The sequence below is a fragment of the Candidatus Melainabacteria bacterium genome, from assembly GCA_003963305.1.
GTDB lineage: Bacteria > Cyanobacteriota > Vampirovibrionia > Obscuribacterales > Obscuribacteraceae > PALSA-1081.
Genome location: RXJR01000022.1, coordinates 173,014 through 230,684 on the forward strand (window position 1 = coordinate 173,014; position 57,671 = coordinate 230,684).

At 50.2% G+C, this 57,671-nt stretch carries 37 protein-coding genes, 1 tRNA gene and 2 pseudogenes (2 of these 40 only partly in view); 18 read left to right on the plus strand and 22 right to left on the minus strand.

All coding sequences use genetic code 11. From position 1 onward, the window contains the following. The 3 genes from EKK48_21610 to EKK48_21620 all read right to left on the minus strand — a co-directional run. Positions 1-3,865, minus strand: the 5' portion of a protein-coding gene (locus tag EKK48_21610; GenBank protein RTL38506.1) for a hypothetical protein. Its footprint begins 32 nt before the window's first position; 3,865 of the gene's 3,897 nt are visible here — the first part of the coding sequence; its start codon is at positions 3,863-3,865; its stop codon lies beyond the left edge, outside the window. A 122-nt stretch (positions 3,866-3,987) separates the two neighbouring features. Beyond that, positions 3,988-8,784 (minus strand): RHS repeat protein, encoded by a 4,797-nt coding sequence (locus EKK48_21615; protein RTL38507.1) that lies wholly within the window; start codon positions 8,782-8,784, stop codon positions 3,988-3,990. A gap of 148 nt (positions 8,785-8,932) precedes the next feature. Beyond that, positions 8,933-10,876 (minus strand): hypothetical protein, encoded by a 1,944-nt coding sequence (locus EKK48_21620; protein ID RTL38508.1) that lies wholly within the window; start codon positions 10,874-10,876, stop codon positions 8,933-8,935. Positions 10,877-11,333: 457 nt separating this feature from the next. Between EKK48_21620 and EKK48_21625 the strand changes: the two genes are divergently transcribed. Further along, positions 11,334-12,710: a hypothetical protein gene (locus tag EKK48_21625; GenBank protein RTL38509.1), complete on the plus strand. Its 1,377-nt coding sequence runs from the start codon at positions 11,334-11,336 to the stop codon at positions 12,708-12,710. After that, a complete protein-coding gene (locus EKK48_21630; GenBank protein ID RTL38510.1) occupies positions 12,703-14,268 on the plus strand; it encodes a hypothetical protein in 1,566 nt (521 codons plus the stop codon). The genes EKK48_21625 and EKK48_21630 overlap by 8 nt, the downstream gene beginning before the upstream one ends. On the opposite strand, the pseudogene EKK48_21635 reads toward EKK48_21630, so the two are convergent. Next, positions 14,254-14,316 (minus strand): annotated as a pseudogene (locus tag EKK48_21635) (hypothetical protein). The gene EKK48_21630 and the pseudogene EKK48_21635 sit on opposite strands and share 15 nt — an antisense overlap. Then, positions 14,289-15,938 (minus strand): hypothetical protein, encoded by a 1,650-nt coding sequence (locus tag EKK48_21640; GenBank protein RTL38511.1) that lies wholly within the window; start codon positions 15,936-15,938, stop codon positions 14,289-14,291. Before EKK48_21640 ends, EKK48_21635 begins: the two are co-directional and overlap by 28 nt. A gap of 859 nt (positions 15,939-16,797) precedes the next feature. Here EKK48_21640 and EKK48_21645 point away from each other — a divergent pair. Beyond that, positions 16,798-18,999, plus strand: a complete 2,202-nt coding sequence (locus EKK48_21645; protein RTL38512.1) for a hypothetical protein — start codon at positions 16,798-16,800, stop codon at positions 18,997-18,999. Between the two features lie 2 nt (positions 19,000-19,001). Here EKK48_21645 and EKK48_21650 read toward each other — a convergent pair whose 3' ends face one another. Then, positions 19,002-19,682, minus strand: a complete 681-nt coding sequence (locus EKK48_21650) for a response regulator transcription factor (GenBank protein RTL38513.1) — start codon at positions 19,680-19,682, stop codon at positions 19,002-19,004. A gap of 803 nt (positions 19,683-20,485) precedes the next feature. On the opposite strand from EKK48_21650, the pseudogene EKK48_21655 reads away from it, so the two are divergent. Further along, a pseudogene (locus EKK48_21655) lies at positions 20,486-20,572 on the plus strand (sugar transporter). Positions 20,573-20,824: 252 nt separating this feature from the next. Here the strand turns inward: EKK48_21655 and EKK48_21660 are convergent. Next, the gene (locus EKK48_21660) at positions 20,825-21,790 is read right to left on the minus strand and encodes a GNAT family N-acetyltransferase (GenBank protein ID RTL38514.1); all 966 of its coding nucleotides are present in this window, start codon (positions 21,788-21,790) and stop codon (positions 20,825-20,827) included. A gap of 185 nt (positions 21,791-21,975) precedes the next feature. Further along, positions 21,976-22,641, minus strand: coding sequence for a response regulator transcription factor (locus EKK48_21665; protein RTL38515.1), 666 nt, complete (start codon positions 22,639-22,641; stop codon positions 21,976-21,978). Positions 22,642-22,771: 130 nt separating this feature from the next. On the opposite strand from EKK48_21665, the gene EKK48_21670 reads away from it, so the two are divergent. The 3 genes from EKK48_21670 (at position 22,772) to EKK48_21680 (ending at position 26,934) form a co-directional block, all read left to right on the plus strand. After that, positions 22,772-24,253, plus strand: coding sequence for a HAMP domain-containing histidine kinase (locus EKK48_21670; GenBank protein ID RTL38516.1), 1,482 nt, complete (start codon positions 22,772-22,774; stop codon positions 24,251-24,253). A gap of 202 nt (positions 24,254-24,455) precedes the next feature. Further along, positions 24,456-25,091 (plus strand): hypothetical protein, encoded by a 636-nt coding sequence (locus EKK48_21675; protein RTL38517.1) that lies wholly within the window; start codon positions 24,456-24,458, stop codon positions 25,089-25,091. Positions 25,092-25,104: 13 nt separating this feature from the next. Next, the gene (locus EKK48_21680) at positions 25,105-26,934 is read left to right on the plus strand and encodes a hypothetical protein (GenBank protein RTL38518.1); all 1,830 of its coding nucleotides are present in this window, start codon (positions 25,105-25,107) and stop codon (positions 26,932-26,934) included. Between the two features lie 103 nt (positions 26,935-27,037). On the opposite strand, the gene EKK48_21685 is transcribed toward EKK48_21680, so the two are convergent. The 3 genes from EKK48_21685 to EKK48_21695 form a co-directional block, all read right to left on the minus strand. Next, positions 27,038-27,820, minus strand: coding sequence for a hypothetical protein (locus tag EKK48_21685; GenBank protein RTL38519.1), 783 nt, complete (start codon positions 27,818-27,820; stop codon positions 27,038-27,040). A gap of 206 nt (positions 27,821-28,026) precedes the next feature. Beyond that, the gene (locus EKK48_21690) at positions 28,027-29,445 is read right to left on the minus strand and encodes a glycosyl hydrolase family protein (protein ID RTL38520.1); all 1,419 of its coding nucleotides are present in this window, start codon (positions 29,443-29,445) and stop codon (positions 28,027-28,029) included. 293 nt (positions 29,446-29,738) lie between these two features. Beyond that, positions 29,739-29,810, minus strand: a tRNA-Met gene (locus EKK48_21695). A 150-nt stretch (positions 29,811-29,960) separates the two neighbouring features. Here EKK48_21695 and EKK48_21700 point away from each other — a divergent pair. Then, positions 29,961-31,862 (plus strand): hypothetical protein, encoded by a 1,902-nt coding sequence (locus tag EKK48_21700; protein RTL38521.1) that lies wholly within the window; start codon positions 29,961-29,963, stop codon positions 31,860-31,862. Positions 31,863-31,881: 19 nt separating this feature from the next. Next, positions 31,882-34,146, plus strand: a complete 2,265-nt coding sequence (locus tag EKK48_21705; protein RTL38522.1) for a serine/threonine protein kinase — start codon at positions 31,882-31,884, stop codon at positions 34,144-34,146. Positions 34,147-34,174: 28 nt separating this feature from the next. On the opposite strand, the gene EKK48_21710 is transcribed toward EKK48_21705, so the two are convergent. Genes EKK48_21710 through efp form a run of 4 tightly spaced genes read right to left on the minus strand, consistent with a single transcriptional unit; the run spans position 34,175 to position 37,535 of the window. Then, positions 34,175-35,014 (minus strand): carbon-nitrogen hydrolase family protein, encoded by an 840-nt coding sequence (locus tag EKK48_21710; protein RTL38523.1) that lies wholly within the window; start codon positions 35,012-35,014, stop codon positions 34,175-34,177. A 26-nt stretch (positions 35,015-35,040) separates the two neighbouring features. Further along, positions 35,041-36,417, minus strand: a complete 1,377-nt coding sequence (accC, locus tag EKK48_21715) for an acetyl-CoA carboxylase biotin carboxylase subunit (protein ID RTL38524.1) — start codon at positions 36,415-36,417, stop codon at positions 35,041-35,043. A gap of 24 nt (positions 36,418-36,441) precedes the next feature. Continuing rightward, complete coding sequence (accB, locus tag EKK48_21720) at positions 36,442-36,951, minus strand: acetyl-CoA carboxylase biotin carboxyl carrier protein (protein ID RTL38525.1); 510 nt, start codon at positions 36,949-36,951, stop codon at positions 36,442-36,444. Between the two features lie 23 nt (positions 36,952-36,974). Further along, positions 36,975-37,535 (minus strand): elongation factor P, encoded by a 561-nt coding sequence (gene efp, locus EKK48_21725; protein ID RTL38526.1) that lies wholly within the window; start codon positions 37,533-37,535, stop codon positions 36,975-36,977. A 228-nt stretch (positions 37,536-37,763) separates the two neighbouring features. On the opposite strand from efp, the gene EKK48_21730 reads away from it, so the two are divergent. After that, complete coding sequence (locus EKK48_21730) at positions 37,764-40,466, plus strand: valine--tRNA ligase (protein ID RTL38527.1); 2,703 nt, start codon at positions 37,764-37,766, stop codon at positions 40,464-40,466. Positions 40,467-40,591: 125 nt separating this feature from the next. Continuing rightward, a complete protein-coding gene (locus EKK48_21735; GenBank protein RTL38528.1) occupies positions 40,592-40,807 on the plus strand; it encodes a hypothetical protein in 216 nt (71 codons plus the stop codon). Positions 40,808-40,871: 64 nt separating this feature from the next. Here EKK48_21735 and EKK48_21740 read toward each other — a convergent pair whose 3' ends face one another. Continuing rightward, positions 40,872-41,564 carry an SOS response-associated peptidase gene (locus EKK48_21740; GenBank protein RTL38529.1) on the minus strand — a complete coding sequence of 231 codons (693 nt, stop codon included), beginning with the start codon at positions 41,562-41,564 and terminating at the stop codon, positions 40,872-40,874. 183 nt (positions 41,565-41,747) lie between these two features. Here EKK48_21740 and EKK48_21745 point away from each other — a divergent pair, with 183 nt between their 5' ends. Next, entirely contained in the window at positions 41,748-42,035 is a 288-nt protein-coding gene (locus EKK48_21745) for a hypothetical protein (protein ID RTL38530.1), read from the plus strand. 126 nt (positions 42,036-42,161) lie between these two features. Here EKK48_21745 and EKK48_21750 read toward each other — a convergent pair whose 3' ends face one another. Then, positions 42,162-43,934: a hypothetical protein gene (locus tag EKK48_21750; GenBank protein ID RTL38531.1), complete on the minus strand. Its 1,773-nt coding sequence runs from the start codon at positions 43,932-43,934 to the stop codon at positions 42,162-42,164. Between the two features lie 254 nt (positions 43,935-44,188). On the opposite strand from EKK48_21750, the gene EKK48_21755 reads away from it, so the two are divergent. The 3 genes from EKK48_21755 to EKK48_21765 are packed head-to-tail and all read left to right on the plus strand — an operon-like array spanning position 44,189 to position 46,757. Continuing rightward, positions 44,189-44,647, plus strand: coding sequence for a hypothetical protein (locus EKK48_21755; protein ID RTL38532.1), 459 nt, complete (start codon positions 44,189-44,191; stop codon positions 44,645-44,647). A 33-nt stretch (positions 44,648-44,680) separates the two neighbouring features. Continuing rightward, entirely contained in the window at positions 44,681-45,067 is a 387-nt protein-coding gene (locus EKK48_21760; protein RTL38533.1) for a hypothetical protein, read from the plus strand. A 34-nt stretch (positions 45,068-45,101) separates the two neighbouring features. After that, the gene (locus tag EKK48_21765; GenBank protein RTL38534.1) at positions 45,102-46,757 is read left to right on the plus strand and encodes a hypothetical protein; all 1,656 of its coding nucleotides are present in this window, start codon (positions 45,102-45,104) and stop codon (positions 46,755-46,757) included. A 65-nt stretch (positions 46,758-46,822) separates the two neighbouring features. Here EKK48_21765 and EKK48_21770 read toward each other — a convergent pair whose 3' ends face one another. Continuing rightward, a complete protein-coding gene (locus EKK48_21770) occupies positions 46,823-47,332 on the minus strand; it encodes a hypothetical protein (protein RTL38535.1) in 510 nt (169 codons plus the stop codon). A gap of 145 nt (positions 47,333-47,477) precedes the next feature. On the opposite strand from EKK48_21770, the gene EKK48_21775 reads away from it, so the two are divergent. After that, positions 47,478-49,184, plus strand: coding sequence for a hypothetical protein (locus EKK48_21775; GenBank protein ID RTL38536.1), 1,707 nt, complete (start codon positions 47,478-47,480; stop codon positions 49,182-49,184). 20 nt (positions 49,185-49,204) lie between these two features. Here the strand turns inward: EKK48_21775 and EKK48_21780 are convergent, their stop codons facing one another. Then, entirely contained in the window at positions 49,205-49,513 is a 309-nt protein-coding gene (locus EKK48_21780; GenBank protein ID RTL38537.1) for an FHA domain-containing protein, read from the minus strand. Between the two features lie 185 nt (positions 49,514-49,698). Between EKK48_21780 and EKK48_21785 the strand changes: the two genes are divergently transcribed. Beyond that, positions 49,699-51,969 (plus strand): tetratricopeptide repeat protein, encoded by a 2,271-nt coding sequence (locus EKK48_21785; protein ID RTL38538.1) that lies wholly within the window; start codon positions 49,699-49,701, stop codon positions 51,967-51,969. Positions 51,970-52,091: 122 nt separating this feature from the next. On the opposite strand, the gene EKK48_21790 is transcribed toward EKK48_21785, so the two are convergent. Then, complete coding sequence (locus EKK48_21790) at positions 52,092-53,747, minus strand: response regulator (protein ID RTL38539.1); 1,656 nt, start codon at positions 53,745-53,747, stop codon at positions 52,092-52,094. Between the two features lie 102 nt (positions 53,748-53,849). On the opposite strand from EKK48_21790, the gene EKK48_21795 reads away from it, so the two are divergent. Continuing rightward, complete coding sequence (locus EKK48_21795) at positions 53,850-54,635, plus strand: DUF4239 domain-containing protein (GenBank protein ID RTL38540.1); 786 nt, start codon at positions 53,850-53,852, stop codon at positions 54,633-54,635. Positions 54,636-54,675: 40 nt separating this feature from the next. Here the strand turns inward: EKK48_21795 and EKK48_21800 are convergent, their stop codons facing one another. Beyond that, positions 54,676-56,601 carry a hypothetical protein gene (locus EKK48_21800; protein ID RTL38541.1) on the minus strand — a complete coding sequence of 642 codons (1,926 nt, stop codon included), beginning with the start codon at positions 56,599-56,601 and terminating at the stop codon, positions 54,676-54,678. Between the two features lie 24 nt (positions 56,602-56,625). Beyond that, positions 56,626-57,671: the 3' portion of a serine/threonine protein kinase gene (locus EKK48_21805; GenBank protein ID RTL38542.1), read on the minus strand. The gene runs 955 nt beyond the window's last position; the window shows 1,046 of its 2,001 coding nt (coding positions 956-2,001); its start codon lies off the right edge, out of view — the gene reads right to left on this strand; its stop codon occupies positions 56,626-56,628.

Genomic DNA, 57,671 nt, shown 5'->3' on the forward strand with positions numbered 1-57,671 from the left:
TCACACGGTCATCCTTTACTGCGTTGATCAAAGCAGTATACGACTTTGCAGTATCAGCGACGAAATTGTGCTGAACCTTCAAACTGCTCATGCTGGGATTGTTTGGATTCAGTGCGTAGACTTGTTGGATGGCTTTAGTAAGGGCTCGAACTTCTTCCAGACTGTGCTGTTTACCATCGGCTTTCAAAATCCTCTCAGCCGATTGCCAGGGTCCTTCGCCTCGTCTGACTGTTGCGGCTTTGATCATTGCTTCACTCGGCTTATATTCTTTAACCGCAGGTGGCACGACTGGTTCAACTACTGGTGCATCGGCAGGCTTTCGAGCGGCCAGTGCTGCATCAGTATGTTGGGCGGCGGCAGCGATCCTGACTGCAGTTTCCGGTGCCAGACCAAGATCGCCAAGCGCTGGGCGCAGTCTACTTGCGCGAGCGGCTGTTGTCTCAGATATGACTGTGTACTCACCATCGATGATTGTTGGTCCACGTCTGGCTTCGGCACGACCCAACGCGGCGCCGACTTCGCGTCCAGCACCTTCTGCAGCTGGAACGACTTCACGTGTTCCGGCGGCGACCAACTCTCTACCGGTAGTCGAGGTACCTGCTACCACCAGCTCTCTACCGGCGGTAGCGGTGGCGGCTGGAACCAACTCTCTAGCAGCGGTAGCTGTGGCGGCAGGAATCAACTCTCTGCCGGTAGTGGCAGCAGCAGCGGGAACTATTTCTCTACCTGTGGTGGCGGCAGGAAGTAACTCGCGGCTGCCTCCGGTCAGTGCAGGTTGGACTTCGCGCAGTACTCCCCCGTATACAGCCTCTCTGCCGGTTCCAGCGACAACAACTTCTCTTCCAGTTGTACCAGTGGCTCGCAGTTGCGTGACAAATACCTCAATTTCTGTTCTTGTCGAAGGAGCCAATTCGGCCGCGCCTTTAACGCCTTTGCCGAAAAGCGCTGCAGGAGCTGCAATGAGAAGTCCATCTGCAGCGCCGAGCAGCGACTGCCTGACCATGTTGCGAGTGGAATCGTCAAAATTTCCACCTTCGACAGCCTTCATCAACTCCACTCTGTAAGCAGCACCGGCAGCAGTGGCGGCAGGCACCAGTGCAGCCAGAGCGGCAGTGCTCAAGCCAGCCGTCGCCGGAATGGAAGCCAGCATGGCAGCGGCCATAGTGGCATTGTAAATCAGCTCGGCCTTGGCATGCTCTGACTGGACCTGCTGAAATTTAGCTTCGCTGAAAAGCTGATCGAGAACTCTCTGCCTGTCTTCAGGTAGATTTTGTCTCATTCTGGAATATTCAGTCAAAAGAGACTGATTGGACTGAACGGTGCGATCGAGGGTGAGTGCAGAAGCATCAGCAGCGGTGCCTGACTTATCGGCTGACAGGCGTCTGTCGACAAAATCCTGAACACCGTCACCTGAAGTCGTAGAAAGCAACTTACCATATTCGATCGAGTGGGCTTTATCAACTTTGCCCAGGAAGTCATTATCGAGACTGCTGTTATACTTCGCGCTGTACTCATTTTTGAGGCTCTCTCTCTGAGCTGGCGTGAGAGCCGCGAGTCTGTCGCGAAAATCTCTGAAATCGCCACCGTCACCAATGGCGAATGAACGCAGTTGATCTGCCAGAGTTGCCTTTCCATCCTGTTTAATGACACTGTCGAGAATTTGACGCTGATCGCCGCTAAGACTAACGCGATCGCGCACCTGTTGTGGAGCTCTTGCAAAGTCTTCGTATAGTGAACTCATTGGCACGCCGAGGCTGTACTTTACACCAGCACCAATCTGTCCATCTTGCAGTGCCTGATTCCACGAATTCTGGTTGGCGAGATAAGGAGCAGACTCGCGCAGAGCATTGCTGACGCGAAATGCTGCAGCGAACGCGGGATCTTCCATGCGCTTCGACATCTCCGCTGCACCGAGAGCACGTGCTGCTTCAACTTGCTTCAGCTGTTCTACGAGGTTTTTGTCTTGCAGGACGCGCTCCATATCGCGAACCCTGGTGGCAGGATCAGCGCCATCAAGATTGTCCTTAATAACCTGTTGTACTGGACTGAGTTGAGGAGGCTTTCCGGTTTCGGCAACCTGTTTCAACGTAGTTTCTGCAAGATATCTTTGAGCAGACGACTCCGGCAGTTGCTCCGAAACGAATTTATCAACCTTTGCACGAAATCCATCGGTGTTGTTTCTGTATTTCTGTGCGTCTTCTGCCGACATGGTGGCGATGCGAGCGGTAACAGCGGTGTTATCGAAGGTGTCGCTGCGACCGAACCAGTGAGTAGCTCTTGTATCATTCATCACATCAGTAACTGATCTCTTGATACCGTTAGCAGCATCGTAAGATGGTGCATTGGCTTTGTCGGTCACCATGGCGAGTATGCGAGCCTTCTCTTCCGGAGTGGCGTATGCATCGAGCGAGCGAGCCAGGTCGGCTTGATATTTAGCCAGTTCTTGCGGATTTCCATGCAATCGATCGTAGTCTGCTTTGCTCATTCGCTCAGCTGCAGACATGATTGCATCCGTTGTATGACTACCCGAAGAATGTGTGGCAGCCAGTTCGGAAATCAGTGTTTTGCCGCCATGCAAGAGTTGATCCTCGAGAACGCTCTTCCTGAGTTGATCGACTGTGCCGTCGAACATCGTCAGCGTCTTATCCATTGCCGCTTCGACTTTTTGATGATAATCGACTGCAGCCTTAAGCTCGGGAGTGGTAGCCAATTTATCGGCAGTTGTACCTTCTCGTGCCGCGCGCTCGGCTAATTCCTTTCCGATTCTGTAATCGTTGCGCTCGCGCGTGGTGGCATTAGACAAAGCGAAGTCCGTATTGCCGGGGTTATCCAGAAGACCGAGCCAGACGTTGCTGTTGCCCTGGATAATGGTAGCCAGTGAAACTCGTCCTTCCGTGCGGATGTCTTCAGCTACTTGACGCTCTGCCGCACTCTTTCCTTTCTCGAAAGTATCCTGATATGCAGCAGTGAATTTAGGATCTGCTTGAAGCTGCTTGAGAGCGGCTCTAGCAGAAGGTGATTCGTCACCGACCGCCTCGGTAAACATGCGCAAGTCACCGGCTTTCAGGGCAATGTTTGCCATGGCAACGACATCTGCCGGCTTGCGAGCGTCAGCGCCGACAACCGCAAATCGTTTGCCATCCAACTCCACTGCCGCTTCGCCAGGTCCTGCTTCTCTTGGTTGCGCACCTAAAACCATGGCTCGCACCATGTCTTTGTTCGCCTGCGACACGTCAGGATTGTCCAGGATTGTCTGGACGAAACCTTTGCCGTTGCCGTCCGGACCCTTGAACTGCTTGTCGAGCTGAGCCAGGCTGGGTCCATTTAAAGTTTCGAGGGTGCTTCTCAGCAGTCTCTGTCCTGCTTCGGGATCAGTCTTAGTCATTTCGAGAGAAAGGTTGACCATGCCTTTGATATTGCTGCGACCATCCACACGATCAAGAGTTGCAACCTGAGCAAGGTAATCAGTGGGGCTGAGCTTCTCTTTCATGTCAGCTCGCAATTCGCGGCCGAAATGTTGGCGATAATCGCTTTCTAGATTCTTACGATCAGCCGAAGACATAGGTCCGAGAATGCGCGAGAGTGCAGCGACGTCAGGACTGTTGCCGAAGATTCCGGCATTGAGGGCTTTGTGCACGGCGTTCGACTCAACACCGATAGCCTCTGCGCTCAGTGTCAGCTTAGGCAATGTGCCGTCGTTGACCATGCGGTCTGTGGCTGCATTACGTGCTGTGATCGAAGAGGATACGTGCTCCTGGCTATCAGCCGGAGTCAACGGAGCTGTAATGCGCTCAGGTGCGGAGACACGTTCCGGTGCAGCTCTTCTTGGTTCTACTGCGGCTTCGCCATTGTCATTTCTTGCCATATAGAATCCTGAAGGAGATTGCTTACAATCTCCAATCAGCCTTTGGTTAAAAGTACTAGTAATGAGTGGGGCTCGATACGTTATTTGTACCGGCCCCAAGTTACATCTACGTTACGTGTTTACTAGCTGCCCCAAACATTGCGGGCAAAGTCCGAACCAACCGTAGCCAGCTGATTTGAAACCGACTGCTCTCTGGCTCGGAAAGCTGCAGCGTGCGCAGGCATATTCTTCTGTTCGAAGAGCTGAACAAAAGCCTGAATCAGTGGCACCACTTGCGGATCGGCTCCGTTGCACTGCGACAGACTATTCAGTGCGCAGTTTGCCACATTCTGAGCCTCCTGAACCTTTCCAGCCTGAATGAGCGAGTTGATCGTGTGGTAGCCAACCAGAGCGTTGTTGAGGTGCTCAGAGGAAGAGGAGCCGGAAGAAATTCTTGCGGCGTTGGCACGACCAAGAGCCGAACTGAAAGCGCTTCCACCCAGATTGCGGTTGCTGGAATTGATCACCTGTTGTTCAAGTGACTGATTAGTCGAATGCACAGATTCAGGCTCAACCGCGTCTCGCAAACGACCCAGGAACGAAGGGACCTCGGCAGCGTGCGTGCTTTGCATAGGAGGAACAAGCTCTGCCTGGTCTGATACCGACTCCGTGCTTGCTTCCATTGGAGGCAACTGACGCTTACTGTTTTTCGAGTCCAACAAAGAATTGAGCGAACGATTTTCTACTTTTCTAGCTGGCGGTTGTGCTGGTTGAGAGGTCTGACGGGTTCTCGCTGCAGCCCAAATTTGCACCGGCGCTTCCTTAGCTGTGGAGCCAGGAATGAGCTCTTTGCGCAATTCGCTCTTGTAGGCGTCATTTGTTTGAACAGCAGATTCTTTGCGAGCTGCTACTACCTGGTCCATCAAACTTGCTGATTCATGCTGATGGGTAACGGCTGAAGAATTGTACTCGACTGACTGATCGACTGGATGGTAGCTGTTCGGAGCGGCGTCGAAAGCAATGCGTTCGGCGACGCTGGAGGTGTTGACGACAGGAATAGAACGGCTTGGCTCAGCAAAGCTAGAAGCGGCGGGTGCTGAATAATATTCGGATTGATTCTGCGCTTGAGCCGACTGTACATGCTGAGCGAGCCCGGCATTTGAGATTACCGATTGCTGCGAATCAGGAACAATCTGAGAACGAACTTCAGAAGCCATGTTGTGTGCTTCTACTGCGCGGAATGCGTTTTCCGATCTCGCTTGAGAAACCTGGTCCATCAACGAACTCGATGATTGAGCGCAATAGACCTGCTGCGTGTGCAGTGGTTGGGTCGTTTCAAACGAAGCGGCGGCGTTTGAATTGTAGGAAACGGAATGGTCTACCGACTGGTCAACTGCCTGATACGATGTTGGTGAGGCATCGAAAGCAATGCGGTGAGCAGCATCCGAAGCTTTGACATTGTTGACGTCTTGATCTACCTGCACCGTCGAGTAGGAAGGTCCTCCGGCTGCATATGATGCATCAACTATGCTTGAAGAACCGCCTGCACTGTAGGTAGACGCACTAAGATTAGAGGCGCTGGACGAATAAGAGTTGGCATCGACCTGATCGCGACTGTAGTTTGAAACACTGGTGTTATCAGCAGAACCAAATGAAATTGGTGGCACAACTTCCACTGAGCTTGTAGTTACAGGTGTCGCATAGGAATTGCCAACTTCGTTGTTTTGCGAGTAAGCAACTGACGACGTCGATGCCCATGAATTAGATGATTCGCTTGAGACTTCATATCTGGTACCAGCAGGAGGGACTGAAACTTCCTGTCCACCAGAAGCAGCGGAGTGACCGAAAACGTTGCCGTCAGGTACAACTGCTCCGTTGTTTGTCCAGACAGTGCTCGACGATTCCAGAGCCGAGCGTCTGAAGTCATCTGAACGTGCGGCGGCAGCAGCCATTTCAGCACGCCTGCTGGACTCGTCCGCGGCGAGGTCGGCTGCCCTGGCAGCACCAAGCGTGATCACTTCCGCCCCAGGCTGTGCTGCATAGGTACTGCCGGCAGGGCAAGCCATATTGCTTGTCACCTCATTGAACTGCGGCATAGAACTGATTTGACCAATGTTGGTGATGTCTCCGTCGAATGCTGCTGCGTATCGAGCATCTAATGGAGTTGTCGACAGAAGCGATCCGGAGCTGTCGAAGTTATTAGTCTGAGCGTTATAAACGGAACCATCGTCATTGAAATTGATACTTGTCGCAGAGTAAGTTCCGTCCGCATTAAATGCATCGCGCTCGTAGCTTACGGCCTGCCCGTCTGCGTTATAAACAGCAGAAACGAAGCCGTTGTCGGTGAACTGCGAGTACGTTGCACCAAGAGCATTGCTGTCGCGATCGTAATAGTTCGTCAGGCTGCCGTTATTGGCAGTAGGTTGAACAACACTGAATCCGGAAACATCTTGAGTGTGCGCATCGTAGTTTGTCGTCTTGAGAAGATTTCCGTTCCAGTCCTCTCCGTATGTCTTACGGCCTGCAGCATCGTATGCTTGAGCATGAATGTCGCCGGCTGCGTTTGCGCTCATCGTAATACTGTCGAGCGCAGTGTGTGAACTATCAGAATGGCTGACGTTGAGTTCGCCTTCACAAAGTGACTGAACCAGGAAGTTGTCGGTGGCAGGGTTATCGGTGCCGTTGTTGAAGACGCTCAATTCGGTGCCGGCATCGGTCTGGGAAGCTTGTACGACTGTACCGTCAGGCAACGTCGCTCTTCCGTTAGAGTCGAACTGAAGTTGTACGTTTTCCCCGGCTGCGTTCTGAGCATAGAATCGGGATCCATCGCCAGAGACAGACAAACCATGCTGCGCCATGAGTGCGACAGCAGCCTGCCCATCGATGTGGGTGCTGTGCATTCCGGCTGCATTTGCAGTCGTGAAGCCGGCAAGCGCTGTCAGAGAATTTTCGGTCAGTCGACCAGAACTTTCTAGTGGATTGAAGTTGATTGTATCGGCCGGCGGAATCACATCAACGCCATCTTCGGTAGGGGGAGGCGTGTGCTCGGCTACAACACGGCCGGGCGCATCAGGATCAGCTTTTCCGGTTGACGGACCAGCGTCTCTCAAGACCGAGGGGGGAAGCGTAGACAGAGTGTTCACACCATCATTGAAGGACCTCAGGCTCGATCCTGTGAAAGATGCACTGTGCAGCAGGCTGTTGCCCACTGCAAACTCAGATGGGCTAAACGAGGCGGGCTGAACTCCTTCGAATGCAGCCGGGCTATCAGCGGCAGACCCATGATAAGAGGCGAGTTGAATGTGGCTTCCCGGAGCACTACCTTCGTGATCGGCATGCTCAACACCATGTGCACCAGCGTTACGGCTGCGATGCCCGGCGGCCGAATGACCGTGCCCCTTGCTTCCGCCACCGCCCTTGCCACCACCGCCGCCGCCTTTCTGGGCAGCCTGCATTGCCTTTTCAGCCATGTTAGCAGCTTCCTGACCGGCAGCCTTAGCCAGTCCGGCAAAATCAAAGGCGTATTTAACAGATGAAGTAGCCAGAAAATTCAGCGCAGTGATAACAAGAGTGCCGGTTTCGTCTACACCTCTGAAGCAAGCCATGAGCAAGATCGAGGTATTCCAGAACAACGACCAGAATCCGAGTGTAATCACACCTTCGCACCAGCTTGGAAATGCGCCGCGCAGACTCTTCATAGGCCATGCCCAGAGCGCTGCTGTAATTGGTCCAACAAACCAGAGGTAGTAAAAATAGATCATCTGGAAGGCGCAAAGGATGTTCCAGGCAATCATAAAAGTAGCATTGGTGCTGTTGAACATCTCCTTAGCAGCGATGACAGCAGCAGGCAGCGCCTCGTCTGCACGATCTGGAGGAGCAAGATAGATACCTGCAACTGGATCTTCGATTTTGTTTTCAATCATCATGCCTTCGAAACGCGCAAATGCAGTGGTGCCGTTCAAGAGAGGTCCCATTTTTGCAGTCTGCTGATCGAGTGCATTGCGATTCTCGCCTGGTTGTCTGGCTGGGAAGGCGCGAATGTGGAAAGATATGGCGTCACGATACATGTCGGTGCCGAAGATCTGGGTGTACTCATCTGCAATTGAGAGGGTAACCGAATTGTTGAGATCGATGCTGTAGTTGATGACGAGGTATGTGCCTGGTATGAGAAAAATTGCGATGATGGCGCGCTGAATTCCTTCAAATGGATTGGCTTCTCCCAGCACAGGATTACCAGCAGCCATTATCGATTTGACCTGCGTCAACATTGCCCCGGGCAGCAAGAGGAGAACAGCCATCGGAACGAAAATTCCGTCACGCAATTTGTTCCACTTGTTTGCACCGTCTGTAGTGAAGTTGATCAGAAAGCTGGAGCAAAAATCGATTGCTGATGCAGCTTGTTGCTTCTCAAGATCGGCGAGAGCATTTGCCATTTCCATTGCTTGCGAATCAAGATTCGACTTGGCGGCATGCATTTGCTTATCAGGGGCATTGACACCGGCAGCCAGCGTGGCTACGAAGTTAGCCAGATAGAGCTGTGTCTCGCTATTTGTAGGAAGCATACCGTCGCTGTTGGCGGCGTTACGTCTATAGGCTTCACGCAAACCTGCCGGCCAGTTGACCCGAATCGCGCTGGCGGGCACATTGCACTGTTTGTCGCCAATTGTCGTCTTGCCACCGCTGACCTCATCGAGACCTTTGTCTTCGCACTTCTGGCGTTGATTTTCAGTCTTCTGACGTCCGCCTTGATCTTCCGGAGCATCGCCACCATTAACGATACCAGCTCCGTTGTGATACTGATTGTTCCAGATGGTCGGTCCGCCACCTGTCTGACCCTTCTGGGTTCCGGCAAGACCACCGGGAAACGCCAGAGCCTGGATATTTACAGAAGCGACGGTAAGTAAGGACAAGAGTAGAAACAAGAATCTAGAATTCTTCATGCTAATCCTTCACGGCCTGCAGCGGCGAGCCATCGCTCAGTCTCTGCTGCCGATTCATCTAGTAAGGGGGCTGCTGGAGGGGTAATGCCTACCCAACGAACCTATCTTGCCAAGATAACGTTACGCTAATGTGACGGGTTCGCCGAGGTCAACATTCAAGTTCGCCGGCTGTAGATAATGGCGGGGGACCATGGTAAACAGCGTTCTCAGCCCGTGGAGTGCCGTTAGACGATGGGGTGCCTCGTTCAGATCCGGGATTGCCTCCTGGAGAGCTGCCTGGATGTGTGCCACGGCTTCCACTGCCCTGATCGGAATGGCTGGCGCCCTTCTTACCACTGCCGCCGCCGCCACCACCGCCGCCTCCTCCTCCGCCGCCCTTAACGGCTTCAGACTTGAGCTGTTCGGCTTTCTGCAAAATCTTACTGACCATCTCACCTGGTTTGTATTCGAATGGAACGAACGGAACGTAGAGCAAGATAACCATGAATGCAGTGTAGACAGCCATCTCCCACTGACTATTGGGAATATAGATACCCTGCTCCATTAACCATTCGATGCGTGTTTGCATGATCAAGATCACCACGCACCACCAGAACTTCCACAAAGACACATTGATCAGCGCATCGATCCAATTAGTAAAACAAGTTTTGAATAGCGAGCCACATCCCGACGGCCAGGCGAAGAATGCTGCGGCAATCGGTGCCATTAAGAAGAGATAGCAAATCATCACCATCTGAAAAGCCGAAAGCATAAGCATTCCAAAATTCATAGCGACGTTGAGCATGTTGAACGCCATTTGCATCATGCGGGTGGCTGCGCCCTGGTTCTCAACTTGAGACGATTTCTCGCTGCCGCCATCTATTTTGCCGGCGATTGCCTCACTGATACCACCACCGAGGGCAGCCTCGATACTTGGTGGCACAACGTTAGCGTAATCCTTCGGCATGCTGAATGCGTTCTTTGCATTCTGCACGGGTGCATTGAACGTCTGCTCCTTCATCCACTCGATCAGCACGGTAGGTTCAATGAGATTCTGCACTTCAAAAGTCATTGAATTACCGACGTCTATTGCCCAACTGGCAAAAAGTTGGGTGCCTGGAATGAGGAATATGGCAATAATGCTGCGCAGAATTCCAGTAAAGGGATTGACTGCATCCTCGTCTTTTGCACCAAGGATGCCGTAGGCAAGATAACCTTTCAAATTCGTCAAAATGGCGCCTGGAAGCAGAAGCAGAAGGGCCATGGGTACGTAGATAACTTTGTAGACTTGCTGCACCATCCAGATCGCCTGACTGTGTGTCTTAACTGGAGCTTCAGAAGCCGTGGGCGTGCCCGAACCCTCATTGGCAACGTTGATCAGTGGGGTACGACACTCTTCTACTCCTGTCTGGAACCCGTTTTCGGCTGCTCCGGCAGCAGCATCGGAAATCTCCTGCTGCTGCGCTCCCATGTTTGCCTTAGCAGTTTCAGCGGAACGTTTTGGTGCATTAATTAACTGGGTGGCGGCATAGGCAGCAGCGATATAGTTAATCTGCATGATCGAATTGGAGGGCATAGCGCTCTCTAGCGCCTTCGGCATCTTTGGAAACCACTTGTCCAAAACTGCTTTAGCCGCGGCAGATGGAGGCGTGGCGGACACTTTTCTCATCGGCGGAAACGAATACCAGTTCTGACCAGCCGGAGGTGCCTGGTAGGCAACGTTGACACCATTGCCGATGTTTTTGTAGGACCACTGCGTCAGAGTTTTGTCAATCTGCTGCGGTTTAGGCTTTTGCGCCTGGGGATCGGGCTTCTTCGTTTGAACTGTATGATCGCCTGCGCCTGTACCAACGCCAGCCTGATCGTTATTTCCGTACGAAACGTCCTTGGTCGGAGCACCCGGCTGAGGCTCGAGTTGCTCCATTTTGTCGTCTTCTTCAGCGGCAGGATTTTGCATGTTGTACATGCGGCTATGCTCGGTCTGTGAATAAGCGCGACCCTGCGGACCAAGCGACGAGAATCCTCCACTCGGCAGTGCATAAGCGGAATCCAGACAGATTGACGCAATGCAGAAGTACAGAAACAAAAACCGACAGATTTTCAGTCTTTCCATTTAGCATCCAGCCGCGTCGATGCGCAGGCTGCCTTTAGTAAGTAAGGGGCGTTCAAAAAGCGTTTCAACACTGGCAGTTTGACGATTTATCGTTACGACATCGTGACGTTTAATCCCGGTCTGGAATCTTCCAGGGTAAACCCAATGTACTGCTGCGCGAGAAAGGCGCAAAGTATCATCGAGAACCCAGAAAGCCATGATCACTGCGTAGATTTGAAGACGCTTACTAGAGCGCATTAAGACTGTGGAATTAACAGAAGAAAATGCACAGTCAGTAAATCTTGTCCCCGAGTCGGATGAGAATAATTTGGATTGCAGTGAAACTGATCCACCTCAAAGTCCTGAAGTTGCGCAGGCTAAAAATGGTTTGCAAAAATTTCCAGACATAAAAATTCCAGGAATGACGCTGCCAGAACCTGCATTCGGAATGAATTCGCTCAGAAAGCGGTGTTCGCTAATGAGACTAGCTCCGTTTGGACCGAATTCACTTTTCATGATATCTGTATTGGCTCTGGCAGTGGCGCTCATTGTCTATCAATGGCTCCATAACCGTTCCGAGACAGAAAAGTTATTTCGCTACTATGTCGACCAGGCGCAGCTTTCCGCGCTCAATGGCCACGACAACAAGGCAGTCAGTGCATGGAGAGATGCCATTGAAAACGCCATCGCCCTCGGTGACAACCCGAAACTAATCGGTAATTTGTATCTGGAAAAAGCGAAATCAGAAATAGCTGCATCGAAAGCTCTAACAAAGCCAACTGAAGTTGAAACTAGCAGGCAGCAGATCATAGGCGACATACAAAGAGCTCTGACCCATTACCAAAAGGATTCATTTACTACACTGGCACAGATTCAAGCACAGGAGCTGCTTTTGTCAATCCTGCCGGTGTACACGGAACGATTTGTCAGTGATGAAGAACAAGTGCGCATAGACGAAAGACGGGCTACAGCAGAAAAACTTCTCAAAGAAGGTAAGCAAAGTGAGGCGCTGAAGGTCTTTACAGAAGTTGTAATCGCGTCGAAAGGGCTCACACGGGCAGCCTTAGAAGACGACATTAAACAGCTAATGACGAGACGGTCCAACCCTCGTACAAATGCGGAAGAGCTTTTCCCAATCACATCGGCCTTGTTTACCTATCAAATATGTGCGTCAGCACAAACGACAGTTGAAGAGGGTCAAAGTCTAAACTTACTGCTTGATCAGGCTTTGAAGGCAAGTGGACATGCAAAAGATGACTACCAATACCTGAAGAAGCTTGGCGATCGCATGTTCGTAAAGGCGAACTATCATGGGGCTAACCTTGCATATTGGCGCTGCCAGGCGCTCAAAGATTCAGCCGAGGTGAGAGAGCATCTAAAATTCTGCTATTTAAAGTTGCATCCTACTAAAACAGAAGACAGCCAAGCCGCTATCAGTGCCGTTGTGGAACTGATAAGACTTAACGTCAAAGCATTCGGGCAAGACAGTAAGCAAGTGACTGGCGCCGTGGAGAGGCATGCGGAGCTGCTCGAGTCAACAGGCAATTTTGAAGAGGCCGAGACGCGACGCCGAACAGTTTTTGACCGAATTGTCGCAGACAAGTCGGGACAACCGTTCTATGACAGATACGGACAAATTATTAGCGATCCTGCCAGACAAGCAGAAGATGCAATCATGAAACTATACGTCACTGAAGGGAAGTTCAAAGAGGCTCTAGCGTGGTACCGAGAGAGACAACCACAATCTGACCAGATGACAGAAATGGATTTTACGTTTGTGGATCTGTGCACAAAGGCAAACTGGCTGTCTGACCCAATGCTAGAAGAAGTGATCGAGCGAGAAAGGCATGATTGAAAAACTTGAAACTCCTGCTGCCGAAACGAATTCGCAAAATGCTGGCGAGCTAGAAGCGAATCCTATAAATTCAACTATTAAATCCAGGTTCGTCTGTTTGGCATCAGACATCGTCCGTGTCAGATCCATTCCGGTTGCGCTGGGGTTACTCACCGCTATGTCTATTGGAGCCAATTCGTATTCACAACTCAAAAGTACGGAAGATGCACTGCAAATTCACAGAGACAGTGCTGAACTCTTCGATTATTCACATCAGGATGCGGAGGCCAGCAAGATGTGGCATCGAGCTATCACTGATTCTATGAAATTGAATTACCGAGAAAAATTGACTGGCGATATGTATGTAAGAGCGGCTAAATCCGAGCGTCATGCCGCTGTTGCAGTTTCTTATGGACAGACCATGTGGAAAATTCCCCCGGGCGCGGAAGCAAAATCAAAGACTGAGGAACAGTTCTACAAATCACAGCAAGAAGCAGATCTCAAATCCGCGTTGAAAATATACAGCAGGATACCAGACACCAGAGCTGAGCAGCTTGTTGTCTTGAACGATTTGCATATAATTCTTGGACAGAAAGTAGCTCAAGCAAACTGTTACTTGAGCGACGGCTCGGCGTACGCAGGCGAAAACAAAGACCCTCAGGAGCGGCAACCAGACCGCGACTTGCAGGAGGGGTTGGCTAAATTAGAATCAGGAAAAGAGGACCTCGGTCTCGCGTGCTTTCAACGGTATTTAAGCCGAACGCATGATTCGATCAAATTGGCGAATCCTGTCATCAAACAAATTCAAGCGACAAGCAAACATGACTATAGAAGAGTGCAACTGTTGATTCCTCTCATACACGAAGTTATCTACTACTGTCAGAACATTCAAGACCTCCGGTGGGAGTTCGAATGGCTAAACTTCTTGCTCGCTTCGCTGATGGACCCTGACGACTATCATGACCGACTAAACCTCGCTGATTCGACAAATACCGTGCATGGCGCGATTATTGAGTATTCGAGATGTCTCGGACTGAAAGAGGATAAGGTCGTTAGTGCCAAGCTTCTAGGCAAGTTACAAGAAGCAAGAAATACCGATTTAAGTCCGCAACAGCAGTCAGACATCACTAACTATATCGACTGCCTGACGCGTTTACAAAAGCTCAGAATTGACGCATTCGGCGCCAATGACCATGGCACCCAAGATACTACAAAGGAACTCGGTATTGCTTCAGGTCTAAGTGGTGATTTCGAAAACGCCGAGCACTTCCTGAGTTCACTGACAACAGGCGCTGCAATCGAAGGACCTTCTGACGCTCGCCTGAGCCTGGCAGACCTGTACACAAATGAAGGCAAATTCAACCTGGCGCTCTCGCTGTACGATCAAGTCTTCCAAGAGTTGAAGAAGGAGCAGCACGCAAGCGTTCGGTTTCTCCGGTGGCGGATAGCCCGAGCAAATCTTCTTGCAGGGCGAATGAAACCGGCAATCCAAGCAATCAACGACGCCAACAACGAGTCAACACCTGATCTGTTCGGTTCCAGCCGAAGCAATGTTGACCCGTCGTTATTGATGGAGTAACCGAAATCCTATCGGCAGGCCTATCGGAACAGACCGGCAAGAGCGGGATTGCTACGAAGGTTGTTGTCGATGACCAGTTCTTCATTGCGACGCAGTTCATTGCGATTTCCGTTTGCAGCTCGCAATTGCTTGGCGACGCTGCTCAATTCTGCCTGACTTGCATCGTATCGCTGTCCCTTGTGCGCTTCAGCGATGAGGCGCTCGGCAGCATGCCAGTAGCCTTCGCCAGACCTTACTTTCAATGCATCATGGACATTTGGGGGCAAATCACCGCCTGCTGGTCCGCGCTGTGGACCGACAACCTCAGGACGAGCCTGTGGCTGAGCGACTGGACGAGTTGGTTCGATACCGCCGCGACGAAGTGCATTGTCGCTCAGATTGTGCTGATGTGCCTGATCGATCAATTCGGCTGCAGTAAGATCCTTCTTGGAGAACCAACCATCTCGAGACAGCCCCTTGATGTAATCCAATGTGTGGCGATCCTTCGGACTGAGAGCAGGATCCTTCAGCTCCTGGTCGATACGTGCACTGGATATGCCACCATCTGGACTGGCAAGACGTTGATAGAGGCTCTGTCTGCCCATCGGCTTTTCAAACAGGTGAGCAAAATCTTCCTGCCTTCCACGGCTTACATCGTCAAGTCTTGTACGTTCAGGTCTGCTGGACAATCTATCCCAATTGGTACCAGAATCGGCCGCTAGTTTCTGCAGATCGGCTTTGGAGTAATCTGTGTACTGAACCATTTCGCCATTGGTGACCATAGGCGCATTGTTCTGCAGATATTTGAGAGTCTGTACATTTTGAGGGGTCAAATTATTCCGTTCTGGATACTGAGCAAGCTGATTTATTTTATCCAGACTCAAACCACCACGTCCGTCTCCGACTCGATCGAGCAAGCTTCTGCCGCCACCAGGTCTGGCGGTCAAATCACTGAGAGCGGCTTGCCCAGCCTGTGCTTCCGCACTCAACGGCTCAGGGCGTTTCGTGCTGTACTGCCGCTCTTGTGGGGTCAAACCAGCAGCGTCTCCAGCTCGTTGCAACGCTCCTTGAGAGACGTCTCCACCGGACGATCTAAGTTTATTAACCGCTTCCAGTGATGCTCGGTCCTGACTGGACAGACCTGGCTCACTCAATCGCGCATCAAGCTTTTGTCCGGAGATATTGCCGCTGGTATCGCGCACAGTATCATAGAGGCTTCTGCCGGTAGAAGGGTCTTTAGCGTACAGGTTACGCAAGTCTGCATGCTGTTTTTCACGCGCTGCAAACGCTTGAATATCTGAATTGTAGATGTGCTGCCCATCGCCTGAGATTTTGTTGAAGTCTTTCAACAGCCGCTGAGTCAGAGCTCGCTCACCTTCGGAAAGGTTAGGCTTTCGTCCGTGTTCTTCAATATCTGTGCGAGACAAACCATTCCAATATTGCTGCCAATAAGACTTATCACCGAGAATTCTGGAAGCTTCCAGCGCCTCAGCGCGACCAGTGAAACCATCTCTGTCCAACTTGTCCATGGCCCGTGCAGCTGACCCGGTTGCAGAGTTAGGACCTGTGATCGAGTCCAATTCTTTCAGAAAGGGACTCGGGCTGCTTGGAGATTGAGTGATGGCAGATTCCGCACGCTCGACGCCTCTTCTTTCCTGGGTTACTGCTTCACCATTAGTTTCTCTCGCCATGAGGATCTCCTCCTAAAAAACAAAGACCGTGTTGGGTGTTTGGGGGACGGAAACACTGCTTCAACTGGCAACTAGCGTGTTATCGATTCCGTGTGTTTACAGTAAAAAATCATCGTTACCGCTTCGTGACGGTTATGAAAAATTTCCAAGGAGCGGTCTGGCTCGAATTTTCGACCTTCGCAGTCCTTATATAGACAGATTTTTCTTGAGCGCCTCAAAAATCTCAGTCGTGGAGATGCCTCGGCTACAAGGCTTCAAATTGATGGACACCCCACCTGATGACTGGACCGCTGCCAGCGACGCCGTCGTAACGAGGAGGTAACTTTCAACGGCTATGGTGAGTTCATTCCCTCGATCGAATACCTGTTTCTTAGAGGCACCCCATGGAACCAATCAACCCAAATACATTCTCAAATCAGACGAGCTGCGTATTCAGTCAGAATCAATTTCTAAAATTCCAATTGAATCGAGATCAATGCCTACAAATGATCAAGTCGGTTCTGTCAGAACTGAATGCGCACATTAAGGAGTTTGGCGACAAACTATTGTGCATTGTCAGGGAAGGAACGGCAACCTATGCGTTCGAACTGAACTTTGAATTTATGCCAAACAATGCTGTAGTTCGAGTTGAAAATTTTCGCGTTTTAAATAGCTTTTCGGAGCTGGTCGAGTTGCGTTATCAAATGCAAAAAATAAATTGCAGATAGCAGTACAGATTTAATTAGGGGGCAGGGGGCACCAGTGATGGTGTCCTCTTCTTTTTGCAAAGGTCACAGAAATGTAACGCTGCAAATTTAGGATATCAACATAAAGCGTACCAGCAGCCCCTTTGGCGCATTCATCTTAGTATAGGTAGCAAATGTCCTTCGACAGATCTCAACAACCTACGCAGGAAACTTATTCCGAACGATCGGTTGCGGCTCATCATGCCAGTCGACGAATGTCCGATGAAGCTCATGTTCAACATCTGGATTTTCGTCCATCGTACGATCGTGGACTGTCAAGCAACAACACTCCAATCCAACATGCTGTCTATCGTCCAATGGAGGATGCCACCGATCTATTGAGAGCGGCGCGGCACGGTCGCCAGGATCAGGAGAGAGCGCGTTATGCCGAGTTTCATGGTGGCAATCCTTACGAGAGGGCGCGCCATGCTGAGTTTCATGGCGGCAATCCTTACGAGAGAGCACGTCATGCTGAGGTTCCTGGTAGCAGATCTCACGACAGAGCACGCCAATACGAAGGTCCTGGTCGTTACGATCGACGAGACCATGGTCGTGAGAGGGATTCACTGTTTGATGAGATTGGTCATGCAGCAAAGATTGTGCAGAATGCCTTTGAGTCAATCGGAGAGAAACTCTGGGCACGTACTAAATTCAAACATGTAGTACAAAACGGCAATCTGGGATGCGCGGCAGCTGTATCAGAATGCCTGAATCGCTCAGGTTTCGAATACGCGAACAGCGCAGGCGTGGGCGGTCTTGTCGATCAACTGATGAAACGAGGCTGGACTAAACATCCAATCAGCGAAGCACGTCCAGGCGATGTCATTTATGGTCATAGAGGCAGCGGATGGCGAAACGGTGGTGGCAATGCGCATATCGGCATTATGGGAGAAAACGGCACTGCATTCGGCAATAGTTCAAGCTCCGGACAGTGGAAGCATGCACCTCTAGAGGGAATTATCGGCTCTCGCAGATTTGGACAGAACCGTTATTGCCTGCGACCACCCGGTGGAAACGAAGGAGTTCATGATCCCCGCGAGCTGATCGATGCGCGCCCGCCGAGAGGTCCCCGTCCACCACTGGATGCACGTCCACCTCTGGATGCACGTCCACCTCTGGATGCACGTCGACCTCTCGATGAGCGTCTACAGGACCGAGAACGACCGTCACCGATCGATGGTAGGCGTCCCCCGATGAACCGGCCGGAGAACGACTGTATAAACGCTGTCATGGATGGACGCACATCTGCAACCGAAAAACTGGCAGCCGTTCAACAACTCTCACATCAGGGAGTTTCTCAATTCCGTTTTCAGGGTGCAGACGGTCAGAGCTATTCGATGAGAACTGAGACCCAGTCGGTCGGCAACCGTGAGATGGTTCATCTATTCATAACCCTTCCTGACGGAAAAGAGCGCGTCGTACTGCGCGGTATCGCAACGGGCGACGGCAACTTCGAGCGTGAAAAATCATCTAATGGACGCAGCGTCGACTTCTATGGCAAAGGAGCTGGTGCTGTTTACGGCAGTGAAAGCAGAAGCGAAAGAGCTGATCTCTATCAATTCGATGGTGGTAGACGCGATCCAAGAAGGCTCAGCAACGGCGACCAAAGCACTGGTAATGGTGCGCTCGACCTTTACCAATTCGACGGCGACCAACGCAATAATTCAGCGACTTTGGAAACGCGACGTACACCACCATCAGACGGTCGTCCGCAGCAATCGATGTATGAGAGATACAGGCGAGAAGAAGAACGTCGAGAGCGAGATCAGCGGAACCCATTCGGCGACAGCGTACCGGATAATGGCAATCAGGCATCGATTAACAAGATTATGGACGATGCGCAACGTGCAGCTAACAACAGTGCAAACCAACTGATCCGCACGCCTCAGGGAGTTTACATGCGGGCAAGAATGGACATAGATGCGGACGGTTCACCCAGAGCACGGCAAATCGATCCAACCGGACAGACTCAAACCAGTATGAGATACACGGACGGCTCATCAGTGAACGCCGAGGAAGTACCGTATATGGTGCTGCCAGGGGGACAGTTTTCGCAATTCGGCATCAAATTGGGGGACATGTGCCTTGTGCGTAACAAGGAGAACGGCAAGGTGACAGTGGCAGTATTCGCTGACGTGGGTCCGCGCCATAAGCGCGGTGAAGGTTCGATGAAACTAGCCGAAGAGCTCGGCATCAATCCTTCTCCCACTCGAGGAGGAATTTCGAAACCCAACATAGAATATTTGGTCCTGCCTGGCAGCGGCTATCCGGCCCAAAATCAGCAACAACTGCTAGCAAGAATCAACGCCCAAAAGCAACGTTTGGGCTTACGATAACGCTATTGGGGCGCTTCCGTCATTTTGTAGCCAAGACCCTTCAAAGTCTTGATCAAAGATGGCTGACCTTCAATATCAATCTTGTTTCGCAGACGCAAAATCCTCTGGCGAACAGCAATATCTGTAGCATCTGACTCGGTCGTAAATACACGATCCAGCAATTGCTGAGAACTGAAAGTTCGTTCAGGATTCTTCATGAACAGCTCAAGCAAGATGAGCTCGCTCGGAGACAACTCAATCGGTACACCGTTGCGCGACACAACCGATGTGGCCACATTCAATTCCAGATAGCCGACTTTAATCTTCTTCTCTTCAAGCTCTGTCGGTCTACGCAGGAGCGCTCTCACCCGTGCCAGAAGTTCCTTGTAGTGAAACGGCTTGGTCAGATAATCGTCAGCGCCTGTCTCGAATGCTTCGAGTTTGTTGTCGGTGTCGGTCTTTCCGGTTAAAAAGAGAATAGGAATTTGCCCACCGTGGTCACGATAGCCCTTGCAGACCTCGACGCCCGTTATATCCGGCAAAGTCCAATCGACCACAGCCAGGTCATAATGAAAAAACTTAAGCCGATAGAGAGCGTCTTCGCCTTCCAGAGTGTGGTCAACCACATGCCCTTCGGCACTGAGAGCCTCTTGCACCACGGTTGCTAGCTTTGGATCGTCCTCGACAAGCAGTATCTTAGCCACTGAATCACCTTTTCGACACTGCCTGATTTTAGCACTAGCTAAAATCAGTGGACATTGTCAGTATCGAACTTGTCAGCATGGGAATATAAGACGAGACGGCAATCCTGGAAGGGTCAAACTTGCTTCTCACACTCTCTCGAATTATTTATCCGCGAGCGCAGACACGCAGACCACCATTGCAGAGATGGCAGCCGCCTCCGGGCCCAAAAGCTATGACGGTGTACCGGCATGTAAACCTGTTGGTCATTTTCGCTCTTACTGCATCGCCTTCATCTGCCCAGCATCAACAACAGCACAAAACAAACAACTCCAGCCACAATGGCAAAGCTGCTCAGCACTATGCACCAGCCCTGAGCCAATCGCAAATGGCTGACATGCTTGATCAGGTGTCCACAGGTAGAGCGCCAACACTGCCAACCCACTCGAATCCGTCCAATAAGGCAGCTACATCCCGTGGCATGACAGGATCGGGTTCATCATCAGGCGCGATCGTCAGACCGCCAGCAGGTGGACTGATAAATCGCAATTTCAACTCGGGCAATGTTCACCCCATGGGTATGGGGATGGCTCGCGGCATGTCGTCAGGCATGGGAATTGCTCGTCCACCCGCTCTGGGAGGAAGCAATCGCGGCATGATGCCAATGGGCACCATGGGCGGTGGAGGGATGGCTCATAGCGCAATGACAGGCGGTGGCGCTGCCCAATTCATGCAACAGTTTAAACAGAAATTTGGCGCTCTGATGCCCGGCGCTATGGGCGCCGGCGAGCAGGAAAGCGGAATGGGCGGAATGCCCGGTGCCATGGGTGGCGGAATGCCCGGTGCTATGGGTGGCGGAATGCCCGGTGCCATGGGCGGCGGAATGCCCGGTGCCATGGGCGGCGGCGGCGGAATGCAAGCACAACTGATGCAACGCCTGTTTCAAGGACAAGCACCGGGTGGAACCGGAGCGGGGATGTCCGGTTTCCCGGGGCGTGCACCAGCGCGGATGCAAGCCACATCGCGCAATGACGATGTCATAAAACGGCCACCTGGCGTCGCAGGCATCGCCGGCGGTGCATCAACTGCACCACCGGGTCACTCGACTTCATCGAGTTCGGCAAGCGATCTGGAGCGCCAGATGGAACAACAGTACGGGAAATAATCAAACCCGCCCGGCACTTAGCAGATCAAGTCTCATGAAATAATCGGCTCTCTCATATTCTGTGCTATGCGCCAGTGCTGGCACCTCTACAAAGCCGCACTTCTTATACAATCCAATGGCTGGGCTTAAGTTCGAGTTCGTCTCGAGTGTGATGGCTTTTGCACCACGTTTCTTTGCTTCTTCAATGCATGCTTGAATTAAATCGTAGCCTATTCCTCGACCCTGATAAGCCTCGTCGACACTCATTTTCGCCAACTCAAATTCGCCATTGCCGAGATTTAAAATCGCCAGCGTGCCGACGACTTTTCCGTCGATCTTGGCGAACAGAACGGCGCCACCTGGGGCGATGATCTCCGTTTCTGGATTCTCAAGAATACGCAAATCAGCGGCTTCCAATTTAAAGAACTTTTCAATCCAGGCACGATTCAATCGCAAGAAGTCTTCGCGATATGCCGGACTGTAATTTACTATTTCTGCACCTCTTAAACGAACATCTTTCACGTCACTAATCCTCTCTTTCACTGATTTAAATGCAAACTTTCTTTCAATCGCTTCTATTTCCTTCAAAAAATTTCCGCCGGCATCCGAGATCAAATCATCAGCGGCCGCTTCAATACGATCCCAAAGTGGCTCCAGTTCGGCAGCTAGCTTTTTTCCTCTAGCGCTCAAAGAAACAAGCCGTTTACGTCCATCCTTCTTATCCTGGGCTGAGACTACCAACCCCTTCTTTTCCAGTTCGTTGACTGTTAAGTTGACCGCTGGGTGCGTGACACCGAGTTTAGTGGCTATTTCACCAATCGAGTTTCTTCCATCGGTATGCAACAGATGAAAAACCGGAAACCATTTCGGTTCGAAATCGAAATCGTACATTTTATAGATATCGTGCACGTCCTGAAAGAATTTCTCGGACAAGCGCTTAAGGCGGCTGCTCATAGCCAGGCTGCCAAGATTGACAATGTAATCCACTTAATTAACTCCGTAAGCTTTTACGTAAGTACTTACATAGTTTACTCGAAGTGCAGCCCCTGTCAAGCTCTGCAAAACTTCTCGTTACGATACGGCCATGAATTTCTTCCGATATCGGAAAAATTCAAGTCATTTTTATAGACTTTGAAAGGGTGAGGCTGAGACAGCGTCCAGGATCGCCGATCCTAGATCTTAAACACATAGCCCGATCCATAAATGGTCTCAAGCGTATTGCCCTCGGGATCAATCTTCTGGCGCAATCTCTTCACTGTAGTCCTTACAACATCCAGGTTACTTTCACTCTCTGTCGCCCAGACGTGCTCGAAGATGAATTCAGGTGGCAGAAGTACATTGGGATGCCTTACAAACAATTCCAGCAATTGGAACTCTTTACGCGAGAGATCGATTATCTGTCCGTCAATTTCAACTTGATGCTGAGCAAGATCGACTATTATCCTGCCCACCTTCAGCTGATCCGCCTGAAAAAAAGATTTGCGGCGCAAAAGCGCCTGCACTCGCAATTGCACTTCACGCAGATCGGCGGGTTTGGTCAAATAGTCGTCAGCCCCGGTCTCAAATAATTGAGTTTTGTCCTTGATCTCATGCCTTCCCGTCAAAACCAAAACGAGCAGCTTGCTACCTCTATCGCGCAACTGCCTCAGAACTTGCTGACCGGAGCCATCGGGCAAGTTCAGATCGAGAATGAGGAGGTCGTAGTCGAAAGAACGCAAAAGCTCGTTCGCTGAACCGGCATCATGGGCAGTATCAACTTCATGAAAGTATGATTTGAGAAACTTTGCCAGTATGTCGCAGAATTCGGAATCGTCTTCTGTAATAAGTATCTTCGCCATTTATTTCGTGACAAGATGTGGGATCGGATCAATTCTAAACCTGTACCTCTAGAATTGCATGCCCATCACTTGACGACACTTAAATTGAGAGACGCTTCTCAACAGCCTCTGTGATGCGCATAATAACGCTATGTCAACACGAGAGAAAAATTTGAGCCGCTGGTTCCACTCCCTGACCACCAGGGGAGTATTCGTCATCTTCTTGTTGACAGCCGTGCAAACGATTTCTCTTTCCTCCTACGAATTCCTGCTGGACCGAGCTGAAAGACTCGCTCAGATTGAAGCGAATGACAAGAGCTTTGCCAGTCAACTGAATTGGTTATCAACGCTCAGCGCCGTCTTCGCTCTGCTCACGATAGACGCCGGTTGTGGTGCACAATCCAAGTATGGTCAAGAAGCACTGCCTAAATGCGAGACACAGATGCTGTTTGCAGTGGATGTGCTCGCTCCTTTGTTGACAAACACTCAAACAGCAAAATTGCGAGCCCAGGTTAACTCATTGATCGAGGAGTGCAAACGAACCCTTGCCCTTATGCAGGCGAACAGTGCCACTTCATTCAAGCAAATTTCCAGCCAGTCTCATATCGGAGCCCAGTGCGAGCAGCTGGCGCAATTGCGCCTTGATCTGATTCTCCAAAATCGAGCCCGTTACCCACTCACACGAGACTTCTTGCCGAAGACAAGAACAGAACTGAAGCAAATAATTCACGGTCTGTTTGTGCTCAATGTTGGCTCTGGGACAATTCTCACTCTGCTCTTAATGAGGGGCATTTGCACGCGATTGGCTCGTCTTGAAGCGAACATGGATCGCTTCGAGAAGGGAGAAACGTTAGTAGAAAGCAAAACCGGTTCTGATGAAATTGGCAGGCTGGAGAGAAACTTCTACCAGATGGCACATCGCATTGAAGAATCTACAAAAGAGAAGCAGGAGCTACTCTCGATGGTCAGTCACGACTTACGTACACCACTGGCATCGGTGCAGGGTATCCTCACCATGCTTGCCCTCGAGAGGCTCGAACCGCTCGGTCCGGAATCCAAACAACTGGTTGAACGCGCAGAGCGCAATCTTGGCCGCACAATTACTCTAATCAACGATCTTCTTCAAATCGAGCGCTTGTCCTCGGGCGCCTTTTCCCTCGACACCGCATCGGTTGCCATCGGACAACTGCAAGAGAAGTGTTTCGAATCTGTGCAAGACCTCGCCGAACAGCGCAACATCAAGATTGCTCTGGGCAAAACCGATGCAGTCGTGAGGGCGGACAAAGAACGAATAACTCAGGTTCTAATGAACCTCCTGTCCAACGCAATCAAGTTTTCTCCTGACGGACAGACGATCGACTTACAAACAGTGGTGCAAGACGATTCGGTCGAAGTGCGGGTCATCGACAGAGGCAGGGGAATTCCCGATGAGAAGAAGGAACTCGTATTCGAGCGATTCAAGCAAGTCTCAGAAGAGGATAGCGCACAAAACAAAGGCAGTGGGCTCGGTCTTGCTATAGCCAAAGCTTTAATTCTCAAACATGGCGGCAAAATAGGCGTTACAGACACGCCCGGCGGCGGCAGCACCTTTTGGTTCAGCCTGCCTGGATATTGTCGTGCGGACACCGATTAGCCACAGGCTTCCGGCATCATGAAGAAATTCCAAATCCCTACATACCTCAAAGTGTTACTCAAAAAGGTGTCTTGAGTCAGACACTGCAATGAATAGCAAAAATGGGACGAAGTGTTGAAAGTGCGTAAGCATCTTCAGCAAAGAGTCGATTCGTCCGAAACTTACCAACAATTCTCAGCTGCGTGAAGCAGAATCAACATCCATGTCTGCCAGAGAGAAACATATCCAACGCTTAGAAAAGGGCAGCACGGCGGAATTTGCACCGGTGCTGCTGGTACTTTTCGTTATCGTTTTATTTCCCCTGATCAACTTCTTTGGGACTGCCATCGGTTATGCCAATGCATGTGCGATGTCTATCAGGTGGGCCTCAATTGCAGCCGGCGCTACAGGCATGGAAAGCGGTACGGCTCTTGTTGAACGCGATTCCTCCAGAAGTATGCAAACCGGGCTCGCTTCGCTCGTCAAACTGAACCTGACGAGCATCAGGGTCTACGGCATAAGAACGCATATTATGAACGGATCGGTAGAGTATATAGGTCCCAAGAAGAGAGCCAATCCGCCACTCAATACGACCGACTATGTATACGAATACATGACTAAAGCCGAATTTGAGCAGCAGCCTTTTGTGTCGATGAGCAGTGTGCCCGGTCTTGTGAAAATACCTGGTCTAAGCGCTCCATTCAAATACACCCTGAGTCAGATGCGAGCAGTCGAACATCTGGAAGGTCTAATTCACGACCCCGTACTGGCTTCGAATTCAAGCGTATCAGTGGACCTTATTTCGGACGACTCCGACAGTTTCGACTCAGGCGAATGGAAAACCGGCTGGCCCCCATAGAGGAATAGTATCGATGAACGACCATAAGTGGCAAAGACGGAATCGCGCAGCCAGGGGCAGCGTACTGGCTCTGACACTGGCGGTGCTCTCCGGTTTCACACTATTGTTTCTCTCATTCGCGCTGGCCTTCATTCGTTTCATCGGCACTAACCAGGAACAGCGTTCCGCGATTGAATCTGCTGCGCTGGCAGCCGCCTGCGATTTGTCACGCATCGTGATCGATGATCCGGATCTTGGTCTCATATCCCTATCAGACTATGCCCCCACTGGCAGTGGCACTATCGCGGCAGACAAATACGCCATGCCTGTTCGAAGCATCAACACCGTTTGGGGTTCGGTCATGCAGAACATGGACTTTGCACTTCAAAGTGGTGATTCAACAATGGAGAGCGCCGCGGAGCGAGATTACGAAATGGCCGTAGCAGCTTCACAACGTTTACGCGCCGCACTCACCCAAGCAGTTCGGCCCGGCGGCTCCGGCATCGACTATGAAGGGAGGGTCGTCAGACCTTACGACGATGCCCTCCTTGCTTACAAAAAGTGTGTAATCAGATTGACGGGTAATGATTCGACCTACGTCAACGGATCGCTCTCATTAAGCCTGGGATGCATTCCTGGTCTGTCGTCATGCATCCCCAAGGCCGTTGCAGGCATAAGGAAAGCCCACTGCTACAACAATGAATTCGGTGAGTGCTTCCTGACTTATACAAACTACCGTTTCAACAACAGAGACTTCGTGTTCAGCGGAGTGGACAACAAGACTCAACTTGTTAATGTGCGTCAGTTTCAAGACACAATCGCTGCACTAGACGACAAGATTGTGCCCAGCGTTGTGAAAGCCGAGGCAGATCAAAGCTACTCAGACATCGGAGGCTCGGCGCGCCGTATACACGCTGCAGCATGCGCCGAGCCAGGCGGCGTATCTGATCCGCTGCCGGCTCCTGGTGCTCTAATAATTAGCTTTCCTGACGGCGTACCAGCAGGAATCGAATCCGTAAAAGATCTGCAAAAAAATCCATTGCTTGCCCATCTCAATGTCTCTTACCACACTGCCGGAGGCGGCGATTACCCGGCCGCCAATACTTCCCTGGTCGAACTTAGCAACCCTGCTGAATTCGGATTGCAGATGAACGCCGCCAGTGCCATCAATCGCGGCATCTATGATTGGATCAGGCGACGCAGCCTTTTCAAAAGCAAAACCTATGCACCGGTAGTTTCAAACAATGCATCGGAGATGGGCAGCTCTTTCATCGCACAGCCATTTGAAAAAACAGGCAAGTCTCTATCTTACGTCTACAGCTTTGGACAATCTCCCAGGCGGCTTGGTGCAGACGAAGTTGTATCGATGCTTGACGATGCCGCTGGTTCTTCTGCTGGCACCTCAGCACCATTACCAGCACCGCTCAATATGCTCAGCGAAGGGCAACTGCTGGCTGTAAGCACTGAGCCGTTCGTAGCCAGCGATGGCAAAAAGTATGACGTCATCGTACAAGACATGGTGATCAAACCAGGCCGCATCAAGGGTGGAGCCCACGGAGGCGAACCACGACCCGATCCACGAGCCACAAAATCGGACAGCCTCGAAATATATAATTACACCGGCACACCCCCTAACATACCGTCCAGTCCTGCAATCGGATGGCGCGGAGACGGCAACGGCACGTCTTACAACGTTTGGAAGCGCCTGGGGCAGGGCGCAGGCTCCACCGGTGGTGGCGGTAGCATGAACCAACCGCAGTACTATGGCTATAAAAGCGGCTCCGGTGATCAAATAGTCAGACCTACCTATCAGCGTAACGGTCTGGCTGTCGAAATAATATTTCGAGAAAGCGCTCAATTCTGAGCGCTGTTCATTTCGGCGTAAGCTAGCAGACAAGAGAGAAGCCCCGAGAGTCTCGAGACTCTCGGGGCTTTCCCTGATGCTTTCCCTGCCCCTGGTGCGGTACTTAGAGCGGGATATCAGGACCGGGCTGCGGATTCAAACGCATCGACTGCAGGGCTTCTTTGATCTCGTTTATACCGGTTACATCCGAACCAGGCTTGCCCGAGTTGAAGTCTTTGAGTCCCTTACGAATCCCATCTGTGGCTTGATCTACGAGATCGCCCCGATCAGTCAATGTCTTTTGCGCACTATTTATAGCATCCATGGCTCCCTGCGTGTCACCGGATTTCAGCTTAGCCAGGGCATCTTCGTATGACTTGCAAGCTTCGGAGGTGAACCCATTTCCTTTCATACCATCGATTGTCTTTTGCAATTCTTCTTCGGCCTTCTTCGTGTTGCCGTTGAGAATATCTCTGTCCGCCTGCTGACCACCGCGTTTGGCATAGTCGATTAACTCGCCTTCTTTATTCAAATCCTGCAGTGCTTTTCGAATCTCCTTTTCTCCATTTTGATAACGCTCATAGTCTCCGCTCTGCAAATCTTTCAAGCCGTTGCGAGCATCCCAGTTGGCCTGGGCTACGTAATGGGGCTCTTGCGGGCGTTCACGCGGTGTATTGTCTGTGGAGGTAGTAATCGCTGTGGAATCTTTTGCGCTGCCATCGCCGGTCTGAGCAGAATCGACAATGTTCAAAGGCGGCAAGTCGGCAGAGCTGCTTGCACCTCTCATTTCATTTATGGCTGCTCTACTATCGGTCTTTCCCAGCTCTTGAGAAACGAGTGCCAAATTATGATTTTCAGTGGGTCGTGCTGCTCGTGAATCAATCTGCTCAAAATGCTGATCTACCATGGGGAGTATCCTCCGTTGTTCCAGCCAGAAATAAACAAGAGTAGTAACTTAAGCGCGAGTGACTGGGCTTGCTCGGCTGTAGACATACTTGTAAGGCAAGAAAATGACAAACCTGGATCATCACAGCTGCGCAAAATGCACGACAAAACAAAAGGGCAGTATGCCTGTCATACTGCCCCTAGCGTCATACTCGCCGGAACGGATCGTCAGGTACTCTGGAACATTTTAAAATACTCAATCTGCGTGCCATGCTGAGGACCGAAAGGTCCATCATTGATGTGATCCAGACCGCCCCAGTTTCCACCAACTGCAGTATTCAGCAACCAGTTCAAACTCTGGCCTCCAAATTTGTCTGTTACTTTTCCAAGCACGTGACCATCGAAATAGTAAGTTGTCTCGTTGCCGTGCACTGCCACTGCATAGTTATGAAAACTGTTGGTCAATGTTTGTTTATCACCATCAAGAGTTGGCGGTTCCTTGTCCAGGATGTCCTTAACATTAGCCCAGCCTCCCTGTGCCGTATGTGCTGATCCTGGTCCCCAGTCATGAGTGTTGAAGTGATAGTTGTAATCATCGGCTCGAGAGCCTGTACCATGCTCGCCATTGCGCAGTCCTTCCATCACATCTATCTCTCGCCCCGTGCGCCAGGCCCAGAATGCCGGCCATGTTCCACCCGTATCCGATAGCTTGATTCGCGCCACAAAGAGACCATCGGCAGGAAGCGTGTCTTTCGTCGTTATCATTCCCGAATAAATTTGGCCGTTGGCGTCACGGGTAACAAACTGGTCGGCCACAGTGATCTGCTTGCCCGTAACGGGATCGGTTACTGTAGTAACTTTTGTGTTATCGGGACTGTCGAGTTGTTTTTCACCATTGCCGGGATAGGAACGATTGCCGAATTGATCCGAGCCATTAAAGAACTGACTCATTGTGGGATCGTCGGCAAACTTGCTGTCAAAATGCTTCTTCCAGTTGCCGTCAATTCCTGCGATTGCCTGGTCGTCCTGACTCAACTTATCGGAACCGCCGTTGCCCTTTCCGCCACCGTCGGAACCGCCTTTACCACCACCGTCAGAGCCACCACCGCTGCCTGCAGGCGGTGCATCCTTGGCCATAAAATTCAACCACTCGTCCCATTTAACGACACTGTCTTTTCCAGCCATCGTCTTGTAAGCGTTGTACAAATCGTTGATGCTTACAGTTTTCGCATCACCATCCAGACCAGAGAGGCGATCGAATCTATCTGTCGGAGTCTGCAATCCCTGAGCTGCGAAAAACCGACTCCATTCATCGCGATCAATTAAATTGTCGCTGCCCTTCATGGAAGTGAAGCCCTGGTAAACATCTTGAAACGACAGAGAACTGCTATCACCGTCCATGCCGGCCAGTGTGCTGAAGTGCCCTTTGGGTACCTGGGACAGAGAAGCGGCTTCGGATTGTGCGGAAACAGCGGCTTGTGTACTCGGGTATGGCGACGAAAATTCAAGATAATTCGAAGGCGTTGGGTCCGGCTGAGCGCTGGACCGCTCACCAGATGCAAACAGCTGATGAACGTCAAAATCAGCGTTGGTAACTGCTGCCTTATCACGGCAACTGTCAAGATTTTCACGATGGCAATCTCTCATATCCAACTCCTTTTCTAATAACCGGATGGACGGACGCAAAAACCACGCTTCTTATCGAGTAGTAAGGTGTTAGAGAAAGACCGGAAGAAAGCGCGTCAAAATGGAATCTAAGTGCAAAAAAATGACAAACTCGGATCTTTTCCAGACGACGGGTCCAGATCGTTCGTCAAATTAAGCGTGCACACAGCCCGCGTATTTCAGGCATTTAAAAATGCTTTACAACGTTTGGCAAAGTTGTACTATGACGTCGCAACTCGGCACACCCGTCCTCACGGCCAGGTTGGCGAAAAGAATGGCTCCGACAGGATTCGAACCTGTAACCTGGCGATTATGAGTCGCTTGCTCCACCATTGAGCTACGGAGCCACAAAATGGGGCGAAGAAAACTATTCTATACCAACTTTGCGGCTGAAAACCGGTGCATTGCTCAACGTGACGTTGTCAGGCAAATTCATCTAAAAACCCGGGTTAACGGGAATATTGGGCTGGTTGAGAACTTTAGTGCGAGATCACTCAGTGGACCAGGGCCACCAAAATCAAGAGATACCTGATTTTTCACAAGATGCAGGCAGTGCTCTAGAGAATAGCAAGCGCATTTGCCCGAACTGTGGGCTGAAACTTTCGACTGACATCGCTATTTGCCCAAATGACGGCACAGTTTTGAGCGAAAGTGCTGCCATTGGAAGCAAGCTGGCGGACCAATACGAGTACTTATCCGAAATCGGATCGGGTGGTATGGGAGTCATCTACAAAGCCCGGCACGTGGCACTAAACCAGATCGTGGCAATAAAGATGATGCACAAAAATCGTATGGACGAGGTAAGCGTGCGCCGCTTTCAGCAAGAGGCTAAAGCCGTAACAGCACTGGACCACCCTTCAATCGTCAGAGTGCGAGACTTTGGTGTAAGTGACGCTGGGCAACCGCATATGGTGCTCGACTTCATTGAGGGAGACACTCTGGCATCGGCGATCCGCAAATCAGCAGGACTGACGGTAGAAGAATCGCTTGAAATCTTCATACAGGCCTGCGATGCACTTGACCATGCTCACCGTCGAGGAGTACTGCACCGCGATTTAAAACCAAGCAACATCATGCTCGTGCCACGTTTATCGGGGGCACCACTGGTAAAAATTGTTGATTTCGGAATCGCCAAAATAAATAATCCAGATGCAGATTCAGGCGTGATGAATCTTACGCAGACGGGAGAGGTTTTCGGCAGTCCGCTATACATGAGCCCCGAACAAGCATCGGGAGCAAAGCTAGACAAGCGTTCCGACATCTACTCATTCGGATGTCTAATGTACGAAACGCTTACAGGAGCGCCTCCCTTCGTAGGAGGAAGTTCCATTGAGACAATTTTCCGCCAGCTGAACGACCCGGCGCCATCATTAAAAGAGGGCTCGTTAGGAAAAGAATTTCCAGCAGAACTTGAAGCGATTGTTGCCAAAACGCTGGAGAAAAAACCCGAAAATCGATTTCAATCGATGGCCGAACTCAAGCATCAGTTAATGACCTTAAGATCGGGTAAGAGCGAAGCCGAATCAGACAGTGCCACCATAGATGATGAATCGAAAAACAAAAAACGCATCGAAATTAAAGCATTGCTTGGTGCACTTCTTGTCCTGATTGTTCTCGCTGCTGGGTCCGGCTACTTCGTAGTAACAGGTCTGTTGAAAAAAGATAAGCCAGTAGAGCCAGTCTTAGACGACCAGATGAAAGCCAAACGGATCATCGCCAGGAACCTCGATGCCAGCGAGATTGACCTGAGCAATCTAAAGCTGAACGACAAGATGCTTGAAATGTTTGCTGGTCCAACCAGAACGACGTCGGTGAAATTATCGAATTCATCAGTGACTGGACCGGGTCTGGCCAATCTTATCCATCTTCCCCTGAAGTCTCTTTCACTGAACGGTTCACCTATAACCGATCGTGCTCTTGAAGACATAGGACACATGGACAATCTCGAAATTCTCGACCTGCGAAAAACTTCGATTACTGATGCCGGTCTTAACAACTTAAGAGGGCTTACAGCATTGAAAGAACTCGATATCAGTGAAGATGCTGTTGGAAAACGCGCCTGCCTGATGATCAAACACTGGCCAAATCTCACTGTTCTGAAGATGGACAAAACCAACATAGACAGTACTGATGCGTACGCCGATATTGCCGGCAGCAGCAGTCTTAGAACTGTGAGCTTGAACGATTGCTCATTACGAAACTCTGATCTCGCTGCTTTGAGAAACAGCAAAATCGAGAACTTAAGCATTGATGGTACTGCCGTTGATGACCAGGGGTTAAGCCAGATACCCTCGATGACGTCATTGAAAGTGCTGAGTATAAAGCGATGCAAGGTGACACCGGAATCTCTGCAGACTCTCAAATCTAAACGACCAGACCTGCTCGTCACAACTCAATGATGACACCAGCAAGCCCGAAGTGAGCCTTGAAGACCACATGGACGTCAACGCAAGAACAAGTGAAGCACAAAGCTCCCTCACTCAAAGCCGGGTCTGCTCACAATGTGGACTTTCTGTCTCGTTCAGTGTAACCAGATGCCCAAATGACGGCACTTCTCTTCTTACGAAATCTGAGATAGGAACCGAACTGGCTTCTCAGTATGAGTTTCTCTCTGTCATTGCCAGCGGTGGCATGGGAATCATTTATGAAGCAAGAAATCTCGTCTTGAATCAAAAAATGGCCGTCAAAATGATGAAGACGGAGAAGCTAGACGAGAAAAACGTAAAACGATTTAAAAAAGAAGCAGAGGCTCTAGCAGCGCTCGAACATCCTAACATTATCCACGTTCGTCACTATGGCTTGACCGAAAATGGTCAGCCCTACATGGTTCTGGATTACGTCGAGGGTACTTCGATGTCTCAGCTCATTCAATCCAGGGGTCCGATTCCTGTTGCCTTCGCCATCCAATTTTTCATCCAGATTGCCGATGCACTGTCGCACGCTCATGAACGAGGCGTCTGGCATCAAGACTTGAAACCGAACAACATTATGATCTGTCAGTCAGGGTTGGCAATACCATACATCAAATTGATTGATTTTGGTATTGCCAAGATTATCAACGGCGAAGCTACTCCAGCTGGACTGACCGACACGGGCGATATCCTGGGCAGCCCTGCTTACATGAGTCCTGAACAAGCAAGTGGTGGCAAAGTCGATGAGCGCACTGATATCTACTCACTGGGATGCGTGATGTTCGAAGCGTTAACCGGAACGCAGCCTTTCAGTGGCACTACCGCGCTTGAGGTGATAGCTCACCAGGTCAACACGAAGGCACCATCAATCGAGGATCGTGCCTTAAGCGAATTTCCTCAGAGCCTCGTGCAGATCGTCGCTAAAACACTGGAGAAAAATGCAGACCAGAGATACCAGTCAATGGCGGAGCTGAGAGATGCGCTGGCTAAGGTATTGAAAAACGATCACGAAGATACTGGCCAATTCCGGGCCAGGACGCAAACAGAACAGTTCAAAGATTCGCTAAATACCCCCACTGCGAAAGCTTTGATGGTTACCGGAATTGTAATCACGATGACAATTCTATTCACCAACATCTGCTTGCTTATCGCTGAAGCAACACACGATCGAGAAGTCGCCCTTGCCCGCAAAAAGATCAAAGATGAGGCCGAAGCCGCAAATGTCTACGATGAGCCCGTCCTTGCGCGCCAGATGATTCGCGAAGGATTAACCAAATGGAGAGCCGGAGGACGATTTCAGCTGAAAGTCGACTGCGACGACAGTACATTGGATGAGTTCGGACTCTATCCGGCACAAGCAACTTATGTTGAGCTTGAAAATACAAACATCAAAGGACCAGGATTGGCCTATTTGATCCGCTACCCGGTGGATTTTCTGACAATGAATGATTCGAGCATGACTGATCGAGCCATGTTAGAGATAAAGCACATGAAGAGACTACGAGAACTGCAAGTGGACGCTACTTCAGTAACGAAAGCAGGATTCGAACAGCTGAGAGAAATGCCGAATTTGACTCGATTGTCGGCACGCACAGATCGCCTGAACGACGAAACCATGCGGGTCATAGCCGACATAAAATCACTTGAACACTTGCAGTGTGGTCGTAACGAAGGTATCACGGCGGTGGGCTATGCTTACTTGAAAAAATTACCCCATCTGAATTGCCTGGACATGTTGCAAAATCCCATTGATGCTTCAATTGCAAGAGCAATCAGTCAAGCCACTCAGATCAGAATTTTGAATTTCGAAAGAACAAACATCAATGACGATTGCTTGAGAGAAATTTGCAACTTGAAAAATCTGGAGGAACTTCTTCTTACCGACTGTAAGCATTTTACAGGCGTCGGTCTAAAATACCTGGTAAAACTGCCTGGTTTGAAGAGTGTAAAACTGGACAGAGACTCCCAACTGAGTGACAAAGAGATGATGGTACTGGGCGATTTGCCTAAACTGACAAATTTAGATATTCGGCGAACCAAGGTCGGAGACCTGACTATGGAAAAAATTGCGCACAGAGATCTGACTCATCTGTATATCCAACACACCAGAGTAACGGCCCGAGGTCTCTTGCAGCTTGTGAACTGCAAGCACCTGAAACTTGTCGAAGTCGAGAAGAATCAATTTTCGCCAGCAACTATTGAACAATTTGAAAAACAGAAGCCTGGAGTAATCAGATTCGTTCAACAAGAAGATTACAACGACGACTTCTGAGCCAGAGGACAAACTCTGATGTAGACGTTCAAACTTCGCTTGACACGTCTTCGTACCAGCGCTGATTACTGTCTCTCCAGCGTGCGTAAAGATCTGTTCGTCGATTCTGAAGTGTCGGTGATATTTCGCGAACTTCGTCAATTCTTTGTTTGTTAAGTTCGCTGACTAGAATGCATTCATTATTCGCGACACTTGCCTGTATGACACCCATCGGATCAACAACCATACTGTTGCCACAGCAGTTTATACCAACCTGTGCTGCCACCACCATGTACACGTTGTTTTCAATTGCGCGGGCACGAGTAAGAATTTCCAGATGCGCCTCTTTCATCGGTCCGGGTCGCCAGGCAGCGGGAAGAAGAATCACTTGTGCGCCCTGAAAAGCCAGAAAACGTGCCAGTTCCGGGAAGCGCAGGTCATAACAAGTCATCACGCCAAACGTCATTGTGCCGGCTTTAAAAACAAGCGTATTGCCGTCACCGGCCAACACACGGTCTGATTCCTTGGTGCCAAACGCATCATACAAGTGAATCTTTCTGTATGGGTCTTTAATCTGCCCATTTTCATCGATAACTACAACCGTGTTGTAGACTCGATTGGCATCAACGCTGCTCTCAAAAATTCCAGCGACGATGCAGATGCTATAAAGGTTGGCAAAGCGCTTTAATGCGGATACAAATGGTCCGCTCAGAGGCTCGGCGATATCGGTAAAGGATTGTCTTTCATCAAGCGATGCATACATGCAGCATTCTGGAAAGCAGATCAACTTGGCGCCCGACTCAAAAGCTTGTTTGACCAGCTCTTCGATCGTAGCCAGGTTCGAATCTTTGTCGTTGGAGACCGACATCTGTCCCACAGCAACTTTCATATTGATCTCCGCTCAGCCAGATTCTCTTATTTGCGTCCGTTCGGCGCGACCGCTTCAGGCGCAACTGGAGTCATGTACTTCTCAATGAAGTCTGTGTGCACTTCGCCGCGCTGAAAGGCATCGTGAAGCAAAACTTTTTGATGAAAAGGAATCGTTGTTTTGATACCAGTGATGGCATATTCATCAAGAGCGCGCAACATGCGCTGAATAGCTTCCTGGCGGTCGCGTCCCCAGACAATAAGCTTGCTTACAAGCGAATCATAAAATGGTGGTATGGAGTAACCGGGATAACAGTGACTGTCAACCCGAACGCCAATGCCGCCAGGAGCGATATACGCTTCTATCTTTCCAGGCGAAGGCAAGAAGTTTTTATCAGGGTCTTCAGCGTTGATTCGACATTCAATCGAGTGACCACGAAACTCAATTTCTTCTTGTTTCAAGCTGAGCGGCAAACCGGAAGCAACTCGAATCTGCTCTTTGACAAGATCGACTCCGGTTATAGATTCCGTTACTGGATGCTCAACCTGAATTCTCGTATTCATTTCCATGAAATAGAACTTGTCGTTGGCATAAATGAACTCGAACGTTCCTGCGCCCTCATACTTGATGGCGCGCGCAGCGGCAACAGCAGTTTCGCCCATTTTTTTGCGCATGGCAGGCGTGATAACGGGGCTCGGAGACTCTTCTATCAATTTCTGGTGACGACGCTGTACAGAGCAATCGCGTTCCCCCAGATGGATGACATTGCCGTGCTGATCAGCCATTACCTGGATCTCGATGTGGCGAATAGGCTTCAAGTATTTCTCGATATAGACGCCACCATCTCCGAATGCTGCGGAGGCTTCACTACGAGCGGAAGCAATGGCCGTGCCGAGCTGAACTTGATCGACAGCCACACGCATTCCCTTGCCGCCACCGCCTGCAGTTGCTTTGACAATGACCGGATAGCCAATTTCTTCAGCGATTTTAAAGGCTTCGGCTTCGTTGGTAACTAACCCTTCGGTACCGGGTACAACGGGAACATTGGCTTTGCGCATCGTTTCTCGAGCGGAGGCCTTATCACCCATCATGTTGATTGCCTGAACGCTCGGACCAATAAATTTGATGCGGTGATCGGCGCAAATTTGGGCGAAATTGGCATTCTCCGAGAGAAAACCATAGCCGGGGTGAATGGCATCAGCACCTGTAACAAGCGCAGTGCTGATCAACGCGGGGATGTGCAGATAACTGCGGGCTGACTGGTGCGGACCGATACAGAAAGCCTCATCAGCCATCTGCACGTGCATCGATTCAGCGTCTGCTTGTGAATAGACCGCAACTGTTCTGATATCGAGTTCCTGACAGGCACGAATCACTCTCAAGGCGATTTCGCCGCGATTGGCAATCAATACTTTCTGAATCATCCAAACACCAGTAGCTGTAGGCTTTTAGCCTTTAGGGTCGACCAGGAAGAGTTGCTGACCATACTCAACGGTTGTGCCGTTGTCCACGCAAACCTTGACGATTTTGCCGCTCACTTCAGAAGGCATGTCGTTCATAAGTTTCATGGCTTCGATAATGCACACCGTCTGACCAACTGAGATGTGGTCACCTACGTTTACGAACGGGCTGGAAGTGGGAGAACCAGCCCGGTAGAAGGTGCCTACCATAGGAGAAGTAACGGGCACCAGGTTGCTAGTGTTGGCTGGTGGTTCAGGAGCTGTCTCCCTTGCAGGAGCAGGTGCGTCTTGTTTAGGTTCGAATGAAATCGGCTGCGCCTGTCTGACAGGCGCGACCGGAGCCGTCGCTGCGACAGGCAGCTCCGCACTGATGTGATGGACCGCACCACCTTTTTTGACCGTTATTCGGTGATCGCCGAACTCGATGGTCAATTCGGTTATGTCGGTGCTGCTAACAACCGCAAGTAGATTGCGGATTTGTTCTAGATCTATGTTCACCCGCGCTGCCCCTAAATGTACGCCTATACTCTTGTCAAATACTTGCGGCTTCTTGTGTCGACCTTGATCTTATCTCCACGTTTGATGTGGAATGGAACGGTGATGGTAGCACCGGTTTCCAGCGTAGCAGGCTTACCGCCACCAGAGCTGGTGTCACCTCTTTCATCAGGTGCACACTCGGTGACTTCGAGCTCAACGGTGTTCGGCAACTCCACTCCGATTACTCTGTCTTGAAACTTCAAAACAGTGATGCCTTCCAGGCCTTCTTTCAAAAATTCTGCCGAAGTGCCGATCTGCTTTGGTGCAAGTTCAATCTGGTCATAGCTGCTCACGTCCATCATGGTGAAATTGTCACCGGCCTTGAACAGATATTGCATGTCGGATTTCTCAACAACTGCACTTGGAACCTTTTCACCGGCTCTGAATGTATTTTCCAAAACAGCTCCAGTTTCAACGTTCTTCATTTTCGTCCGCACAAAAGCTGAGCCTTTACCCGGCTTGACGTGCATCGCTTCAACGATCTGCCAAACGCCATTGTTGTATTCAATTGTCACACCCGGTCGAAAATCATTGCTGGAAATCATGACGGTTCCGTAAATCGCTTGAGGCTCAGCGAGTAGTCAAGTTAAAAGAGTGGCCGCCTCCAGCCATGGCTGATTCTAACATCCTTACTATTGGGTCAAGGTGGTTGAAATTGTGTCAAAAAATGACCCTTTCAAGCGCCGCGCGGGTTGCCGCGTGACCCGTAACCCAGCTATAATCGCGATTTCCTAGCCCTGCCCACGAACAAAGCGAGCCTATAGAACTTAATCATGTCTACACCATCAGCAACAAAACAACCCTCAGAGAGTTCAAAGATGGCTTACAACCCAGCCGAGGTGGAGGCGAAGTGGACCAAGCACTGGTTCGACAACGATGTTTTCGACCTTGACATCAATCCTGACAAGCCGAAATACTCGATCGCTCTGCCGCCGCCCAATATTACGGGCAATTTACACATGGGACATGCTCTCAATGGCACGCTACAGGACGTTTTGATTCGGCTCAAACGCATGCAGGGCTATAACGTGCTCTGGCAGCCCGGTACTGACCACGCGGGCATTTCAACTCAGATAGTAGTTGAAAGAATGCTCAAGAAAGAAGGCAAAAACCGTCGCGACCTCGGGCGCGAAAAATTTATCGAAAGAGTCTGGGAATGGCGAAACGAATCGGGCAATACGATTCTCAGTCAATACAAACGTCTCGGGGTCAGCTTCAACTGGGACCGCCTTGCTTTCACTATGGATCCGGAATATGTGAAAGCGATATATCGGGCTTTCGTCACTCTCTACAAAGATGGTGCGATTTACCGAGGCAATCGTATTTGCAACTGGTGCCCTCGCTGCTTGACTAGCCTCTCTGACCTGGAAGTCGAGCACGAAGAGGAAGCCGGGCACCTCTATCTGATCAATTATCCGGCTGTCGATGGGTCTGGAAGCCTAACTGTCGCGACCACTCGACCCGAAACAATGTTCGGAGACGTCGCCGTAGCCGTACACCCTGATGACGATCGCTACAAGCAATTTGTCGGAAAGATGGTTCGCCTGCCTCTCACCAACCGCGAAATTCCAGTTATTGCTGATTCCTATGTGGAGCGCGACTTTGGTACGGGCGCTCTAAAAATCACACCTGCTCACGATGCCAATGACTGGGAAGTTGGTCAGCGTCACAAGTTGCCGCAACCAGCGGTTATCGACGCCGAAGGCAAATTGTGTGCAAACGAATTCGTTCCAGCAGATTTGCAAGGCAAAGATCGCTTCAAAGTGCGCGAATTGGCGGTTGAACAGCTCAGTCAACAAGAGCTACTCAAAGAAGTACAAGATTACACGCACGGAGTAGGGCACTGCGAACGGTGCCACACCGTAATCGAGCCGTACCTGTCGGATCAGTGGTACGTATCGATGAAAGAGCTTGTCGAGCCGGCGATCAAGGCTGTAGAAGACGAACGCATCGTCTTCGTGCCTGAAAGGTATACGAACACTTATCTGGACTGGATGCGCAATATTCGCGACTGGAATATCAGCCGGCAGCTCTGGTGGGGGCACCGTATTCCTATATGGACCTGTGACAATGGTCACGAGGACGCATTTGAAGAACCACCTGGCGAATGCACTAAATGTGGTTCCAAGAACCTGGAACAGGACCCAGACGTGCTCGACACGTGGTTCAGCTCAGCTCTGTGGCCGTTCGCTACGCTCGGCTGGCCTGGCGAATCGGTTGTGCTAAAAGAGTTTTATCCGACCACAGTTCTGTCAACGGCAAGAGAAATCATTAATCTCTGGGTCTCACGAATGATTTTCATGAGTTTCAAGTTCATGAAAACCATTCCGTTTAAACACGTTTTAATTCATCCGGTTGTTCAAACACCTGATGGCAAGCGCATGTCGAAGTCGAAGCAGAATGCCATCGATCCGCTCGACATGATAGGCAAGTACGGCGCTGATGCCAATCGTTTCCTCTTCACTTCGATGGGAATCAAGGGCGATCAAGACGTTCGTTTTCGCGAAGACAGATTGGACGAATACAAGAAGTTCAGCAATAAGCTGTGGAACACGGGTCGCTTTGTGCTTGCACAGTTGGAAGGATTCAAACCGGCCGGCATCGATATTTCCAAGCTGACTCTGGCGGATAGTTGGATCTTGCACCGATACAACAGCATGCTGGCTGTGATCAACGAGGCCTACAACACTTATGACTTCCAGGTCGTAGCCGGTGAGTTGCACGAATTCATCTGGGACTACTTCTGCGACTGGTATCTGGAAATCGCCAAGATTCAACTAGCGCAGGAAGCTGAAGGTAAACTCGCAGACGGGCAGACCAGGAAGGTTTTGCACACAATTTTCGAAGGACTGATGCGAGCCCTGCATCCTATCATGCCCTTCATCACAGAGGAATTGTGGAGTCAGACGCCTAAAAATGTCATGTTCCAGCAGTTGATATCGGTGATGTTTGCACCATATCCGCACCAGGACGATCGCTTCTTGAACCCCGCATCAGAAGAGAAGATGGCATTCCTTATTCGCGTCATTCGTACGATCCGCGATATGAGACAGACCTTCAACGTACCGGCATCAGCAGAAGCTGAAGTGATTATTTCAGTTGAGAATCAAACTGAATTGGATTGGCTCGAAGCTGGTCGCGGCTACATTCAGCGCCTGAGCAACAAAATCAACCCGCTCACCATGGGTGTTTCACTGCAGGCACCGGGCAAAGCTGCGCGTAAGAAAGTCGGCTCGGCGACTATCTACATTCCTCTGGCAAACTTGATTGATGTCCAGAAAACGAAAGAGAAATTGCAGCAACGAGTGCAACCGATTGAGAAAGAAATTGCCAAGGTCAAGGAGAACCTGGAGCGACCTGGATTCAAAGAAAGAGCGCCAAAAGATAAAGTAGAGGCGATGGAGCGGCAGCTGCAGGACCTTTACGCCCAACTCGAAAGCGTCAAGGCACAGCTCGCTATTTTGGACGAAGTCTGACGGGAACTTTCAAATTCAGGCAAAGTCTATTGGTGCAGCAGAGGAGATCGCCGATATTTGAGTACTCCGGCTTGAACTCTGCGCCAATTTGAAAAAGGGATGCGGATTCGCTAGTCTAGAGTGATATGGATAAGAAAACTCCAGGTCTTAGACGTAATGAGCGCCCGACCGAAGTCGAAGAAGAGCGCACAGACAAGAGCGGTCTTAAACCGGAAACGAAGTCGCAAGGTTTAAAGCCCGACACACCTAAAGTTCCTGAAGCCGATCCAGTCGATTTAGAGCATGGCGACGACGAAGAGTCTGAAGATGACGACGATGAAGACGAAGATTCGGCAGACTGAGGTTCAACGGACTGTGAGGTTCAGCGGACTGAGATTCAGTTGACTGATGCTCGCCGAAAGGCTCTCAAGAAGAATTGGCCATGGCCAGGGTACATTCTTTCGTATTGTTTTTGACGCTATTTACTAGCGTTGATACGTGATAAGTTTCGATCGTTCCTCTATATGGTTCCAGGTATTTAGCCAATACGGAAGCATCCTTAGTATCCGGATCAAGCCATACGGACTCACCCTCTGAACTCAGGATAGCAGGCATGCGGTTGTGTATCGGTGCCATCGTTTCATTACAGGGCACTGTTATGATCGCACAGGTACGAATATTGACTGAGCCGTCGGCCGAGTGCCAGTCATCATACAAGCCGGCAAATCCCATGAGTTCTTCGCCGGGCAACCGTATTCTGATAGGCTGCTTTTTTCCATCTACGGTTTGCCACTCATAAAATCCATCAGCAGGAATGATGCAGCGCTTCCTGGCCAGAGAGCTTTTGAATGAAGGTTTTTCCAGAACTGTTTCAACACGGGTATTTATAAATGGTTTATGACTGCGAGTGTCCCGGACCCAGAATGGCACCAGACCCCATTTGACGATTTGCATGACCCGAACTTGCTGGTTGTCTTCGGTTGTCTGGTTGAGAATAGCCGGCACCATATGCGATGGCGCCACATTATAGTTCGGGGTAAGGTCAAAAATTTCCTTGAGCACGTTGAACCGCTCAAGAATCTCTTCGGTTGTTTTTGAAATTGTGTATCTTCCACACATACCTTAATACTACAAAATAAAGACCTTCCCCGGGCTAAAACCAGCTCATGTAACGAACTGAGCATGTTCGACATCGATGAGTGGGATTATTTCGGGCTTCACAAAATGCACACATGCAAAGCGTAAATTGTCCTCACAAGAAAGAACGGTAAGGAGCGGATTGAACCGCCACTGGAGGTAGAAGTGAACTCAGCGACTAAATTTATCGGAGTGACCAATGCCCTTTTCCTGATCAGTTCACTCATTTTCACACCGTCAACCATTGCAAAAACTGCGGCATCCGAGCCAACGACGCCGTCAACACAAGTTGCTCCCCTGGCTGAACCGTACGAACCAGGCAGCTCAACTGTTCAGAATGACTGGCAATTCAGCCCGGGCGAAAAAACTTCAATTGCTGCAAACTATCGCAGTCACAGCCATCGTTCCGGCTCACATTGCCGAAATTCACACCACCACCATTCCTCCACATAACTCCCTCCTATGCAAAAACAAGAAACAGGGCTGTTCCCCGCCCTGTTTTTTGTTATCTATTGAGAGTCCGTAAAGTCCAGATTAAAAGCTGTCTCCTGTAGTGGCAGCAATTCTCACTATTTAAGTTCACTCAAACTTCCAGAAGTGTCCGTCTTCGTCAGGATCAGGGGCTTGAGCAGACTGATCGGTGACGCTGGGCAACTTGAACGTCTGATAGCCGCCAGGGCTTGCGCCGGCACCAGGAGCAGCTTTACGCGGATCGACGGGTTTACGGGTGCTGGTCGAGCTGAAAGTTATCATGCCGTCCGGACCTCTACTGGGTGCTACTGCATTTGGTGCGCCCGTGACACTATCCGAATTACTATCGGTATAACCACTATCACTGTTACCGGTACCACTCTCTGCTGACTGACCTGATTGTGTAGTGTCCATTGCCGGCTGTGGAGGCATGAGCATTATCACCGCCGCCGCGCCTGCCAAAATGACCAGACCAGCGACCAAACTGAACAGCATGTTTTTCTTGCGACGGGACTGGAGAGGACAGTCGACAGTCATAAACTTTCCGTCGGCACGTCCGTAGAGGGTGAATTTCTCCCGGTTCTCTCTGCTGAAAATTAGCGCATCAGCTTCGGGACGCTCAAGTCCGTCGAAATTGTATATGGCGGTCTGACACTTCGTGCAGTAGCGAAACTTCTCTTTTGAGTCAGTCTCATTCCATACGAACGGACAGGTAGAAGCGGATTTATCAGCTTTGACATAATTCGGAGGAGGCTTTGGGGGCTGCTTCGATTTTTCCGAAAGCAGTGCGGCGACCCTGGCCTCTTCACGATGCTTGGACTCAGAAACAGCCTGCAAAAGAATGGCGTGATCCAATTTTGTTTTAGCCACAAACTGCTCGCGCGCTGCTGGTTTTCTTCTCAATGGTGCTGAGGAATCAGTCACCTGTTCTGGTTTTGCTTGTTCTGCCTTAGCCTCAACAACAGGAGCGGATTTTTCGGCAGGCGGCGATGATTTGCTTTCTTGTTGCGGTGTCGCAGCTGTAGTCTTCCAACTCGAACTTTCTCTCAACGACTCGAGCACATCAAAATTCGAAGCAGTCATGGTCTTTGAAAATATCGGCAATTTGCTCTGCATCGTATTTTGAAATGATCGAATTCGAGCAATTCTTGCCGCCACAGCTTTGCGCTCACGCATCTGTGGATCGGGAATTGTTTTAGCCAGTGCCTTGAGTGAAACGCCTTCTTGTTGCGCGTCCGAAGTGTTCTGGCCTGCACTGACAGGCTCGGGAATCGTCTTGGCTAGTTCTTTGATGGCAGAGACAGATTCTCCACTCGTGGCTTTGGAATCGACAGCTGCATGATTCGATATATCAGAAGCATTTGCTCCGACAACCCCTTCCACAGACTCGGCAGGCTGCGCTTTCTGCTTTGCTGCAGGCTCTTTGCGAGGATCAGGCATGGTCTTTGCAAGCCGGCTTCGATAAGCCTTGAACTCTTCCGGAGTGAGCGAGTCAACATCGACGTCAAGGTCGAAATCTTGCTCCAACAAAGTTTTTGCCACTAAATGCCTTCCGGATTCTGAAAGTTGAGGCTCATTTGTGTGCGATTCCGAATCTGCCAACTGCGCAGTGGGGGAATGCTTACCAGACTCAGCAAGCTCCTTGATTTTTTCCAGAGTAGGCAAGTCGTTTTCAAGCAAAGTCTTTGCCACTTTACTTTCACCCGAATCTGCATCGGCGGGCGCATCAGACTCAATGGGTGCGCCGGTTAACGGCTCAATTAAGTCACCAATGTTTATATCCAGGCGTGTCTTGTCCACCGGCTGCTTCTCAGCCGGTACATTTTTGCTCTTTTTACCATCGCCGGAAGAGCGGTTCTCGTCCCCTTTTTTCTCAGCCACGTGCTTCTCCACATGATTGATTGCCTGACCACATCATATATGAGCATTAGATAGTGTGCAAAATTCAGCGCCTCTGGGGGTTGCAAGGTCATGTACTATAAGAGCGATCGGCCGCAAGGTATATGGCATCCTAATTTCTTACGAAATTTCGTAGACGTCTTTGTGTGGACCGGGGCGAGCCAGAGTTGATGAGACGGCAAAAACTATACAGTGGCAGTGTGCGCCAAATACGCAGCCAATCTGGTGCCTCCGGCATGTCTGAATTCGGCCCAGCTCTCGGCGTATTGCTGATTGCTATCTTTTTCCCGCTCATCGATCTATTGAGCGTTTGTGTTTCTTATGGTCTGGTAGTGGTTCTCAACAACAATCAAGTGCATGAAGCCTCATTGCTTCCCTACACAGATGCGGGCAACCCAACGGGCGCAGTGATGAAAGGTATACCAGACACCTGGTCGAACGGCATGGGTCACTTCGTCAAAAAAGAGGGCAATGTCGTCACCCAGGTTGGCTATCGGGTTGGCCAGAAAAGTTCCGACTCAGGTAATAAAGACATAATTGACAGAATTGTGCGTGTCACCACAACAGTTAAATGTTCACCATTTCTTCCGATACCGCTGCCGGTGGCTAACGTGCCCGGTCTTAACGGTCCGATGTTGTTCACGGTTTCTTCAGAGCGGCCAATGGAAAACCCAGATTTCGCGCCTCAAAGCTAAGGGCTGCTGAAACAAAGAAATGAAGGTTAAACCATGAAAAAGAACTCCAGGTCAAAAAATGGCTCAAGCCTCGCAGAGTCGGCGGTAGCTGCCATCATTCTGGTACCGATTGCACTTGCCATTATCGACCTGATCGTCATAGTAGCTGCTAATGGAATCAATGACACGGCGGCAAAAAGTGCTGCCAGAGCCGCCGCCAATCAACAAGATGCAGTCACGGCAGGACAAGCTGCAACAAATGCTTTCAGCACTTTTCACACTTCCAATGTGATCACAGCTTTCAGTGGCGACTCAGATTGGAATCCGGAGCGAGTCGTTGTCGAAACTAGAATTACGGTGCACTTGCCTGTGCCCTTCCCTGGCTTCAGCGACCTTACCTTCAAAGCAAAGGACGTCGAGCCTGTAGTGGCACACAATTGAATTTGAATTTGTATGTAGCAGCCGGAGAAAGATAATGCCCTCACCACGTCGAAGAAAAGGCTCAGCAATCGCCTTCAGCGCTGTGCTCGCGCTCGTGCTTGTTGTGCTTGGTATTGGATTTTTTCTTCTTTCTATGTATATGGGTGCGCAGAACGAAACCAAAAATGCCACCGATGCCGGTGCCCTGAATGTGGGCAAACAAGTTCTCAACGACAACCTGGTCACCGTGACGATCGGTGGTACTGCGCAGGAAGAATTTTTCAGAGATGTAACGAACATAACAATCCCTGTGGGAAATGTCGGAGATGGAAAAGTCAATTTGACCAACATCAATAGAGTCTGGGCCAAAGCTCTCATGGTGGCGATCAATGCAGACGCTGCCGGATCAGCTGCCGGCTCTGCTGCATCCAGCGTTCAAGCTGCATACGACGGCGCTCAATCTTTGAGCAACAAATTGTCCGACAAACTGACCGCTGAAAATAACTTGCACGGCTACTTTGAAGATTATTCCAAACAAAACTCCACTCGCATGATCGGTATCGACACAAAGGTCGTAACACTTCCTGGTGCACAGACCTGGCAGACGTCTTTGATGGACAGGGCGAAGGAGAGCAACATCGAAATCGACCCGACGACATTACCCATCGGTTACAACCTGCCCGCCGACTACGATACGCCGACGACTCGAAATCCCGTCCCCTCAGGGGCAACCGGAAAGACTTTCTTGAAAGGATATTTTCCGCTTACTGTTTCAGGACACACCTACTGGACAGTGCCGTTCCAATATGACGGCAAGCCGCATTTAGTCTCCAGAACGCTTTTCGAAGCTGAACAAAAACCTCCTCATGATCTTGGCGCGCCATGGAACAAACCCGTTCCTAATGCTTTTTCAGTAGGAGGTAAAGTAGCGACTAAACCGGGTGTCACCAGTGAGACTGCTATGTCTTGGGTACAATCGAACCCGAGACAAACATTTCCCTTTCAATTTCCAAACGGCTTCATCAGAGTCGTATTAAAGAAACACACGTTGCAGTGGACCTTACTTGGAGTTGATACAGACTCCACAACATACCGACCATTTCCGGTCGAAGAAAAGGAGAGTGGCGACGGCGTTCCTTACCCGCTCGTACCCATCTGCGCTACGGTTTCGGGAACTGCACATATGGCGATGGAGTACATTCCTCCCACTCTCAACTCGGCGATCAACTACAATACGCCGCCCTTTTTGCCGGGAAGTTCGCCGAATCAACCAATGAAATTTCTTCTGCAGCGCTGCCAGGAGATGGTGCCTGACTGCAAAATGTCAGACCTGGTCACTGCTTTGAACGAATGTCCGACCCTTCCGGAAGACGACGACCAAAAGTTCTTCATATACCCTCTAAATGGAAAGATCGTAGCTACTCCCAAGCTGATGACGCCGCCGCCTCTAGGTTGCGATGCTAGTGCAGACCCGGAGGGTGATGAGGAGTGGAGCGAATCAAAAAAATATTTCGAACCCAATTTTTTCATTGAGCACTTTACCTGCAACGGCACTCCAGCACCCCCTTTCCCAATGCCTATCATCACCACTGTGTCGCGCTCATGGAAACCAGGCACAGGTTACAAGAAAGGCTGTCTGGGTGAATTGACCGTCGGGCACGACAGCACAGCCAACATCATCCCTGGATTTTGCAGTTGCCCGATTATTTAGCCGAAGGAGAGTGATTGCACGAAAGTCCCTGCCAACTCAGACATCGAATGGACAACCGAACCAAGCTAGTTTTGCTTCATCCACACAACATTGATAACGGTCTCGGGATGTTTGACACTCCTTGAAACAGTTATATTACCCTGCTGTTGCCCCTTGATGGCGTTAAGGACAAACAAGCGACCAGCCTTCTCCTGCGTTCCCATAGCCGATTGCTTCGGCGTTCGCACTTGCCACCCCATATTGACGCACTGCACTTTGTACCATTCGAAGACGCCTTTGCCATCATCTCTTGTGATCAATGTGAGATCAGCCATCGGCACACCTTTGGTGGTGTTTGTAAAGTTGGTAGAAATAATATTGCTGGAGTAAACGGGCAATGGAAAGTTGCTCGGCGCCTTGAGCGAAATGTGGGCACCTTCAAGATGATTGCTCAATCGAGCCTCTTCAGTCGATTTGTAGGGCGATTTTTCTACTTTTGACGTTTGACTAAGGCTTGAGACGTCTGAAGTAAGCGTCAACACGCCTACAAAAGCAGCAGTCAGACCGACCAATTTTGCTGAATTCGAAAACTTCAATTTCCCGCTCCATCTATTTCAAAGATTATAACAATGAAGAGATTGCGGTGTCTGGAGACTACGAAGCGAGTGAACCTGCGGGCGGATTTCTGTATGATAAGAGTGAATATGACTGCAGCGATTCGAAACAACCCGGAGCTTGAACGTGACGGCACAAGAAGGGCAAGGAGCCGACGATCAAAGGCATCAAAACCCACCCAGCACTGAATCTGACGCTGAACAGCCTGGTCGTAAAGTGGCTAAAACAATTGTGGAAGGTGCGCTTCCGCAGATTCCAGATGCCTCGCAATCGTCTCCGGCTAGCGAAGAGCAAACTAAAGGTCAGGAGCCAAAACGCGTCGCAAAGACGATGCTGGAGTTGAATAGACCAAGCGCTGATGAAATCATAGCGGCGTCGTCGGATGCAGCTCAGGAGAAGCCCACAGATAGAAAAGTAGCAAAGACGATGCTCGACATTTCTCGTCCTGAGCCGGATCAAACAGCGGCAGTTGCTGTTGACTCAACTGAAAACGAAAACGCCGGCACTAAGCGCATCCCAAAAACGATGCTCGAAATCAACCGACCCGATATTAGTGCAAGCACTCCGACCGATGCTACAACAGCACCAGAAGTACAATCGCAATCACACAAGCAGCCGGCACCGAAGAAAACGATGTTAGAGATGTCGCTGCCGGCGCAGTCGGACACTCTCAAGCATGTAAAAAAAGTATCGAAAACAATGCTCGACGTGAACAGTCTCGATGCGATTGGCATGGCAAAAGCACTCAAACAAGAACAACTGAAAGAGCCTGTTCCAGTCAAAGTTCGCAAGACATTGACGAGCGAACTGGCAATTCCAAATCTCAACGAATCGCTCCATCCCACCACCACAGACGATACCAAGACAGTAGTCAGTGCCGGTGCCAACTCCAACCAACCAAACCCAGAAACGCAAGCTGATAAGCCATCGAGCAGCACCAGGAATCAGAAGAAGAGAACCAGGGGTACCGAGCGTTTCGTGGCCAAAACAATTCTGGATCACTCTGTACTGTCCGAACAGTTGGTGAAGTCGCACGAAAAGGAAAAGATGAAGGCGGCATACATCGCCCAGGAGCGGACACAAGAGCCGGTTCGAGAATTTCACGCCGTAGATTCAAAGAAATTAGCCTCGCCTTGCGCCTGGACATGGAGTGAATCAAACTCCAGCAAAGGCAGAGTGAGAGCATGCGAAAAGTGCCAGACGAAAGTCTACGACTTGAGCGGCATGGAAATGCCGGAAGCGGAGGCACTCATCTTCAAACACGAAAGCAAGAATAAATTTTCACTCTACAAGCGCAGTGACGGCAAGTTCATGACCAGCGACTGCCCGGTGCAAGCACAGCGCAAGCGCAACTTAATTCTGCTTTGCCTGACTGGTGCACTGATTATAATATGCGTCCTGGCTTTTATGCTCATGATGCCGCCGCCTAAACATGCACCAGATATGGTGCAAGGTTCCGAACGCAAGAATGAGCACACAACAAGTCAAAGCACCGGCGAGCCTGGTAGCTCTAATCAAGCTGGTGCTGATGCCGGTGCGAAAACCACGATGCCATCAACGACAAGTTCAGACCGATCCAGCGGAAAAGTGCACTTTGAAGCCGGTCGAGCTGATCTACAAGAAGCCCCAAATCCGGGGCTGTTCCCAACCGTAAAAGCGACCCCGGATGCCTCGGAAGCCAAAAATAACGGCGGCACTGACAGCTCGAGCATTCCTGCCAACAGCACTTCCGGTCAAAACGGCGCTGTTAACAGCACAGCCGGTCAGAGCATCCCGAACACTACCAGTTCGACCGGCGATTCAAGCAGCAAATACTGGGACGACGGCAAGTAAGCTGTTGTTCAATTGGAACTTTATTCGATGCGGAAATTCGTACGTCCGACCTTGATGATATTGCCGGGGGCTAGTTGCCATGGTCCGGTTATCAGTTGGTCGTTGACGGTGGTTCCATTCGAGCTCATTAGGTCTTCCAGCCACCAGCGCCCCTGATCCCAAAATATTCTGGCGTGGTTCGCCGACGCATATCCATCTTCTTGCAAGACCACTTCGTTTTCCGGTGCACGGCCGAGGTGCACAGACGGTCCGCTGAGTGTATAGCGTTCGTTGGTGGCTAGATTGACAAGAACTGGAAGAGTACCGCGAGACGGAGGATTACCGGTCATATATCTTGAGTCCTTTCTGATACAGCAACTTTATTGTAGACCGTGGCCGAAAAATCTGTAGGTCCATTTTACATTTAGGTCTAGGGTTCGGTGGGTATGATCTTAAAAGTCATACAATCCTCAGCAAACCGATTGCTGAGCAGAAAGGCTCATACACTAGCGCGCGCTCTGAGCCGCGAGGGGAAATGCTCAAGTTTAATAAGCCAGCGAGATTAGCAAACTTGAGCGGTCTGCCCGAGCAGACCATACTTGTGCAGCTAACTAAGGAAGCTGACAAGAATCCCAACCGGGGAGTAGATGTTTCCTGGCCTGTCGCCGGAAGCAAGACCGAAGTCTATACACTTTCATGCCAGATTGTTGTACAGAAAGGTCTTATCGCCAAACCGCAGCAATCCAACGGTCCAAGGGTGCCTGAGTGGACATTGAGCAGGGAGACTCTTGCCGACCCCAAATCGATTAACCCGCCCGCGCCACCTTTGACAATATGGCGGCACACAACTGGCGACCTCGAACTGCTTTTCAATCTGATCGCGTCTGAGGTGCAGCCCAAAAAGGAGCCTGACCCCCTCAGTGGCGACAATATCTTTCAAAATGCCAATCGCGGTGACATTAATCGAGCCCCAACCGTTCCGGCATTTGCCCAGGAGCCTATCAGCAAAGCACTCTCGACCGGCGACCACCAGACTTTTGGGCAGGTAACACTGGCTGGAGACCTTGCCAACGTCGACTTACCGAGCGTTTTTCAGTCTGTAAGTCTCTGCAAGATGACCGGCAAACTGAATCTGTATCACAAGACTGTCCAGGCCGAAGCATATTTTACCGACGGACTGCTGGTTCACGCGACCGCTCAGCATGCGGTCTCTGGAATATCACTACAGCTAACTCCCGATCAGATTCTGCTCGAGTTGCTTACCTGGGAAACCGGGACTTTCAGATTCCAGCCAGGTTGGCCGACTAACACTGTATCTATCAATCGCCGCCTCGAGTCATTTTTGCTCGAAGGAGCAACACTCACAGATTACATAAAATCGCTGGACAAGCAAGGTTTCACGGAGCAGAGCGCCCTCAGTGTAGTACGAGCGAATGAAGCGAATCTCGAGGAATCTCTGAGAAAAGGTATTCCGGTTGAATTACAATTGCAGCGCGAGATCTATTCCAAGATCTCCAATAACACACCCGTTGCTGATTTAATCGAGGGCTATCCGAAGTCAATCTGGGCGCCGATCATCTTCAATCTGCTCAATTTGCAGCTTGTCACCATATCCGGTGCCAAGGACAGCCTCCTGGAAGTCGAACAGATCGATCTCGATCTGTCACTGGCAGATCAAGCAGCACGTACTTTATCTCACCCGGAAACAGGTGTTGTAACGTTTCCAATGTTCGTCTATTTTTTGCAAAAAGAGGCGGCGCGCTACCGTAAATCAAAATTGCCATTCTCGATGGCTCTCGTGGACATTACCTGCGACACTCCTGGGCTCATAGAACAATCAGTAGAGATGGTCGCTAATGCCTTTAACTTGCACAAGCAGCCATTCGACATTCTGGCTAACTTTGAAACAGCGTACACGCGAGAGTACGCTATGCTCCTGCCTTTCAAAAATCCAGCGGCAAGCTACCTGTTCCTTGACGGTATGCTGATGACGCTGAGAGCCTCTGGATTCTTTACACGAGCCAATATCACATTCGGGGTGGCATCCTACCCCGGTGATGCGACCGACGTTCACCAGCTGGCCTCTGCCGCAAACAATGCCAAAAAGCGAGCACACAGCAAGGGCAAAACGATAGCTACATTTAGCGGCGTTGAACTGGAAGCATGGGAAGAACTTCACCAGAAAGGCGATTCCGCCATTGCTGCCGAGAATCTGGAGATGGCGTCAGACATATGGTTGACAGCCTTAACTGAAGCGGAAAATTTTGAAGAATCAGATCCTCGATTAATTGTCACCCTGGATCGTTTGAGCGGCATTTATCTCGTTCAACGCAAATTCGACATGGCAGAACCACTGCTGAGGCTGTCCTTAGATCTGAAAGACAATCTCGGCATGGAACAGGAAATGGTTTCAACGCTCGATCAAATTGGACGTTGTTACTACGAACAACAGAAGTATCAAGAGTCTGAAAATTCAATGCTCCGCTCTGCTCAACTGTGCACTGAGCTGTACGGTCCAGAACATGAATCACTGGGAAATGTTTATCACAATCTGGCTACCGTTTATCATGTTCAAAATCGCTTTGCGGAGGCGCTGCAAGCCTACCAGAGCGCTGTTTCCATCAAAAGACGAGTGCTGGGCAAGGAACACCCTGAAGTAATCCAGCTAACTGAAAATTATGCCAAGCTGTTGAGGCGACAGAACCAGCCGGCAACAGAGCCGAGCGACGACCTGTTCATCACAGGAAGATGGAAACAACTGCGATTCGACCCTACGGCCGTGGCGCCATCCAAACAACCTGGCTGATCTTCCTGAACCGTCGAAACTTTCGCAACCGTCGCAACTCTCACGACCGTCGAAACCGTCGCAAGCTTCGAAAACCTGGAGTACTTGGAACAGTTCGAACAATGCGAGAAGAGAGCGGTCAATTACATGTTGGATGCCTGATTGGCGCCGGTGGGGCTGGCAATGGAGGATCTTCCCAATTCCTGAGCTTTAGCAAGCAGAATCTGAGTAGCAGCAATCCACCCCTGTACGCTGAAGTTCTGATGCGGCATGGGCACGATACCTGCGCTGGCGGTAGCGTAGAATCCAACACCACTCTCGGAACGGTGCTCAATTGCCGAAAACCTATCAAGCAACAATTTCACAAGATGCATAGTTTCCCTTTCGGAAAGATCTTCAATTACCACTGCGACTGAATCTGGACCATGCCTGCCGACGATCGCGTTTCTCAACCGACTCCTGAGAAGCGATGCCAGTGAAACAATGAGCATGTCACCGGCGGCGAAACCAAGCCCTTCATTGACACGACTAATATCATCGATATCCAGTATAAACATGACGAGTTTCCGATCTACGCCGCGCTCATCCTTGGTCGGCATCACCATCAATTGCTGGACCCACTGCGAAAACGTTGCAATTTCAGTGAGACTGTCTCTGGTTTTTTCCAGCTTTTTCCTTCGCGAACGTTCTGCTTTGGTAGCAACTGCTGCACCAAGACGTTCTCTTGAAACCGGCTTAGGCAGAAACTCTTCAGCACCTAACTTATGAGCATAAATCTTGGATTCAATATGAGTTTGAGTAGAGAGAAAAATAATTGGAACTTTAGCGTAGTTCTTGGTGGTACGAACATATTTAGCCAGGTCAAAACCGGTCATTTCACCGAGCATGATGTCGAGCAAGAGAAGATCCGGATTGAATGCCTCGAGAGTGGCCGGAAACAGTTTCGGATCCATAATCGACTCGACATTACAACCAATAGACTGCAATACTGCACGAATATAAGCAGATTGATCGGGGTCATCTTCGACCGACAAAACCCTGTAAGGAACGGGACGCTTAGAGTCGATGAGGCGACGAAAGTGATTGATCGTATCCGGCCACGACACTTCCGTATCGATAATCTTGTCGACACCAGACAGGGCAGCCCGAATGCGATCTGCCTGCCCTCGCGACTTCTCGATCAATACAACGAGTGTTTCTTCGCCCTCAGGAATACTGCGTAACTTCTCGATTGTATCGAAGACAGTGTTGTCGATTACCTTCAAGCCTATGATCAAACCTTTCGGAATCCTTTCACGAATTGCTCGCTGAGCGGCAAAGATCGATCTGTGATCGCGAACAAGCAATCCTTCATGCTCAAGCAAATTGGTCAAATTGCGATTGGCATTCTCATCGTCTTCGATCAATATGACGTCTAACTCGATAGGCGTCATGATCGTGTCATTAAGAGGCGGTAGCTCTGGCTTATCGACGTTCTGCCCAAGCAAAATAACGCGAGCCGATTCGACTAACATGCGCAAGTGCTTGCGATCGTCGTCCTGGAAAATTGCCTTGCTGTTAATGATGTCGTCGCAAAACTTTTCGCCGTAACCACCGACATCTGTAATGGTCGGCATGTCGTAGGTGCCACCTGAGCCAGCCAGCCAGTGGAAGTGTCTCATCACCTGACGCATCACGTCCAGATCAGATGGAATCTGATCGAGTGCACCAATGAGAGTATCAATCTGTTCAAGTCGCTGCATGGACTTAACCATGAATTGCTCTTTCATTTGAGCAAACGCTTGTTGCCAGGCTTCCATCCAAAAATCCCTGAGTGGACCAATATGACCTATAGTTTACCAAGTTGCAGCAAAAATACAGGCATATAATAAGGCGTCTGAAACCGGCTGAGAGTGCTTGAAATGGACGCGTGGATATTCGGTGCTGCCGTGGTTGGCGGAGCAGTATTATTTTCCAGTCTCGGTGTCGTGCTTGTCAGACGCCAGATGGTTATCGGCAACTTGAAAAAGCACCATGAAGTGGCTGGATACCTGCTTTCGATTGTCGGCACTCTTTATTCCGTATTGCTCGGTCTGATCGTCGTCGAAACGCAGACAAAATTCGATCAAGCAATAGCAATGTCTCGTCAAGAAGCTGACTCTTGCCTGGACATGTTCCATCTAGCATATGCATTTCCCATGCCAGTGAGAAAGAAACTGCACACATACTTACAAGAGTATTTGCAGACTTTAGTGGACAAGGAATGGGACAGCGTCAACGAAGAGGGCGCTTTTCAGCAAATTGCAAAACATCCATTCCGAAATATTTGCTGGACACTTCTTGACTTCGACCCACAAACGGCGAAGGAACAGCAAGTATATGAAAAGTACCTTGATAACATAGAAGAGCTTGCAGATGGACGCCGATACAGGCTACAAGTCGCGCATGCCGGCTTGCCGAGCGTGCTCTGGGGTGTGCTCATAGCAGGAGGAGCACTGACAGTCCTATTCACCTACTTCTTCGAAGTGGAGGACGCATGGGCACAGATTTTGATGACAGCCCTGGTCTCACTGGCGCTGTCACTGAATGTGCTTCTGGTTGCTCTTTTCAACAACCCGTACAAAGGATTTCTGCGCATTTCATCGTATTCGTTCAAATACGATCTGAAAGTAACTAAAGAGCTTTTACAGGAGCGTCCCGATCCTTAAGTGGCTCTCCTGTTAAGGACGTCCATCGTTCCTTCAAATACTAAAATGTAAATGCAGTGCCAGCTGCGTAAACAGCGAGCATCAAAAGACTTGCGAACAAAACGTTGAAACGAATTCTGCGAGCGGTTCCGTGCAAATTTAGAAAAACATATGACGATGCCACCACGGTGGAAACGAGCAAACAGAAAACCAAACTGGCATGATGCAAAATGAATGAGTCCACATCGTTGCCGCGCTCTGCTTCAATCCACAACCGCCTCGGTCTGAATTGCGCACCTTCAGGAATAAATTGCGCGCCCTTATTCTCTGACAATTCACCATTTGTCGAGACCACAAGCTGCGGCTTCAGATCCAATTTTGCAGAACGAACGCCGAATAACTCCACTTTGCCTTTCGGATAGGAAACAAGAAGCTCATAACAATCAAGAACACCAGGCTTGAGAACTTCCCTGGAGTTTGATAAATCGGAACGCCATTTGTCGATCTGCCGCAAAACATCATCCGCATCGGTGGCGATGAATTCAGCGCGTTTCAGCTTAGGTTTAGAAGCGGACCTCGTAAAAATATTCTGGTAGGCTGAAAGCCCCGCTTCAGAAGGATAATGCGAATGATCAAGATAGTAAGCATTAGCGCTCGCCATCTGGTTCTGCATCTGGTCACCAAGAAGCAGTTCAGGATTATTCTGAGTGTAGAAGACAGTGCCGTCATCAGCAACGAGTGAATCGTTGATAGGTCTTTCATCAGTTTCACGATTTGAATTCGCTGCTTTTCGTAACCAGTATTGCTTCTCGAAAAACGAACGTACCAAAACTTCCAGGTGGCTTCGCCAGTCAACCACGAAGCTCACAGGCACAGTTATAGATGTATCTCCTTGCTGGACTTGCGCGGCGTCCTGGCGCACCAGGTTGACACGTGTGCTCCCTGACATGCTTTTGTAGACATGGGGCATGGCGACGTAAGCATCAAGTGGAGTCACTTTACGTGGCTGCAGATATGCAGCCACAAGGAGGACAACGAAAAAAACAGTGGCGCCGATTCCGAGAGCGACAATGTTCGATCTCTTTTTGACAAATTCTCTAAGAGACCAACCAATATTACTCAAATCGAGACTGCGCGCAATTTCTTCTTTACCGTGTGCAAGAGCGGAAAGTCGGCTGTCTGTGTTGAGCAGTTCCTTTCTCACTACCGAGGCGTTGGTTCTACTCTCCCGTTGCTCCTGTCCATCCTTTTGTGATCGACTCCTGCGATGCGGCTCCTCTTTCGCGTCTTCGTCACGGAATTTATGAGGACCGGTTGTTTCGCCCTTGTCGCGAGTTTTGCTTTGTGTTGATTGCGTTGTTGAATCCTGATCTTTCTTTTCATTCGCTTTACGAATAGCATCCATAAGCCAGCCAGACTTTGTCTCTCGTGGCTCGTCCTCTGCAAAAACAAAGTCCAGGTCATCGGGGTCTTTCTCCAGATCAGTAGCGGATTTGGCTACTGACGAACTGGACTGCTCTTCGTCAGTAGCCTGCTTTGCATAGTATTTCAAAGTCGAACGAAATTGTTCCGCTTGCTCGGCACTGCCGACTTCAGGCTCTGAGTCGGCTTCGGGTTCGCCGAAAACCAGTTTATCGCTGATCATTTTTGCGCGAAAAAGCAAATCATTTGCTTCTTCATCTTTGCCGACCTGTTCATAAATATTAGCCAGACGCACCATGCTTGATACCACCTGATCGCTCTCTTCACCGTAGAGCTCTTTGTTGGTAGCAATGGTGCTCAGAGCGAATCGAATCGATTCCTCAACATCACCGCGTTCTTGCGCAATCAAACTCAGTGCGTCGTAACACTGTAAATTGCTTTTCTTGTCACCGCGTTTGATTACATCAAGCAGTACTTTTTCAGCTTCTTTCAGTTGCCCACCGGCGACAAGCGCCTGCGCTTCCTGCAACAGCTCCTCGGTACTTTTTGTGGGTTCTAAAGACATAAAATGACCAGAGCATCTGGAGCACTAACCAAGATTCCATCCAAGTTCTTCGACGGCCTTGTCAAAATCCAAACGCGATCTTTGCGAAAAATTGAGCAAAATGACGGCACGACCGATATCGAGCATAGCAGCGTTTATCAGAGTAGTGCAACGTTTAGCAACTTCCAGAAGGGAACGGTCCAACTTACCGTCTGCAATCAGCATGGCTGAGACCTGTCCACCGTGGCGGGCTGTTATTTCCCGGGCTTTTTCTATGTCAAGATCTGTAATTACCTTAGCGGCTTTGAGCAAATCAAGTTCGGTCGTGGGTGGGGCTGGTGCGCTGACCGGCGTCGGTTCTGGGACCGGCGTCGGTTCCGGGACCGGTGACGGGATTGGGAGCGGTGTCGGTGCAGGGATCTGCGTCGGTGCAGGGACCGGTGTCGGGATCGGGAGCGGTGTCGGGACTGGTGCCGCGGTCGGAGCTTGACCCACGCCGGCGACGTCGTTCTGCGTCGTGCTTGTGTCGGCACCTTCAGCTACGTTGGTAGCCTGCATGTTCTCGCCAACTGGTCCGCCCAAAGGCGGTTGACTGGGAGGCGATTGCGACGGAAATGAACCGAGAGCTGGCAAGGCGCCACTATTACTGATGCCTGCAAGAAGCCTGGATAGATCTTGCTGCAGTTCTTCCATGTTCTGATAACGTTGGGCGGGGTCCTTCTGCAACGTCTTTTGAATTATTGCTTCCACCGTATTAGGAATCCGAAATCCTAGCTCTAAAGACGCAAAGGTAGGAGGTTGTTCATAGATATGCTTGTAAAGCGTTTCAAAGATATCCTTGCCCTTAAACGGCAAATATCCTGTGGCAGCCTGAAACATGACAATACCCAGAGAGTAAATGTCGGTGCGATGATCGACCTGCTCAGCCCTGCTCTGTTCTGGACTCATGTAGGCGGGGCTGCCCATAACAGCACCAGTCTCCGTCATTTTCAGCGCTTCTTCGTCTTGCGTAAAAAGCTTGGCGATGCCGAAATCTAAGATTTTGGCAGTAACAATATTGTGTTCGTCTTTGTAGAGGCGAATATTGCTAG

What these genes read in the sequence shown, in the direction of transcription:
- EKK48_21800 (RTL38541.1), bottom strand. Translation starts at nt 56,601, where the DNA reads ATGTCTTTAGAACCCACAAAAAGTACCGAGGAGCTGTTGCAGGAAGCG.
- EKK48_21740 (RTL38529.1), bottom strand. Translation starts at nt 41,564, where the DNA reads ATGTGTGGAAGATACACAATTTCAAAAACAACCGAAGAGATTCTTGAG.
- EKK48_21675 (RTL38517.1), top strand. Translation starts at nt 24,456, where the DNA reads ATGTCTGCCAGAGAGAAACATATCCAACGCTTAGAAAAGGGCAGCACG.
- EKK48_21615 (RTL38507.1), bottom strand. Translation starts at nt 8,784, where the DNA reads ATGAAGAATTCTAGATTCTTGTTTCTACTCTTGTCCTTACTTACCGTC.
- EKK48_21665 (RTL38515.1), bottom strand. Translation starts at nt 22,641, where the DNA reads ATGGCGAAGATACTTATTACAGAAGACGATTCCGAATTCTGCGACATA.
- EKK48_21755 (RTL38532.1), top strand. Translation starts at nt 44,189, where the DNA reads ATGTCTGAATTCGGCCCAGCTCTCGGCGTATTGCTGATTGCTATCTTT.
- EKK48_21790 (RTL38539.1), bottom strand. Translation starts at nt 53,747, where the DNA reads ATGGAAGCCTGGCAACAAGCGTTTGCTCAAATGAAAGAGCAATTCATG.
- EKK48_21760 (RTL38533.1), top strand. Translation starts at nt 44,681, where the DNA reads ATGAAAAAGAACTCCAGGTCAAAAAATGGCTCAAGCCTCGCAGAGTCG.
- EKK48_21765 (RTL38534.1), top strand. Translation starts at nt 45,102, where the DNA reads ATGCCCTCACCACGTCGAAGAAAAGGCTCAGCAATCGCCTTCAGCGCT.
- EKK48_21690 (RTL38520.1), bottom strand. Translation starts at nt 29,445, where the DNA reads ATGAGAGATTGCCATCGTGAAAATCTTGACAGTTGCCGTGATAAGGCA.
- EKK48_21630 (RTL38510.1), top strand. Translation starts at nt 12,703, where the DNA reads ATGATTGAAAAACTTGAAACTCCTGCTGCCGAAACGAATTCGCAAAAT.
- EKK48_21785 (RTL38538.1), top strand. Translation starts at nt 49,699, where the DNA reads ATGCTCAAGTTTAATAAGCCAGCGAGATTAGCAAACTTGAGCGGTCTG.
- EKK48_21685 (RTL38519.1), bottom strand. Translation starts at nt 27,820, where the DNA reads ATGGTAGATCAGCATTTTGAGCAGATTGATTCACGAGCAGCACGACCC.
- EKK48_21735 (RTL38528.1), top strand. Translation starts at nt 40,592, where the DNA reads ATGGATAAGAAAACTCCAGGTCTTAGACGTAATGAGCGCCCGACCGAA.
- EKK48_21640 (RTL38511.1), bottom strand. Translation starts at nt 15,938, where the DNA reads ATGGCGAGAGAAACTAATGGTGAAGCAGTAACCCAGGAAAGAAGAGGC.
- EKK48_21780 (RTL38537.1), bottom strand. Translation starts at nt 49,513, where the DNA reads ATGACCGGTAATCCTCCGTCTCGCGGTACTCTTCCAGTTCTTGTCAAT.
- EKK48_21795 (RTL38540.1), top strand. Translation starts at nt 53,850, where the DNA reads ATGGACGCGTGGATATTCGGTGCTGCCGTGGTTGGCGGAGCAGTATTA.
- EKK48_21620 (RTL38508.1), bottom strand. Translation starts at nt 10,876, where the DNA reads ATGGAAAGACTGAAAATCTGTCGGTTTTTGTTTCTGTACTTCTGCATT.
- EKK48_21645 (RTL38512.1), top strand. Translation starts at nt 16,798, where the DNA reads ATGTCCTTCGACAGATCTCAACAACCTACGCAGGAAACTTATTCCGAA.
- EKK48_21710 (RTL38523.1), bottom strand. Translation starts at nt 35,014, where the DNA reads ATGAAAGTTGCTGTGGGACAGATGTCGGTCTCCAACGACAAAGATTCG.
- EKK48_21670 (RTL38516.1), top strand. Translation starts at nt 22,772, where the DNA reads ATGTCAACACGAGAGAAAAATTTGAGCCGCTGGTTCCACTCCCTGACC.
- EKK48_21730 (RTL38527.1), top strand. Translation starts at nt 37,764, where the DNA reads ATGTCTACACCATCAGCAACAAAACAACCCTCAGAGAGTTCAAAGATG.
- EKK48_21625 (RTL38509.1), top strand. Translation starts at nt 11,334, where the DNA reads ATGAGACTAGCTCCGTTTGGACCGAATTCACTTTTCATGATATCTGTA.
- EKK48_21680 (RTL38518.1), top strand. Translation starts at nt 25,105, where the DNA reads ATGAACGACCATAAGTGGCAAAGACGGAATCGCGCAGCCAGGGGCAGC.
- efp (RTL38526.1), bottom strand. Translation starts at nt 37,535, where the DNA reads ATGATTTCCAGCAATGATTTTCGACCGGGTGTGACAATTGAATACAAC.
- accC (RTL38524.1), bottom strand. Translation starts at nt 36,417, where the DNA reads ATGATTCAGAAAGTATTGATTGCCAATCGCGGCGAAATCGCCTTGAGA.